Annotated in this window: 53 protein-coding genes and 1 pseudogene (2 of these 54 only partly in view); 21 read left to right on the top strand and 33 right to left on the bottom strand. The window is 61.1% G+C overall.

Annotated features, from left to right (window positions below; all coding sequences use genetic code 11):
* The 4 genes from L6D63_RS08390 to L6D63_RS08375 all read right to left on the bottom strand — a co-directional run.
* Positions 1-1,419, bottom strand: partial view of a polymorphic toxin type 47 domain-containing protein gene (locus L6D63_RS08390; protein WP_131671249.1) — the start only. It extends 3,252 nt beyond the left edge of the window; the window shows 1,419 of its 4,671 coding nt (coding positions 1-1,419); the start codon lies at positions 1,417-1,419; the stop codon falls past the left edge of the window.
* On the bottom strand, positions 1,419-2,156 hold the full coding sequence (locus L6D63_RS08385; RefSeq protein ID WP_131671250.1) for a DUF4123 domain-containing protein: 738 nt from the start codon (positions 2,154-2,156) through the stop codon (positions 1,419-1,421). The genes L6D63_RS08390 and L6D63_RS08385 overlap by 1 nt, the downstream gene beginning before the upstream one ends.
* The gene (locus tag L6D63_RS08380; protein ID WP_131671251.1) at positions 2,146-4,188 is read right to left on the bottom strand and encodes a type VI secretion system Vgr family protein; all 2,043 of its coding nucleotides are present in this window, start codon (positions 4,186-4,188) and stop codon (positions 2,146-2,148) included. The genes L6D63_RS08385 and L6D63_RS08380 overlap by 11 nt, the downstream gene beginning before the upstream one ends.
* A gap of 131 nt (positions 4,189-4,319) precedes the next feature.
* A complete protein-coding gene (locus L6D63_RS08375; protein WP_003226246.1) occupies positions 4,320-4,835 on the bottom strand; it encodes an Hcp family type VI secretion system effector in 516 nt (171 codons plus the stop codon).
* A gap of 406 nt (positions 4,836-5,241) precedes the next feature.
* Between L6D63_RS08375 and L6D63_RS08370 the strand changes: the two genes are divergently transcribed.
* Complete coding sequence (locus L6D63_RS08370) at positions 5,242-5,919, top strand: type 1 glutamine amidotransferase domain-containing protein (RefSeq protein ID WP_047293379.1); 678 nt, start codon at positions 5,242-5,244, stop codon at positions 5,917-5,919.
* A gap of 95 nt (positions 5,920-6,014) precedes the next feature.
* Here L6D63_RS08370 and hglS read toward each other — a convergent pair whose 3' ends face one another.
* The 6 genes from hglS to L6D63_RS08340 form a co-directional block, all read right to left on the bottom strand.
* On the bottom strand, positions 6,015-7,394 hold the full coding sequence (hglS, locus tag L6D63_RS08365) for a 2-oxoadipate dioxygenase/decarboxylase HglS (protein ID WP_131671252.1): 1,380 nt from the start codon (positions 7,392-7,394) through the stop codon (positions 6,015-6,017).
* A gap of 88 nt (positions 7,395-7,482) precedes the next feature.
* Positions 7,483-8,703, bottom strand: a complete 1,221-nt coding sequence (glcF, locus tag L6D63_RS08360; protein ID WP_047293382.1) for a glycolate oxidase subunit GlcF — start codon at positions 8,701-8,703, stop codon at positions 7,483-7,485.
* A gap of 2 nt (positions 8,704-8,705) precedes the next feature.
* Positions 8,706-9,755, bottom strand: coding sequence for a glycolate oxidase subunit GlcE (gene glcE, locus L6D63_RS08355; protein WP_131671253.1), 1,050 nt, complete (start codon positions 9,753-9,755; stop codon positions 8,706-8,708).
* Positions 9,755-11,254 (bottom strand): glycolate oxidase subunit GlcD, encoded by a 1,500-nt coding sequence (gene glcD, locus L6D63_RS08350; RefSeq protein ID WP_047293384.1) that lies wholly within the window; start codon positions 11,252-11,254, stop codon positions 9,755-9,757. The genes glcE and glcD overlap by 1 nt, the downstream gene beginning before the upstream one ends.
* Before the next feature lie 192 nt (positions 11,255-11,446).
* Positions 11,447-12,373 carry an alpha/beta fold hydrolase gene (locus L6D63_RS08345; protein ID WP_047293385.1) on the bottom strand — a complete coding sequence of 309 codons (927 nt, stop codon included), beginning with the start codon at positions 12,371-12,373 and terminating at the stop codon, positions 11,447-11,449.
* Between the two features lie 21 nt (positions 12,374-12,394).
* A complete protein-coding gene (locus L6D63_RS08340; RefSeq protein ID WP_131671254.1) occupies positions 12,395-13,846 on the bottom strand; it encodes a flavin-containing monooxygenase in 1,452 nt (483 codons plus the stop codon).
* Positions 13,847-14,018: 172 nt separating this feature from the next.
* Here L6D63_RS08340 and L6D63_RS08335 point away from each other — a divergent pair, with 172 nt between their 5' ends.
* Together L6D63_RS08335 and L6D63_RS08330 are read left to right on the top strand one after the other, a co-directional pair.
* Positions 14,019-15,092, top strand: a complete 1,074-nt coding sequence (locus tag L6D63_RS08335; protein ID WP_131671255.1) for a diguanylate cyclase — start codon at positions 14,019-14,021, stop codon at positions 15,090-15,092.
* 142 nt (positions 15,093-15,234) lie between these two features.
* A complete protein-coding gene (locus tag L6D63_RS08330) occupies positions 15,235-16,467 on the top strand; it encodes a M20/M25/M40 family metallo-hydrolase (RefSeq protein ID WP_047293390.1) in 1,233 nt (410 codons plus the stop codon).
* A 286-nt stretch (positions 16,468-16,753) separates the two neighbouring features.
* On the opposite strand, the gene L6D63_RS08325 is transcribed toward L6D63_RS08330, so the two are convergent.
* The 8 genes from L6D63_RS08325 to L6D63_RS08290 all read right to left on the bottom strand — a co-directional run bounded on the left by L6D63_RS08325 (position 16,754) and on the right by L6D63_RS08290 (position 25,041).
* Positions 16,754-17,623 carry an isocitrate lyase/PEP mutase family protein gene (locus tag L6D63_RS08325; protein ID WP_007968750.1) on the bottom strand — a complete coding sequence of 290 codons (870 nt, stop codon included), beginning with the start codon at positions 17,621-17,623 and terminating at the stop codon, positions 16,754-16,756.
* Positions 17,624-17,808: 185 nt separating this feature from the next.
* The gene (astA, locus tag L6D63_RS08320) at positions 17,809-18,843 is read right to left on the bottom strand and encodes an arginine N-succinyltransferase (RefSeq protein ID WP_041074151.1); all 1,035 of its coding nucleotides are present in this window, start codon (positions 18,841-18,843) and stop codon (positions 17,809-17,811) included.
* 61 nt (positions 18,844-18,904) lie between these two features.
* Positions 18,905-19,921 carry an arginine N-succinyltransferase gene (locus L6D63_RS08315; protein WP_047293392.1) on the bottom strand — a complete coding sequence of 339 codons (1,017 nt, stop codon included), beginning with the start codon at positions 19,919-19,921 and terminating at the stop codon, positions 18,905-18,907.
* A gap of 119 nt (positions 19,922-20,040) precedes the next feature.
* On the bottom strand, positions 20,041-21,390 hold the full coding sequence (locus tag L6D63_RS08310; protein ID WP_131671256.1) for an APC family permease: 1,350 nt from the start codon (positions 21,388-21,390) through the stop codon (positions 20,041-20,043).
* A gap of 85 nt (positions 21,391-21,475) precedes the next feature.
* The gene (locus L6D63_RS08305) at positions 21,476-22,228 is read right to left on the bottom strand and encodes an N-formylglutamate amidohydrolase (protein ID WP_121186140.1); all 753 of its coding nucleotides are present in this window, start codon (positions 22,226-22,228) and stop codon (positions 21,476-21,478) included.
* A complete protein-coding gene (locus L6D63_RS08300; protein ID WP_047293398.1) occupies positions 22,212-23,543 on the bottom strand; it encodes a type I glutamate--ammonia ligase in 1,332 nt (443 codons plus the stop codon). The genes L6D63_RS08305 and L6D63_RS08300 overlap by 17 nt, the downstream gene beginning before the upstream one ends.
* Entirely contained in the window at positions 23,540-24,184 is a 645-nt protein-coding gene (locus L6D63_RS08295; RefSeq protein ID WP_131671257.1) for a cysteine hydrolase family protein, read from the bottom strand. Before L6D63_RS08295 ends, L6D63_RS08300 begins: the two co-directional genes overlap by 4 nt.
* 2 nt (positions 24,185-24,186) lie before the next feature.
* Positions 24,187-25,041, bottom strand: coding sequence for a MurR/RpiR family transcriptional regulator (locus L6D63_RS08290; protein ID WP_095668866.1), 855 nt, complete (start codon positions 25,039-25,041; stop codon positions 24,187-24,189).
* Positions 25,042-25,351: 310 nt separating this feature from the next.
* Between L6D63_RS08290 and L6D63_RS08285 the strand changes: the two genes are divergently transcribed.
* Together L6D63_RS08285 and cobF are read left to right on the top strand one after the other, a co-directional pair.
* The gene (locus L6D63_RS08285) at positions 25,352-25,942 is read left to right on the top strand and encodes a histidine phosphatase family protein (protein ID WP_183082852.1); all 591 of its coding nucleotides are present in this window, start codon (positions 25,352-25,354) and stop codon (positions 25,940-25,942) included.
* A complete protein-coding gene (gene cobF / locus L6D63_RS08280) occupies positions 25,942-26,697 on the top strand; it encodes a precorrin-6A synthase (deacetylating) (protein WP_047293404.1) in 756 nt (251 codons plus the stop codon). Before L6D63_RS08285 ends, cobF begins: the two co-directional genes overlap by 1 nt.
* Positions 26,698-26,829: 132 nt before the next feature.
* On the opposite strand, the gene ftrA is transcribed toward cobF, so the two are convergent.
* A complete protein-coding gene (gene ftrA / locus L6D63_RS08275; RefSeq protein ID WP_131671258.1) occupies positions 26,830-27,804 on the bottom strand; it encodes a transcriptional regulator FtrA in 975 nt (324 codons plus the stop codon).
* 102 nt (positions 27,805-27,906) lie between these two features.
* On the opposite strand from ftrA, the gene L6D63_RS08270 reads away from it, so the two are divergent.
* The 4 genes from L6D63_RS08270 to L6D63_RS08255 all read left to right on the top strand — a co-directional run bounded on the left by L6D63_RS08270 (position 27,907) and on the right by L6D63_RS08255 (position 31,649).
* Positions 27,907-28,335, top strand: coding sequence for a rhodanese-like domain-containing protein (locus L6D63_RS08270; protein ID WP_047293407.1), 429 nt, complete (start codon positions 27,907-27,909; stop codon positions 28,333-28,335).
* A 318-nt stretch (positions 28,336-28,653) separates the two neighbouring features.
* Positions 28,654-29,433 (top strand): ABC transporter substrate-binding protein, encoded by a 780-nt coding sequence (locus tag L6D63_RS08265; protein WP_047293409.1) that lies wholly within the window; start codon positions 28,654-28,656, stop codon positions 29,431-29,433.
* A 211-nt stretch (positions 29,434-29,644) separates the two neighbouring features.
* Entirely contained in the window at positions 29,645-30,757 is a 1,113-nt protein-coding gene (locus L6D63_RS08260) for a M14 family metallopeptidase (protein WP_131671259.1), read from the top strand.
* Positions 30,758-30,932: 175 nt separating this feature from the next.
* Positions 30,933-31,649: an alpha/beta hydrolase gene (locus L6D63_RS08255; RefSeq protein ID WP_095668868.1), complete on the top strand. Its 717-nt coding sequence runs from the start codon at positions 30,933-30,935 to the stop codon at positions 31,647-31,649.
* A gap of 3 nt (positions 31,650-31,652) precedes the next feature.
* Here the strand turns inward: L6D63_RS08255 and L6D63_RS08250 are convergent, their stop codons facing one another.
* Together L6D63_RS08250 and L6D63_RS08245 are read right to left on the bottom strand one after the other, a co-directional pair.
* Complete coding sequence (locus L6D63_RS08250) at positions 31,653-32,219, bottom strand: DcrB/PsbP domain-containing protein (protein WP_131671260.1); 567 nt, start codon at positions 32,217-32,219, stop codon at positions 31,653-31,655.
* Between the two features lie 75 nt (positions 32,220-32,294).
* The gene (locus tag L6D63_RS08245) at positions 32,295-33,089 is read right to left on the bottom strand and encodes a hypothetical protein (protein ID WP_121186128.1); all 795 of its coding nucleotides are present in this window, start codon (positions 33,087-33,089) and stop codon (positions 32,295-32,297) included.
* 131 nt (positions 33,090-33,220) lie between these two features.
* Between L6D63_RS08245 and L6D63_RS08240 the strand changes: the two genes are divergently transcribed.
* The gene (locus L6D63_RS08240) at positions 33,221-33,757 is read left to right on the top strand and encodes a chalcone isomerase family protein (RefSeq protein ID WP_047293419.1); all 537 of its coding nucleotides are present in this window, start codon (positions 33,221-33,223) and stop codon (positions 33,755-33,757) included.
* 143 nt (positions 33,758-33,900) lie between these two features.
* Positions 33,901-35,220, top strand: coding sequence for an Nramp family divalent metal transporter (locus tag L6D63_RS08235; protein ID WP_041073538.1), 1,320 nt, complete (start codon positions 33,901-33,903; stop codon positions 35,218-35,220).
* 246 nt (positions 35,221-35,466) lie between these two features.
* On the opposite strand, the gene L6D63_RS08230 is transcribed toward L6D63_RS08235, so the two are convergent.
* From L6D63_RS08230 to L6D63_RS08220, 3 genes are read right to left on the bottom strand one after another with little or no spacing between them, the layout of a single operon-like run.
* Complete coding sequence (locus L6D63_RS08230) at positions 35,467-36,648, bottom strand: acetyl-CoA C-acetyltransferase (protein ID WP_131671261.1); 1,182 nt, start codon at positions 36,646-36,648, stop codon at positions 35,467-35,469.
* 11 nt (positions 36,649-36,659) lie between these two features.
* Entirely contained in the window at positions 36,660-37,325 is a 666-nt protein-coding gene (locus L6D63_RS08225) for a CoA transferase subunit B (protein ID WP_047293423.1), read from the bottom strand.
* A gap of 24 nt (positions 37,326-37,349) precedes the next feature.
* Positions 37,350-38,048 (bottom strand): CoA transferase subunit A, encoded by a 699-nt coding sequence (locus L6D63_RS08220; protein WP_121186122.1) that lies wholly within the window; start codon positions 38,046-38,048, stop codon positions 37,350-37,352.
* A gap of 265 nt (positions 38,049-38,313) precedes the next feature.
* On the opposite strand from L6D63_RS08220, the gene L6D63_RS08215 reads away from it, so the two are divergent.
* Positions 38,314-39,189, top strand: coding sequence for a LysR family transcriptional regulator (locus L6D63_RS08215; protein WP_047293426.1), 876 nt, complete (start codon positions 38,314-38,316; stop codon positions 39,187-39,189).
* Positions 39,190-39,307: 118 nt separating this feature from the next.
* Here the strand turns inward: L6D63_RS08215 and L6D63_RS08210 are convergent, their stop codons facing one another.
* The 4 genes from L6D63_RS08210 to L6D63_RS08195 form a co-directional block, all read right to left on the bottom strand.
* On the bottom strand, positions 39,308-40,150 hold the full coding sequence (locus tag L6D63_RS08210; RefSeq protein WP_047293429.1) for an NAD-dependent protein deacetylase: 843 nt from the start codon (positions 40,148-40,150) through the stop codon (positions 39,308-39,310).
* Positions 40,151-40,303: 153 nt separating this feature from the next.
* Positions 40,304-41,350: a class I SAM-dependent methyltransferase gene (locus tag L6D63_RS08205; RefSeq protein WP_047293431.1), complete on the bottom strand. Its 1,047-nt coding sequence runs from the start codon at positions 41,348-41,350 to the stop codon at positions 40,304-40,306.
* Between the two features lie 207 nt (positions 41,351-41,557).
* Positions 41,558-42,868, bottom strand: coding sequence for a sensor histidine kinase (locus L6D63_RS08200; protein WP_095668874.1), 1,311 nt, complete (start codon positions 42,866-42,868; stop codon positions 41,558-41,560).
* Positions 42,865-43,605 (bottom strand): response regulator, encoded by a 741-nt coding sequence (locus L6D63_RS08195; protein WP_047293435.1) that lies wholly within the window; start codon positions 43,603-43,605, stop codon positions 42,865-42,867. Before L6D63_RS08195 ends, L6D63_RS08200 begins: the two co-directional genes overlap by 4 nt.
* A gap of 296 nt (positions 43,606-43,901) precedes the next feature.
* Between L6D63_RS08195 and L6D63_RS08190 the strand changes: the two genes are divergently transcribed.
* Positions 43,902-44,165, top strand: a complete 264-nt coding sequence (locus tag L6D63_RS08190) for a DUF2790 domain-containing protein (protein WP_047293437.1) — start codon at positions 43,902-43,904, stop codon at positions 44,163-44,165.
* Positions 44,166-44,209: 44 nt separating this feature from the next.
* Here the strand turns inward: L6D63_RS08190 and L6D63_RS08185 are convergent, their stop codons facing one another.
* On the bottom strand, positions 44,210-44,671 hold the full coding sequence (locus L6D63_RS08185; protein ID WP_047293439.1) for a GNAT family N-acetyltransferase: 462 nt from the start codon (positions 44,669-44,671) through the stop codon (positions 44,210-44,212).
* A gap of 228 nt (positions 44,672-44,899) precedes the next feature.
* Here L6D63_RS08185 and L6D63_RS08180 point away from each other — a divergent pair, with 228 nt between their 5' ends.
* Positions 44,900-45,172: a DUF4242 domain-containing protein gene (locus tag L6D63_RS08180; protein WP_047293441.1), complete on the top strand. Its 273-nt coding sequence runs from the start codon at positions 44,900-44,902 to the stop codon at positions 45,170-45,172.
* 30 nt (positions 45,173-45,202) lie between these two features.
* Positions 45,203-46,015 carry a class I SAM-dependent methyltransferase gene (locus L6D63_RS08175; RefSeq protein ID WP_131671262.1) on the top strand — a complete coding sequence of 271 codons (813 nt, stop codon included), beginning with the start codon at positions 45,203-45,205 and terminating at the stop codon, positions 46,013-46,015.
* Between the two features lie 137 nt (positions 46,016-46,152).
* On the opposite strand, the gene pcsA is transcribed toward L6D63_RS08175, so the two are convergent.
* A complete protein-coding gene (gene pcsA / locus L6D63_RS08170) occupies positions 46,153-46,875 on the bottom strand; it encodes a phosphatidylcholine synthase (RefSeq protein ID WP_047293445.1) in 723 nt (240 codons plus the stop codon).
* A gap of 250 nt (positions 46,876-47,125) precedes the next feature.
* Between pcsA and L6D63_RS08165 the strand changes: the two genes are divergently transcribed.
* On the top strand, positions 47,126-47,851 hold the full coding sequence (locus L6D63_RS08165; RefSeq protein ID WP_131671263.1) for a tellurite resistance TerB family protein: 726 nt from the start codon (positions 47,126-47,128) through the stop codon (positions 47,849-47,851).
* 93 nt (positions 47,852-47,944) lie between these two features.
* On the opposite strand, the gene L6D63_RS08160 is transcribed toward L6D63_RS08165, so the two are convergent.
* Positions 47,945-48,403, bottom strand: coding sequence for an REP-associated tyrosine transposase (locus L6D63_RS08160; protein WP_095668879.1), 459 nt, complete (start codon positions 48,401-48,403; stop codon positions 47,945-47,947).
* Positions 48,404-48,760: 357 nt separating this feature from the next.
* Here L6D63_RS08160 and L6D63_RS08155 point away from each other — a divergent pair, with 357 nt between their 5' ends.
* The 3 genes from L6D63_RS08155 to ligD are packed head-to-tail and all read left to right on the top strand — an operon-like array spanning position 48,761 to position 53,707.
* A complete protein-coding gene (locus L6D63_RS08155; protein WP_131671264.1) occupies positions 48,761-50,140 on the top strand; it encodes an iron-containing redox enzyme family protein in 1,380 nt (459 codons plus the stop codon).
* A 10-nt stretch (positions 50,141-50,150) separates the two neighbouring features.
* Entirely contained in the window at positions 50,151-51,104 is a 954-nt protein-coding gene (locus tag L6D63_RS08150; protein WP_095668881.1) for a methyltransferase, read from the top strand.
* 17 nt (positions 51,105-51,121) lie between these two features.
* Positions 51,122-53,707 (top strand): DNA ligase D, encoded by a 2,586-nt coding sequence (gene ligD / locus L6D63_RS08145; RefSeq protein ID WP_131671265.1) that lies wholly within the window; start codon positions 51,122-51,124, stop codon positions 53,705-53,707.
* Here ligD and L6D63_RS08140 read toward each other — a convergent pair whose 3' ends face one another.
* Complete coding sequence (locus L6D63_RS08140; RefSeq protein ID WP_131671266.1) at positions 53,708-54,130, bottom strand: hypothetical protein; 423 nt, start codon at positions 54,128-54,130, stop codon at positions 53,708-53,710.
* 68 nt (positions 54,131-54,198) lie between these two features.
* On the bottom strand, positions 54,199-54,513 hold the full coding sequence (locus L6D63_RS08135; protein WP_025111286.1) for a DUF2388 domain-containing protein: 315 nt from the start codon (positions 54,511-54,513) through the stop codon (positions 54,199-54,201).
* Positions 54,514-54,699: 186 nt separating this feature from the next.
* Here L6D63_RS08135 and L6D63_RS28765 point away from each other — a divergent pair.
* Both L6D63_RS28765 and L6D63_RS28760 read left to right on the top strand, forming a co-directional pair.
* A pseudogene (locus L6D63_RS28765) lies at positions 54,700-55,458 on the top strand (MCP four helix bundle domain-containing protein); the annotation flags it as partial.
* A protein-coding gene (locus tag L6D63_RS28760) for a methyl-accepting chemotaxis protein (protein ID WP_373557812.1) crosses the window boundary here: on the top strand, positions 55,450-55,890 show its 5' portion. The gene runs 423 nt beyond the window's last position; 441 of the gene's 864 nt are visible here — the first part of the coding sequence; its start codon is at positions 55,450-55,452; the stop codon falls past the right edge of the window. The pseudogene L6D63_RS28765 and the gene L6D63_RS28760, both read left to right, overlap by 9 nt.

The following is a 55,890-nucleotide window of genomic DNA, read 5'->3' as shown; positions in this document are numbered from 1 at the left end:
CCAGATGACTTCGTCGTCACTGATCTCGAGGCGATGCGCCAGCGCATGGCTCCAGCCATAACCCAGGCCACAATCGATTTCCACTGCACTGGTTCTGTACAGGCGGGTCCACTCAAACGGCAGCAGACCATCCAGTTGACCATCGGTCAGCGTCAGCAACTCTTCACCGGTAACCATCGAAACCGGGCATTTGTCGACTCGTGTGCAAGACACGGGCTCCGCGCTTTTGTTGGCGGGCGTCGTGGCTTGTCTTGAAGCATCGTCCCCGTGCGCCCCAGTACCTAGGCGAGCGTTTGTCTTACCATCGAATCGAACTTGCACTACGCCTTGTTTAACTTGCCTTCCAATACCGCGCGCGGCCACTGGAACATACTTGGTAACGTATGCCATGAAGCCTTTAATAATTTCAAAGATTGACTTAACAAAATTAACAACGGCTTTAAGGACGATTTCTCCGTATTTCTTGATTCGTGCGACGAGATAAATCAGCCCCGTGCCTTCGGCTGCCACTGTCAAAACGATGGAAATGACGATGTCGATGGCAATACCCACGACAGCCGCTGTAGTCATCTTTGCGGCATCGCCTGCGGTTTTCATCGGTGGCAAGCTGGCCAGCCAGATAATCGCAGTGTGCATCATGAGAAAAAGCGCTGCTTCGTCACTGGCTAAAAGCATGGCTTTTTTCATGACATCAGGGGCGGTTTTTGCTACATCAATTAGCTCTTGCGCACCTTCGCCTAATTTTTTTCCAAATTTGCCAGGATCCTGAAGGATATCGAGGACAAGTTTGATTCCATCCCAAACGCCTTTAATTGCCTCCCATCCACCGTCAAGGATGCCGCTACCGACGGCCATGACCGTACCTGAAAGAGAAAGGCTCGACCATTGCTGCCGATATCCCCCAGGCCCCGTCCATTTGTTGCGCAGAAAACCTTCGAGTTCGCTGTTAAGTCCCTTGTATGAGTCGAACAGCGTATCGATCTGCGCAGGTGTCACTTCGTTGTGAACGCGGATGATGTAATTTTTTCCCGGCACACCACCTGACCAACTACCTTTACCTTTAGCATCGAGTTTGACTTTGTGGATAGCGCCGCCATCCACTGCAACGACCTCAACTTCGATATCGCCCAGAGGAATGTCGTAAAGCGATTCGAACTTGCTCTCGATTAGCAAAGGACCTTTCAATGGGCATTGAGCCACAACACTGAAATTGTCATCAGTCATGCTTACCGCAGTCGATGATCCGCCTGCTTTGAGAATTCGCTCCATTCCCAACAGGGAGGGTTTATTGGTTTTATGGCTGACTTCATCAGCCAGACTTGCATACCAGGAATGGGTTTGCTTCTGGTAAATCGTCAGGCTGTTTTTGAAGTTCTTCAGTTGGTTGTCAACGAAGGCAATGCGTTCCTTTGCGATCATCAGCCTTGCTCCAGAATCAGGTGGTTTAACAGTGCTTCTTTAAGGTTTTTCGGCGCATCCGGGCGGCGCACGAAACGGCTGACTTTCAGCTTCAGGTTGTTCTCAGGCCAAGCGTTGTAAACATCCGGGCGGTCTTCTTCCAGCCACTGCATCAGGTTGCTGATCAGTGTCGTCGGGTTCTCCTTGGCTAATCCATCCAACAACTCCTTCGGCACCTCCCACCACGGCCAATCCTTCACCTTCGGCAACACCCGCGTCCCAACCTCCAGCGTCTGCCCGTTAATCAGATACCGTTCAAACACCGGCAGTACTTCCCCAGCCTTCTCCCCAAGCCCATGCAGAATCGGGTAAATATGCCGCCCATCCCAGAAGCGGAAAAAAACCTCAGTCCCGTCCGGCATCTTCACCTGTGTCAGGCTGCGCAGGTGCTCGAACACCTCGTTCGGTTCGGCGCGTGAGACGGCCAGCCAGCCCCAGTCGAGGGCGTCGGTTTCGGCGATCCACGGCAGGAATGCCGAGTTCGGTTTGAGTTCGGTGACGTAGGGCATCACCGGTTGCCAGGTGGAGTAGGGCGTGCCGCCCCAGATTGGCAGGAGCTGGGCGGTGGGTTCGGTCAGGTACAGGGTTTTCAGCGCGTCGGCATCGCTCGCTGCGCTGATGATCAGGTACAGGCGTTCACCGCTCTGCAGCGGCTGTTGCGCCAGCCAGTCCTCGGGTGTCAGTCGATCAGATGGCACAGGCACCTGCCTTGCATTTTTCGCATTCTTCGCAGAACGGCGCGTTGCGTTTGAGGGTGTTGATCTGGGCCGGGGTCAGGACCTGGCCGGCTTTGTCGGCGTCGGCCTGTTTCAGCACGCCGGGCATCAGCGGGGCGGCGCCAGTGCCGCTGCCGGGGCTGCCGCCGGAGTTGATGTTGATCGTTGGGCCGCTCAGGGTCACGCCGCCGGCGTCGATCTTGATGAAGCTGCCGCCGCCGACCAGGGTCAGTTCTGCGCCGGCCTCCATCACCACTTTCATGCCGCTGCTGAGGTGGATTTCCTGGCCTGCATCAATGAACTGGCCGGTGCCGATCTTGATGTGCTGGTTGACGCCCACGGTCAGGTGGTCGTTGGCGCGGGCTTCGACTTTGCGGTCTTCGTAGACGGTGTGGTGTTCTTCGGCCTTGAATTCCGTGTAGCTGTTCTGCTCGACAGTGTCGTGGCGTTCGTTGCCGACGCGGATCTTCTGGTCGTGCTCGATGTTCTCATCCCAGTCGCGCTGGGCGTGGAGGAAGATCTGCTCCTGACCTTTCTTGTCTTCGATGCGCAGTTCGTTGTAGCCGCCACCGCCCATGGAACTCAGGGTCTTGAAGGTGCTGCGGGTCTTGTTTGCCGGCAGCTCATACGGGACGGTGTTTTCCTTGTGGTACAGGCAGCCGCTGATCAGCGGTTGATCGGGGTCACCTTCAAGGAAGGTGACCAGCACTTCCATGCCGATGCGCGGGATGGCGATGCCGCCGTACTGGGCGCCGGCCCAGGCGCTGGAGACGCGCAGCCAGCAACTGGTCTTGTCGTCGGCCTGGCCTTCGCGGTCCCAGTGGAACTGGACTTTGACCCGGCCGTACTCGTCGCAGTGAATCTCTTCACCTTTGGGGCCGGTGACCACGGCGCTCTGGCTGCCGAGGATGCGCGGTTTCGGGTGGCGTAGGGGCGGGCGGTTCGGCACGTCCCACGGGGTCGCCTGGAAGCGGTTGCGATAGCCCTGATGGAAATCGTCTTTCAGCGCGGTGGTGTCGCTGGTCACCGACTCTTCGAGCACTTGCGGCTGTTTGCCTTCGTGCAGCACTTCGGTCAGCAGCCACAGGTCATTCCACTTGGCTTTCGGGTGCTCGGTCAGGGCGAGGAAATGGCCGCTGACCAGCAACGGCTGATCACTCTTGCCTTCGGCGAGCTGAAAGTCGCTGCGATGGCGTTCGAGGGCACGTTTGGCCAGGTGTTTGCCGCGCTCGCGGTCGATGAACCGGCCCGGGTAGTCGTAGTCTTCGAGGTCGGGCAGGGCATCGCCACGGTTCTCGCTTTCCAGCGTCAGGCGCGGTTTTTCGAAGTCGTAATCGCGGCGCGTGGTGCGGCTGGTGCGGGTTTCCAAGCGCAGGTCGAAACGTTTGATCACCGGATTGCTGGCGACCATGCCGGAGTCTTGCTGGTAGGCCACAGGCTGGAGTTTCGGGAACACCGTCTGGTCATCACCGAACACCAGCTTGTGCGCCGTGGCGCTGTGCTGGAAGTGGTAGTGGATACCTTCTTCCTCGCACAGGCGCTGGATGAAGTGCAGGTCCGATTCATCGTATTGCACGCAGTAGATGCGCTCGGGATAGATCGAACCGGTCTTGAATTCGTAGGCGTTGCTCTGGATGCCGTGTTCTTCGAGAACCATGCCGATGATTTTCGGCACCGTGAGGTTCTGAAAGATGCGTTGGTTGACGCGATGCGCCAGGTACGACAGTTGCGGGCGCAGGGTTACCGAATAGCGCGTCAGGCGCTTGCCCGAGTCACCTTGCGCGGCGCGGTAGATCTGGCCGTGGATGCCGCTGCCATCGGGCGACAGCTGCAGAAAGGCCGGTTTGTGCAGCAGGGTTTCGAGGTCCAGCGACGGCTGCTCACTGACCAGCTCCACCTCGAACACAAAAGGCTGGCTGATGGCTTCCCGGCCGGTCAGGGTGAATACCTGAAAATCGGCGGAGAGCCCTTCGATGGTCAGGGCAAAGTGGGTTTCATTGGCCGGCGCGAACATCCCTTGTTCCTCGTGCTGTACAGCGGCGTTCGTCGACTACCGCCAGGCGGTTCAACGCACGCGAAATTCTGGAGGGGCGTAAACAACATCGACCAGCAGGGCTGGTCGATGCTTGTAACGATCAGCCGTAATTAAACGACTGGAGCACGCCAGTCATCGGAACCCGAAGTACCGGATACTTCGTGGGTCCAGGTGATTTTGCGGTAGGTGAACTGCACTTCTTCCAGGTGGGTGAAGTGCGAGTTGCCTGGATCCTGGCAGTTGTGCATTTTGTTGTTGATGGCGACGATGATCGCGTCTTCCAGTTTGGTGGTGTAGTAGTGCTCTTGAGTACCTTGAGCAGAAGTACGGTACCACTGGATAACGATTTCGCTCATGCGCTCGCCGGAGGTCAGAGCAGCTTGCAGCAGAGGCGAAGCCTTGTCGTAGACCTTGGTGATGATCACTGGCTTGTGAACGCGCTGACCGGTTGGCTGACCGGATTGTGGGTCACGCGGGATGATCACGTCGTGGCTGAAAGCCTGAACCATGACCTGGTCTTCGTGGCCTTCCTGGTAGGTGTTGCCAACGGAGTCGGCGGTGAAAGCGCCGGCAGTGATCAGGCCTTGTTTTTCGCCGGTAACCGACATGTACGCTGGTGTTGCCATGGGGTGCTCTCCTTGCGGATAAATTTAGGGTGCCCGGGAGGCGAAATCGCCCGGTGGGTGCCTGACTGTTATCAAGGAGCGTGCCAGGTTTGTCGAAGGCCCCGGCAGCCGGGGGTGAAGCGGCTGTAGCCTGCGGTTTTGCCGATGTTTTCATTGAATCGAGATGGAAAGTGCGCAACTTCTTGCGCAGTACTGCGCAAGAAGTTGCGCACTTGGCTGTAAGCCTCTCCGATCAAGGGCTGTAGCGCGACAAGTCACGTTTTTTGCCGGACAAGTGCGCAAGAAGTTGCGCAGTAAGGCCAAGTGCCAGCGTCGAGCGTTTGAAACGATCCACCCAGCGCGACGGTCAATCACTCACGACTGCGCCGCAGGCGTCTGAACATTCCCCACCGCGAGTGAGAACGACATGAAAATCCTGATGGTTTTAACGTCCCACGATCAACTGGGTGATACCGGCAAGAAAACCGGCTTCTGGCTGGAAGAATTCGCCGCGCCGTATTACGTGTTCAAGGATGCCGGCGCGCAACTGACGCTGACCTCGCCCAAGGGGGGCCAGCCACCGCTGGACCCGAAAAGTGACGAGCCCGATGCGCAGACCGCCGCAACCGAGCGCTTTCGCAAGGATTCTGCCGCCCAGTCGGCATTGTCGTCGACAGTCAAGCTGGACACGGTAAAGGCTGCGGATTTCGATGCCGTGTTCTATCCCGGCGGCCACGGCCCGTTGTGGGACCTGGCTGAAGACCGCCATTCGATTGCGCTGATCGAAGCGTTTTACAACAGTGGCAAACCGGTGGCGGCGGTGTGTCATGCGCCCGGAGTGCTGCGCCATGTCAAAGGTGCGGACGGTCAGCCATTGGTCAAGGGTAAGCAGGTGACAGGCTTTACCAACAGTGAAGAGGAGGCGGTAGGGCTGACGGACGTGGTGCCGTTTCTGGTAGAGGATGAGCTCAAGGCCAAGGGCGGGATTTTCTCCAAGGGCGCGGACTGGTCGAGCTACACCCGTGAAGATGGATTGTTGCTGACGGGGCAGAATCCGGCGTCGTCGGAGGAGACGGCTTTCGCGTTGTTGTCACGGTTGCGCTAATAGCAAAAGCAAAAGATCGCAGCCTGCGGCAGCTCCTACAGGGGGAAACACATTCCATCTGTAGGAGCTGCCGCAGGCTGCGATCTTTTGATCTTTCAGCGCGAAAGCGCTGCCAGACACTCCTCAATCGAGCGCCGCTGCGTCTCGGCATACAACCCCAATTCATCAATGGTTGCACGCCCCAGCGCTTGTTCGAATGCCTGGCGGTTCGAGTGTTCGCCATAGTGTGTCTGCGCAGCATCCCCAAGGTTCGACTGAAAAATCCCCGCCGCACTCACTGGCAGAAAATCTTCGTACACCAACGGTTCAGCTTTCACATGGCCTTCGCGGAGCAAATCCTCCAGCGATGTCGATTTGAGGCTGCCCGCTGCCAAGCCTTTTTCCGTGGGGAAATAGCGAAAATACGCCAGCTCCTGTTCACGCATGCCGTCGACGCTGTCAGGAAATTCGCCAAAGTGTTGGGTCATCAGCGTGTTGTAACGTGCGGCGTTGCCTTCGTTGGGAAAGTCGCCCAGTTCATCGCGCGCGGCGTTCAACAAGCGGTCATACAGCGCCCGGCCTTTGGGTGTCAGCGCCGCACCGCGTTGTTCGATTTCGCCGAAACGCGCGCTGTGGCTACCGCGAGTCTCGTGCTGATCGGTGAAAGCGATCGGCTCGTCCAGCGCTTTGAAACTGGTCTGGCGCAACAGGATCGGGCACTTGCGGCGTGGCGGGCCTTCGATCACCGCTTTCGGGGTGATGCCGTGCACCGGCATCTGCGTCTGGACGATATCGATGTCCAGGGTGCGTGGGGTCAGGTGATTGATGTGCGGGCCTTTGAACGCCACCACATCGGCGATCAGACGGTGCTGGGCGCTGAGGGTCTGGTACTGCGCAGCGGTGACGGTGGCGCTGTGATGCCAGCGAAAGGTTTCCAGTGCCTGCAGGACGAATTCCCTGGCTTCATCCTCATTCAGCCCGCCGACGGACTCCGCCCGCTCGATCAGATGCAATGCCGCAGGGGTAAAGATCGAACGCCGGTTCAACACCGATTCGGCAAAACCGCGCAACTCGGGATCTTCGATCAACTCAAGGCGCAGTAATGAGGTGAACACCCGAAACGGGCTGATCTGCAGCGCCGCTTCATGCACCGCGCGAAACGCCGTGGAGTGCACCGGCACACCCGCCGGGGTCAGGTCGTAGTAGCCCACCGGTTGCATGCCCATCACCGCGAACAGGCGCGCGAGGGTCGCGAGCTCTTTGCCGGTGCCGACGCGGATCGCGCCGTGTCGCTCCATGTCCAGGCGCTCGATTTCACCGGTGCTGTCGAGCTGCCGTGCGAGGTCTGGCTGAGCGGCCAGCACTTCACGGTTGGTCTGTTCCACCAATTCCATCAGCGCGCCGTACAACGGCACTTCTTCGCGGTACATGTCGGACATCGCTTTGGAGAAGCGTTGGCGGATCAGGTCTGGGCTGACGAAAGGCTGCACGGTCATGAAAAAAATTCCTGCCACGGTCACGTAAAGGATGGAGGAAAAGATCGCAGCCTTCGCCGACGGCGGCAAACGAAGAATCCTACGAACTTCATTCTGCCAACGACTGATCCACCAGTTCGATCCAGTGCAAAACCTGCGTGCGTCCGGCGCCGGCCAGATGATTCTGGCAGCCGACGTTGGACGTGACGATCAGCTCCGGGCGCCCGCTTTCCAGCGCATTGAGGCGGTTATCGCGCAATTGCCGGGCGAGGGTCGGCTGCGTCAGCGAATAAGTGCCGGCCGAACCGCAACACAGGTGACCGTCCGGCACGGGTGTGAGATTGAACCCGAGGCGGGTCAAGAGCGCTTCGACTGCGCCGCCGAGTTTCAGCGCATGTTGCAGGGTGCAGGGGCAATGCACGGCGATCCGCCGCTGGCGGGCGGCGCACACTTGCTCCAGAGGTTCCTGAGCGAGCAGTTGCACCAGATCCAGCGTTCGCTCACTGATCTGCCGCGCCTTGTCGGCGTAGCGCGGATCCTGCGCCAGCAGATGCCCGTAATCCTTGATGAACGCGCCGCAACCGCTGGCCGTCTGCACGATGGCTTCCGCGCCGTTTTCCAGCTGTGGCCACCACGCGTCGATGTTTTGCCGCGCGCGGTCGAGGCCCTTGGCCTGGGCGTCGAGGTGATAGTCCAGCGCGCCGCAGCAACCGGCCTCGGCCACCGGCGTGACGCTGATCCCTAGTCGATCGAGCACCCGCGCCGTCGCATCATTGGTGTTCGGCGACAGGCCCGGTTGCACGCAGCCTTCGAGCAGCAACACCCGCCGCGCATGGCGTGGGGCGGGGCGTGAGCCGGTTACGGGCGAGCGCTGCGGCAATTTGCTTTCCAACATTCGCGGCAACAAGGGCCGGAATGTTGTACCCAGGCGCAGCAGTCCCTTGAATACGCCCGGATTCGGCGCCAGTGCACGCAAGCCCTCGCGCAACAAGCGCTGGGCGGCAGGGCGGGGCACGGCCTGATCGACCACCGCCCGACCGATATCCAACAGGTTGTGATAGTCAACACCAGAGGGGCAGGTGGTTTCGCAATTGCGGCAGGACAGGCAGCGATCCAGATGCAACTGAGTCTGCTCGGTGGCCGGCGCTCCTTCGAGCACTTGCTTGATCAGATAGATGCGTCCGCGTGGCCCATCGAGCTCATCACCGAGCAACTGATAGGTCGGGCAGGTGGCGTTGCAAAAACCGCAATGCACGCAGGTGCGCAGAATCTTTTCCGCCTCGGCCGCGCGCGGCAGTTGTCGGGATTGTTCGCTGAGGGTGGTCTGCATGGCTAGAACTCCGCGTACATCCGGCCGGGGTTGAACAGCCCTTGCGGGTCGAGTTGTGCCTTGAGTTGTCGGTGATAACGCATCAGCGTGCGCGGCAGCGGCTGGAACGGTGTGTCGCTGGCGCCATGGGTGAAGCAGGTGGCATGGCCGCCGAGTTCCTGGGCGAGAATCTGAACGTGCTCGTGATCGGACTTCAGCCAGCGTTGCGCGCCGGCCCAGTCGATCAACTGCTGACCGGGCAAGTCTTGCGGCCCGAGATTGTTCGGCAGCGACAGGCGCCACAGCGGCAGACCCTCGTCGAAAAAGCTCAGGCGTTGCTCGTTCAAATCGCGCCAGAACACCGAGTCCAGCGGCTCGCCGCCGAGTCGTTGATGCGCAGCGGTCACCGAGCCTTCGCCGCCCTCCAGGCGCAGGTACAGGCTTTGCCCGTCATGGCAGGCGCCGCTGATCGGCAACGGTTGCTGGCCCCATTCTGCCAGCCTGGTCAGCGCTCGGGTGCAGTCGATATCGAGGCGGATGCTCAGGCATTGACGCGGTTTCGGCAGGACTTTCAGCGAGACCTCGGTGAGCACGCCGAGACAGCCGAAACTGCCAGTCAACAAGCGCGACAGTTCGTAGCCGGCAACGTTTTTCATGACCTCGCCACCGAACCGCAGGTGCTCGCCAAGGCCTGTGATGACCCGGGTACCGAGGACGAAGTCGCGCACCGAACCTGACCATGGCCGCCGTGGCCCGGACAGTCCGCTGGCGATCATCCCGCCGACGGTGGCACTGTCACCGAAGGCCGGCGGTTCGCACGGCAGCATCTGCCCGGCAGCGTCGAGCGCCGCGAGCAACTCGCGCAGCGGCGTACCGGCGCGCACGCTGACCACCAGCTCGGTCGGTTCATAGCGCACGATGCCGCAGTGCGCGCGGGTGTCGAGCACTTCGCCGGCCACCTCGCGCCCCAGAAACGCCTTGCTGTTGCCACCCTGGATTTTCAGCGGCGTGGCGTTGGCCCGGGCCTGATTGACCTGATCCAGCAGGGCGCCGCTGGCGTCGACGTCAGCCATCAGAAGCGCTCCAGTTCGGGGAATGGCAATTGTCCGGCATGAATGTGCATCGCACCGAATTCCGCGCAACGGTGCAGAGTCGGGATGTTCTTGCCGGGGTTGAGCAGGCCTTGCGGGTCGAACGCGGTTTTGACGGCGTGGAACAGGGTCAGCTCTGCGCTGTTGAATTGCGCACACATCTGATTGATTTTCTCGCGACCGACGCCGTGTTCACCCGTGATGCTGCCGCCGACGTGCACGCACAATTCGAGAATTTTCCCGCCTAACGCCTCCGCGCGCTGCAGTTCACCGGGCTGGTTGGCGTCGAACAGGATCAGCGGGTGCATGTTGCCATCACCGGCATGGAACACATTGGCCACGCGCAAGCCGTATTCGGCGCCGAGGCGCGCGATGCCTTGCAGCACGCCGGGCAATTCGCGACGCGGGATGGTGCCGTCCATGCAGTAGTAGTCCGGGGACAAGCGGCCGATCGCCGGAAAGGCGTTTTTGCGACCGGCCCAGAAGCGCACGCGCTCGGCTTCATCGCGGGCCTGACGCACCTCGCTGGCGCCGGCCTGCAGCATGACCTCGCGCACCCGCAGGCAATCGTCGTGGACATCGGCTTCGACACCATCGAGTTCGCACAGCAGAATCGCTTCGGCAGCGACCGGGTAACCGGCGTGAATGAAGTCTTCGGCGGCGCGGATCGCCAGGTTGTCCATCATCTCCAGGCCACCGGGAATAATCCCCGCAGCGATGATGTCGGCCACCGCGCGGCCAGCCTTTTCTACCGAATCGAAGCTGCCCAGCAGCACCTTGGCGACCTGCGGTCTGGGCAGCAGTTTGACCGTGACTTCGGTGATGATCCCGAGCAAACCTTCGGAGCCGGTGAACAGCGCCAGCAAATCGAAGCCCGGCGCATCGAGGGCCTCGCTGCCCAGCGTCAGACGTTCGCCTTCGATGGTCAGCACTTCGATCTTCAGCAGGTTGTGTACGGTCAGACCGTACTTGAGGCAATGCACGCCACCGGCATTTTCCGCGACGTTGCCGCCGATCGAGCAGGCAATCTGCGACGACGGATCCGGCGCGTAATACAGGCCGAACGGCGCCGCCGCCTGGGATATCGCCAGGTTGCGCACCCCGGGTTGAACCCGTGCGGTGCGAGCCGCCGGGTCGATGTGCAGGATGTTGTTGAACCGCGCCATCACCAGCAACAGGCCGCTTTCCAGCGGCAGCGCGCCGCCCGACAACCCGGTGCCGGCGCCACGGGCCACCACCGGCACATGGTGTTGATGGCAGAGTCTGAGCAGGGTTTGTACCTGATCGAGTCGCCGGGGCAGCGCCACCAGCATCGGCGTGGTGCGATAGGCCGACAGGCCATCGCATTCGTACGGCTTGAGTTCGTCTTCGCGCCACAGAAGGTCGAGATCCGGGAGGGCGTGCTGCAGGGTTTTCAGCAGCTCAGCCTTGTTCACTTCCGGCAGCGGGCCGTCGAGGCGTTCGTCGTAGAGAATGTTCATTCCAATTCCATTGGCGGACGGGATTACCTGTGGTGAGGGGATTTATCCCCGACTGGCTGCGCAGCAGCCCAACCCAGAACATGCGGTGTGTCTGATTCAGCTTGGTGCTGGAACCGGGGCTGCTCTGCAACCCATCGGGGATGAATCCCCTCACCACAATAAATCCCCTCACTACAAGGATAGTTGTGGGATTCATCGCTGACTGCCCAGAAACTCCCGATACAACCGCGCAGTATTCCCCGGTTGTTCGACCATCGGCATGTGCCCGACACCGTCCCACACTTCGACCCGCAGATTGGCGATGCCCTTGCTCCACACCGGCACGCTGCTGACGTCGATCAAACGGTCCTTGCGCCCCCACAACAGCAGCGCCGGGCATTTGATTTCGGCCAGTTTCGGTTCCATCGGCGGGCTGGCGCGAAAGTCGCGGAAGATCTCTTCCAACTCATCACGCTGGCGTTGGTAACGTTGGGCGATGGCGTCCAGCACCAGCCCGGGTACCCACGGTGGCGAGGCCATGGTCATCGCATAAAACTGGCGGAATTCTTCCCGGGAGTTGATCAGGAACGGGTTATGTCCACGGGCCAGATGGCGTTCCATGTCGCTGGCCTGCGGTGCGGTGACGCCGGCCGGGTCGATCAGTGCCAGTGAGGCAATCCGGTCCGGGTAGGTTGCCGCCAGCCACGCTGCGATGTAGCCGCCCATCGAGTTGCCGATCACGTGGACTTTCTCCACACCGCACACGTCGAGCAGCTGGATCATGCGCTTGGCCTGCAGCGCAATGTCATAGCCGCCACCGGCCTTGAAGCCGGTTTCACCGTGGCCGGCGATGTCCGGAATGATCACCCGGTACTGGCGGACAAAGTGCCTGGCGAAGCGCAGCCAGAGGTTTTTCTCGGCGCTGTAGCCGTGCAGCATCAGGATCGCGCTGGCGGCTTCATAGGGCCCACCTTGCCAGGTCGAGACCGTCATTTCGGCAATCGGCACTTCGATCTTGTGCAACTTGTACATCCTGGCCTCGAGCGCCGTGCTCAGGTCATACAGCCAATGGCCGATCGCCGGATAACTCAACCAGCTCCAGGCCACGAAAACCGCGAGAGCGACAAACAGCACAAGCATCGACGTCTTCCTTTTACGTGTTCAGGACAGAATGTGGTCAGCCGGTTCCAGCGCCCGGGTCAACCGGTAGTAGCTGAAACTGAAGCCCGGAAATATCGCGATCACATGACCGCTCTTGCTTTGATACCAACTGTGACAGCCGCCGGACTTCCATACCGTGCGCTCCATCTCACGGTGGATCATTGCAGTGTAGGTACGTTCCGCGTCGGGGCGCACTTCGATGCTGCGCAGTCCTTTTGCCTGCAGGGTGTGGATACAGTCGAGGATGTAGTTCATCTGCGCCTCGATGATGAACAGCGCCGAGGTATGCCCGATGCCGGTGTTGGGCCCGGTGACGATGAACAGGTTGGGAAAGTCCGGCAGGCTGGTGCCCAGGTACGCGCGCGGGTACTGCGCCCAGACGTCCTTGAGTTGCACGCCGTGCTTGCCGGTCACCGGATAAGAGACCACGCCGTCGGTGGCGTCGTAGCCGGTCGACCAGACAATCAGGTCGACCTCGATGTGTTGGCCATCCTGGGTGACGATGCCGGTTTCATCGAGCGCGGCGATGCCTTGCTCGCGGCTGTGCAGGGTGACGTTGGGTCGGGTCAGCGCCGGGTAATAGGTGCTGGAAAGCAGGATGCGCTTGCAGCCGATGATGAAGTCCGGGGTGAGTTTTTCGCGCAACAGCGGGTCCGGCACCTGTTGCTTGAGAAAACGCAGGGCCTGGCGCTGGACCAGGTGAATCGCCGGTTTCGAATATTTGAAGGCGATGACCCGTGTTTCGAATTGCCAGTAAAGCAGCCAGCGCAGCAGCTTGTAGGCCGGTTTCACTCCCAGCAGCCAGCGCTGCAAAGGCCCGAACCGGCGATCGGCGCGCGGCAGCACCCAATGTGGTGTGCGCTGGAATACATGCAGTTGTGCGACCTCGGGGGCAATCGCCGGAATGACCTGCGCGGCACTGGCGCCGCTGCCGACGATGGCCACGCGTTTACCGCGGTAGTCGTAGCTGTGATCCCAATTGTTTGTATGAAAAGTCTTGCCCTGAAAGCGATCCTGGCCGGGGAAGGGTGGGATCACCGGTTGGCTCAACGGTCCGGAGGCGTTGATCACGAACTGCGCGCAGAACATCCCCTTGTTGGTGTGCACCGCCCACTGCCTGGCGGCGTCATCCCATTCGATGCGTTCGACGTTGGTTTGCAGTTCCACGCGTTCGCGCAGGCCGAAGCGTTCGATGACGTGTTCGGTGTATCGGTGCAGTTCAGGTTGGGTGGCAAACATCTGCGTCCAGCGGTACGGCGCGAAGGACAGCGAGTACAGCGGTGAGGGCACATCCACCGCTGCGCCGGGATAGGTGTTCTGGCACCAGGTGCCGCCGAAGAACGTCCTTCGTTCCAGCAGGCGAAAATCGTCAATGCCGGCCTTGAGCAAATTGACCGCCGCACATTGGCCGCCAAATCCGCTGCCGATGATCAACACCTGGTAGGTCCGCATGGGTCTCCTTTTTATAGTCGTTTCACCGTTTTCATCCTTTCAGGTATAGCTAAAAATTCGCCGAGTGGGAGCGGGCGGCTGGGCGGTGATGGCTATTTAGCGGCTGGCTGATAGACTCCCAGCACATCGGTCTGACGGTGTGCGCAGGTTCCGTTGAGTGGTCGAGGCCCTTATGCGAAACAAGGGGGGAAAGGGACTTTCACTGGCCAGGAGGCTTTATACATCGCGAACCCTCGGCCTGGTGCTGGGGTTGTTGTGCGTGAGCGTGGCGATGTACCCGCTTGACCCGTCGCCGTGGGTCTGGGCACTGATGCTGTTCAATGGCCTGGTCTGGCCGCATCTGGCGTTTCAATGGGCCCGTCGCTCCAGCGTTCCCTACCATGCTGAACACCGCAATCTGTTGATCGACGCGTTTACGGGCGGCTTCTGGGTCGCCGCCATGCAGTTCAATCCGTTGCCCAGTGCCACTACCGTTTCGATGATGGCGATGAATAACGTCGCCATCGGTGGCGTGCGTTTTCTCGCGGCGGGCCTGGCGGCGCAGGTCCTTGGAATCGGCGTCGGCCTGGTGGTGTTCGCCCCGGCGTTCATCCCGCCCACCTCACCTTTACAGCTGTATGCCTGCCTGCCATTGCTGATGCTGTACCCGTTGGCGCTGGGCTGGATCTGCTTTCGCCAGGCCTACACGCTGGGCCTGCACAAGCGTGAACTGCTGGCCCTGAGTCGCACCGACAGCCTGACCGGTCTGCTCAACCACGGCGCCTGGAAGGATCAACTGGACATCGCTTTTCAACGTTGCCGTCGACAGCAACAGGGCGCGGCGATTGCGTTGATCGATATCGACCACTTCAAGTCGATCAATGACACGTATGGGCATGTGGCGGGTGACATCGTCCTGCGCCAGTTGAGCAAAATGCTCAAGCAGAACCTGCGCGCTGCGGATATCGCCGGTCGCTACGGCGGCGATGAGTTCTGCGTGATTCTGCCCGACCTGCCGCTGTTCAATGCGGCGCAGGCGATGGAAGCCTTGCGCGAACGTTTCGCCACGCTGGGTTACGAGCAGAACCCGGCGCTCAAGGTCAGCCTGAGCATCGGTCTGGCGGCTTATGATCCGGCGCATGGCGACGCGACCCGCTGGCTCAATGATGCGGATCAGGCGCTGTACGAGGCCAAGGCGACCGGGCGCAATCGGGTGATTTGCAACAGTGACGACCTGCCGAAACAGGAACTGCTCGATTCGGTCTGACTGCTCACCACATTCACCTGTGCGAGCCGGCTCGCTCCTGGAAGTGTTCGGTGTCGGCGGCTCCGGTGTCGCATCCGCTATAGAGCCTTGCGTTGATGTCAGGTACGGTTTGAATCCCCCGACGCGAAACAAGGATCGATTCATGACGTTCTCATTTCCCCGCTCCCTGCTGGCCGCCAGCCTCGGCCTGTCTCTCGCCTTCAGCGCTGCCGGTGCCTTCGCCGAACCGCACAAGCAAGTGCTGGCCGATGCCGAGCAGTATCAGCCTGAAGCCCTGAAACTGCTGGAGCGGCTGGTCAACATCGACTCCGGTTCCGGCTATGAACCGGGCCTCAAACATGTCAGCGAGATCGCCATCGACGAGCTGAAAAAACTCGGCGCCACCATCGAGCTGGTGCCCAACACCCCGGAAAAAACCAACCACGTGCTGGCCACTTTCAAAGGCACCGGCAAGGCGAAAATCCTCTTGATGGCGCACATGGACACGGTGTTCAAGGAAGGCTCCGCCGCCGAGCGCCCGTTCCATATCAAGGACGGCCGCGCCTACGGGCCGGGGGTGATGGACGACAAGGGTGGCATCGTCGCCGGGATCTACGCGCTGAAGATCCTGAAGAACCTCGACTTCAAGGATTACGCGCAAATCACCTTCCTGCTCGATGCCAGCGAAGAAACCGGCTCGGACGTCGCCACCGACCTGATCAAGAAAACCGCCAAGGCCCACGACGTGACGCTCAACCTCGAACCGGGGCGTCCGGCCGATGGTCTGGTGGTGTGGCGCAAAGGCAGCGCAACGGCGCTGGTCGAGGTCAAGGGCAAGGCTGCGCATGCGGGCGTCGCGCCGGAGCTGGGACGCAACGCAGCGATGGAAGCGGCGCACCAGATTCTGCAACTGGGCAAACTCGGCGACGAAGCGAAGAAAACCACGATCAACTTCACTGTGCTCCAGGCCGGCGACCGCACCAACGTGATTCCCGATCACGCCACCGCCAAGGCTGACGTGCGCGCGGCCGTGCCGGAAGAGTTCGACCGGATCGAGAAAGACCTGGCGCGGGTCTCGCAGGACAAGCTGATCGCGGAAACCGAAGTCACCACCAGCCTCAAACGCGGCTTGCCGCCGATGCCGCAAACGGCGGAGTCGGATCGCTTGATGGCGATGGCCCAAGGGATTTACGGCGAGATCGGCCGCAAGCTGACCGAAGAGGGCAGTGGTGGTGCAGCGGATGCCAGCCTGTCAGCCGGCGTGGGCACACCGACGCTGGACGGTTTCGGTATTGTCGGCGGCAATATTCATACGCCGGAGGAGTACGCTGAAGTGGCGAGCGTGGCGCCGCGGATTTATCTGTTGTCGCGGATGATCATGGAATTGGCCAAATAGTCACAGTCTGAACATTGTTCAGTGCTGAGGCGACCGGCCCCATCGCTGGCAAGCCAGCTCCCACAGTAGAACTTCAGTGGACGCAGTATCTGTGTTCGACACCGATCAAATGTGGGAGCGAGCCTGCTCGCGATGGCGTGAGCACAATCAACATCCATATAGCCTGATCCACTGCTTTTACTGGCAGGCCAGCTCCCACGGACTTTGGTGATGCCCACAAATCCATGTCGGCCAAATAACCTGTGGGAGCTGGCTTGCCAGCGATAGCGTCAGCCCGGTCATCACATCACTCCTTGACGCTCATGTATTCCTTCGCCCAGAGAATGTAGTCCTCTGGCTGGGTGTAGGTGTGCGTCAGTTCGGTGGCACTCAGGTCCGAAGCCTGGGTAAAGATCTGTCGTTGCTCACGCAGGCTGTCGTAGGTGGCCTTGATCGCCGCGAAGTACGCGCCGTGACCGTCGATGGTTACGCGCACACCGAGTTCGGCCAGACGCTTGTCGTCGCGCAGCGCCGGGTTGCCGTAGGTGACCAGCATCAGTGGCACGGTCAAGTGTTCGGCAATCTGTTCTAGCTGATCGAAGTCCTGCACGCCGACCATGCAGATGCCGTCGGCACCGGCGGCCTGGTATTGCTTGGTGCGGCTGATGATTTCCTGGTTCGGCAGAATACCGGCGTTGGTGCGGGCGATGATCGCCATTTCCGAATCGACCCGGGCTTCCAGCGCTGCACGGATCTTGCCGACGCCTTCGGCAACCGAGATCAGGTCGGTGGATTTACGGCCGAATTGTGCCGGCAGCAGTGTGTCTTCGATGGTCAGTGCGGCGACGCCGGCGCGTTCCAGCTCAACGATGGTGCGCATCACGTTGAGGGCGTTGCCGTAGCCGTGGTCGGCGTCGGCGATCACGGGCAGTTGAGCGACGCGGCCGATGCGGGTGGCCTGCTCAGCGAACTCGCTGAGGGTGATCAAGGCGAAGTCGGGAGCGCCCAACACCTGCAAAGAGGCGACGGAGCCGCCGAGGATCCCCACTTCAAAACCCAGGTCTGCGGCGATGCGCGCGGACATCGGGTCGAACACCGAGGCCGTGTGGTAGCAGGTGTCGGAAGCCAGCAATTGACGGAAATTACGGCGCAAATCTTGATGGGAAAGCCTGGTCATACGAGTTCCACCAATACAAAGGAATGGAACGGCTTGAGCAAAGGTGTCAACGCCGAAGAATGAAAAGGCTATCACGCGAATGGGTCAAGATTCATGACGAATTTGCGAGTGAGGCGTTGATCACGGATGCAAAGGCTGAAAGGTTTCATCTGCAATCAGCGGATTTCCAGTGTCAGGACAGTTGTTCAGGCCGCGACTGCGTGTTGCTGTTGCCTGGGCAGCAGCACGGCGCGGACCGAATTGCCCGGCTGCAGTTGCAGGCGCTTGGCGGTCAGGCGGTCGACCACCAGGGTATTGCCGACCAGACGACCGGGGGCCACGGTGATGCGGCAGTTCTCCAGGCGACGGTTATGGATCAGCCACAAGGGGGCCTGATCGTCCGGCGTGCCGAGGCTCAAGGTCAGCGCCTGGCTGTCGCGCACGGTACGAATGCTGCCGATTGGCGCTTCGATCACCGGGCCACCGTCGAAGATGTCGATGTAGCCCTTATGTACAAAGCCTTCCTCGCGCAGGATCTTCAGCGCCGGCTCGGTATTGGGGTGTGGCTGGCCGATGGCCGCTTGTGCCTGTTCGGTCAGCATGCAGGTGTACAACGGCTGGCGCGGCATCAGTTCGGCGATGAACGACTTGTTGCCCAGACCCGACAAGTGGTCGGCGTGGCTGAAGTCCATCTGGAAAAAGTGCCGGCCCAGGCTGTCCCAGAACGGCGAACAACCGCGTTCATCGGCACTGCCACGCAGTTCGGCGATCATCTTCTCGCCAAACAACTGCGGAAATTCAGCCACGAACAGCAGGCGCCCCAACGACAGCAGCCGGCCGTTGCTGCCATGACGATGGTCGTGGCTGAGAAACAGCGAGCACAGCTCCGACTGGCCGGTCAGCTCATTATTGAGAAACAGCGTGGGTATCTGTCGGGAAATGCCCAGATCCGCTGACGAACTCACGGTCAACCCGACGCGGTAGTTGTACCACGGCTCGCGCAGGCCAACCGCGCCGGTCAGGGCGCTGACACCCACCACGCGCAGGTCGTCGTCTTCGAGCACGAACAGGTAGTCGGCGTCAGCCCGTTCCACCTGCTCGGCGAACGCACGCTGCGCCCAGCGCACCCGGTGAGCGAGGCGGTCTTCATTGGCCGGCAGGGTGGTGAACCCGGGGCCGGCCTGCTGCACCAGAGTCATCAGCGCTGGCAGGTCGCTGACTTTGACCGGACGGACGATCATGCGGTAACTCCTTGTACGCGCCTGTTCGGGCACTGTCGTTGGGTGTGCAACTGGGCGCCGTTCACAGGGCTGTCAGCCTGATCGTGCTGCCATCGGTGACCTTCAGCGCCGTGCACAGGGCTGGCGTAAGGGACAGCGGTTGATCGGGCTGGTAATCCAGTTCGGCGACGATGGCCCGGAAACCGTGCAAGGCGTCGTTGCTCACCAGATAGCGTCCCCGAGCGTCGATTTGTGCTTGCTGGCGCACGGTGGCGGTCTGGCTGCGGGCGATCGAACGGATGTTCGCGGTGCGCGCATACAGGGTCGGGCCCGCGTCGAACAGGTCGATGTAGCTGTTGGTTTCAAAGCCTTCGCGTTCAAGGATGTCGAACGCTTCCTGGCCGTCCGGGTGAATCCGGCCGATGCATGCCTGTGCTTCCGGGGGCAGCATCGGCACGTAAATCGGGTATTGCGGCATCAGTTCGGCGAGAAAGGTGCGGCTTTGCAGACCGCACAGGCGCTCGGCCTCGACGTAGGGCAGGTCGAAGAAATGCTTGCCCAGTGCATCCCAGAACGGTGAATGGCCATTCTCATCGCTGTAGCCGACGATTTCGGTGATCACCGCATCGGCGAAACGGGATGCGTGAGCGGCGATGAACAGCAGCCGAGCCCGCGACAGCAGTTCGGAAAAAGCGCTGCGCACCAGCGCATTGTCGATGTGAAAACCGCGCAGCAGGGTGTGGTCGTTGAGGTCGTGACACAACGACAGCGCCGGCACGCCGTGTTCGATGTTCAATTCCCGCGAGGCGCTGGTGAAGTGGCGGTTGCGCAGGCTGTAGAACGGTTCGTTGAAACCGGCCGTGGCGAGAATCTCCGAGCAGCCGACCAGCCGCCGAGTGTCGAGGTCCTCCAGCACGAAGAAGTAATTTTCCGGGCCTTGCGCCTGAATGTCGTGGTCGAACGAGGCGCAGGAACCGGCGATTTTTTCACGCAGGCGTTCGCTGTCGTCCGGCAGCGACGTGACGCCGACCAGACTGTCGCGGGCCAGTTGCTGCAATTGCGGCAGGTCGGTTGGCTCGACTGGGCGTAAGACCAGCATGGATGCACTCCTGTATCAAAGGGTCCGGTGATCCGCACCGAACCTGACTATCACTGTCGGTTGCCACGCTTTAAAGCGGCGGTCGCCTGACTTGTTGTCAGACGCCGCTCTTTTTCTTGTCAGCCGTTACTCGGGTCAGGCAGCGCGCTGCTGGCGCCGAGCTTGTTCAGGAAGAACAGGTACACCAGACCCAGCGCGATCCAGATCAGGCCGAGTTTCTGCGCATCGACGCCCATGTTGTACATGATGGCGGCGACGATGATGAAGCCGATCACCGGGCAGATCAGATGGCGCACGACCTGACCGGACTTCTGCTGACGCCAGTAGTAGTTGATCACTGTCAGGTGCAGCAGCATGAAACCGCTGAGGGCACCGAAGTTGACCAGCGAGGTCAGGGTGTCGACCGAATTGATGAACAGGTAGCAGATCACCAGCGACAGCAGCGCCACCAGATAAATGCTCAGGTACGGGGTGTTGTGCTTCGGGTGCACCTTGGCCAGCACTTTCGGCAACTTGCCGTCACGGGCCATGCCGAACAGCAGGCGCGACACCGCGGCTTGCGAGGTGATTGCCACGGCAACCCCCCAGGCCAGAGCAGTCGCCACACCGGTCAGCGTTGCCAGCCAGCTGCCCGCCGCGATTTCGGCGATTTCATAGAACGCGGTGTCGGCGGACTTGAAGCCCATGCCGGCAGCGAGGTCGGTGGCGATCCAGGTCTGTACGACGAAAATCGCGCCCATCACCAGCAGTGTGATCAGCGCTGCCCGACCGACGCTTTTGCCCGGGTCGCCCTTGATTTCTTCGGCGAGCGTCGAGATCGCATCGAAGCCGAGAAACGACAGTACCGCAATCGACACCGCCTGCATCAGCAGGGCGAAGTTGAATGTTTCCGGGTGATACAGCGGCGCCAGGGTCAGCTCGCCGTTGCCGCCGCCGTTGTGCAGGGCATTCCAGGCGTAGAACAGGAATATCCCCAGCACCACCAATTGCGCCAGCAGGAAGATGATGTTCATCCGTGCGGTGAAGGTGATGCCGCGCAGGTTGACGAACGTCGCGCTGACGAGGAACGCCAGAATGAAGCCGACTTTCGGAATGTCCGGGTACAGATGGTTCAGGGCCATCGCCGCGTAGACATAGAGCAGCGGCGGAATCAGCAGGTAGTCGAGCAGCATCAGCCAGCCGGCGAGAAAGCCGACGTGTTGGTTGAGGCCGCGTTGCGCGTAGGAGTAGACCGAACCTGCAATCGGAAATGCCCGCGCCATGCTGCCATAGCTCAACGCGGTGAACAGCATCGCCACCATGCCGATGATGTAGGCCAGCGGCACCATCCCGGGCGCCTCGGCATTGACGTAGCCATACACGCCAAACGGGGCGATGGGGATCATGAAGATCATTCCGTACACCACCAGATCGGTCAGTGTCAGGCTACGTTTCAACTCCTGTTTGTAGCCGAACTCTTCTATTTCCATGAAGCGCAACTCCTTGTCAGCCTATCCGGCGTTTTTCGTTGTTATGTCGGTCCATCGTTTACCGCGTTATCAATCTTTGCATTCGTTACAGCAGCGGTGCCAGGCGCTGGGCCCACAGCGAAACCGCTTCCGGGCTGCGCAGCAGATCGTTGCGCACCTCGATCAGCACCGACTCCAGTCCACGGGCATCGCCGTGCACCGGCACGGTCATGTCACCCAGCGGGTCGATCCGGTACGGCTGGTTGCCCGCGACCTTCAACGGGTGCTGGCCGAGGCCGTCGATCAGCCGTTGTGCGTAGGCGCTGGCCTGGCCGAACAACACGCCGACTTCCAGCGGGCGCGGCTGGCCGTAATACACCGGGGTAAAGCTGTGAATCCCCACCACCCGTACCGCTTGACCCTGCGCGACGCGTTGGTCGATCAGGGTTTGCAGCCGGGCGTGAAACGGTTTGAACAGCGTCTGGCGCCGGTACTCGCGAGTGGCTTCGTCCAGCTCGCGATTGCCGGGCACCTGATAAATCTCGCTCTGTGCCGGAATGCTGTCGGGGGCATGCCGGGGCCGGTTGAGGTCGATCAGCAACCGTGAATAGTTGGCGCTCAACAGTGTCGCCCCGAGCACCTGCGAAAGCTTTTCAGCCAGTTGCAAGGCGCCGATGTCCCAGGCGATGTGCTCGCGCGCGGCTGCATCGTCCAGGCCCAGGTTGTTCAGGGCTTCGGGGATGTAGCGGCTGGCGTGCTCACACACCAGGATCAATGGATGCGATGAATCTTCACGACTCAGGTTGTAGACCGGGCGGGTATACAACCCCAGCTCGGCGGATTCAGTACAGGCGTGCATAGTGCTCACACAGGTCAGCGGGCGAGAGCTGTTCCGTCAGCGCCAGTTCCTCGGTTTTAAGGGCGTGGTAAGTGTCGAGCAACGGCTTGGGCAGCCATTGGTTGAAGGCTGCACTGTCACGCAGGCAATCCAGCGCCTGGGCCAGCGAGGCGGGCAGGGCAACGATGCCCCGGGCCTTGCGTTGCTCGTCGTTGAGTGAATCGGGAATTTCGTCAGTGATCGCGTTCAGCGCCAGACGCTGTTCGATGCCCAGCCGTCCGGCGATCAGCAGCGCGGCCATCGCCAGGTGCGGCGAAGCGGTGGCGTCCATGGCACGGAATTCGAGGTTGTACTGCGCCGCCACCGATTTGCCGCCCAGGCTCACGGTCGGACAAATGCGCAGCGCCGCCTCACGGTTCTGCTGCCCCAGACACGCGTAGGACGCGCTCCAGTGATGCGGCTGCAGGCGTTCGTACGACACCGGCGTCGGTGCGGTGAATGCACACAGCGCTGGCAGATAATGCAGGATCCCCGCCGCCCAATGCTGGCCGAGGGTCGACAGACCGTTGCTGGTGCCGGCGTCATAGAGCAGCGGCAGACCTTGCAGGTCGAGCAGGCTGACGTGCAAGTGCACGCCGTTGCACACCGCATCGGCCTTGGTTTTCGGCGCGAAGCTGACGTCCAGGCCCATTTGCCGGGCGATTTCACGGGTGATCTCGCGCACATTGACCGCACGATCCGCCGCTGCCACGCCGCAGGTCGGGCGGCAGGTGATTTCGTATTGATGCTTGCCGTATTCCGGCAGAAACATCTCTGGCTCGACGCCACCGGCACGCAAGGCGCTGAGCAGCCAGCCGCCGAACTCGGCGCCCTGACGCTGGGCTTCGAGGGAAAACGCCAGGTGTTCAGCGAAGCCGGCATGCAGGTTGAATTCATGTTCGAACGCTGCGTTGACCTGCAGGCCGAGGTCGTCGCGATAACGTTCGATTTCATCGCGCAGCAGCGTGCGCGGGCAAGCGCTCCACGGCCGGCCATCGGTCTCGCGGATGTCGCCGTGGATAAAGTCCAGCGCCGGTGCTGCGGCGTCCGGGCCATTACCGACCGTCACGCGACTGGCCAGATCGGGAATCAGCCGCAAATCACCATAGGCGCCCCATGGGTTGGTCGAGGCGATGATGTCCTGAGGCGTCAGTGCGCTGTTGGCCGGCACCCAGCCGCACCCGGCCGCTTGATAATGCTCCAGCTGATCGGTGGGAAACGAACGGCCACGGGTGATGCCGATCAAGTCAGTGGTGACGATGGTGGTCATCGGCAACGGCGTCAGGCGCTCGCTCATGGGCGCATCTCCTGCAACCTGCCGAGCACCGTCTGGGTGTCGCTGATCCAGCAGTAGCCCTTGATCGCATTCAGGCAGGCGTCATGTCGCGCCGGGGTGTAGGTGGCGCAGGCGTCTTCGACCAGCGTCACCAGATAACCGCGGTCGGCGGCATCACGCACCGCCATGTCGACGCACTGGTCGGTGACAATGCCGGCGATGATCAGGTGGCGGGTTTCGAGGTTGCGCAGCACGTAATCGATGTTGGTCGAGTTGAACACCCCGGACGAGGTTTTCGGTAACACGATCTCGTTTTCCACCGGCGTCAGGTCGTCGATGATCCGCGCCTGTTCACTGCCCTTGGGCAGGTGCATGTCCGACAGTTTGTGATCCAGCGAGCGGTCGCGGCCGTCAGCGGTCAGGCTTTCGATAATGGTGTGCAGCACGTTCTGCCGCGCTTCGCGAAAGGCGCTGAGCAAGCGGCGCTGGTTGGGCACCACCTGCATGTGGGTGCGGGTCAGGAAATACTCGGCGTCCGGGCCGTTCAGGTGCGGATCGAACTGCGGTTCGAGCCAGGCACGCTGCATGTCCACCAGCAGCAACGCGGTGTGATCGGTGACAAACGGCAAGTCCCGCGGTGAGCGGTGGGGAAGACTGAACATCCTTATTTATCCTCCAGCAGGTGGGTGTGGAACTCGTTGCGCAGGGCGTCGATGCCTTCCAGGCGATCGGCCAGATCGGGGCTGCGCAGGGTCAGGCAGGCAATCAGAGCTTCGACCTGGGCCAGCGCTGGCACCATGGTGTCGAACGGCGAAGCCGATTCCACCGGGGCGCTGATGATCAGGTCGGCCAGTTCACGCAGCGGTGAGGCATAGATGTCGGTGAACAGCACCACCCGGGCGTTGCGGCTTTTTGCAGCACTGGCCACGCGCAAGGCCTGGGTCTGATAGCGGCGATAGTCGAACAGCAGCACCACGTCCTGGCGTTGCAGATCGAACAGGCGGTCGGGCAGTTGCGCGTTGTCTTCCAGGGCAAAGCAGCCGGGGCGCAGCAGCCGCAGGTGATTGAGCAGGTAGTTGGCCATCAGGCTGCTGAAACGTCCGCCGAAGCAGTAGATCTGGTGCCGCGTATCGAGCAGCCAGTCGAGCAGAATGCGTACGTCTTCGGGCTGCGTCAGAACCTGGGTTTCCACCAGCAGGCGTTGGCTATCGGCCAGATAATGGCCCCAGGCGTCGTCCTTGTTCAGGTGCGAACGCGGTTGCAACAGGGTGCGCGGCGAGCGCAGGCGGTGGTCCATGTCGCTGAGCAGGGCGTCCTGAAATTCGGCATAACCGCCGAATCCGAGCTTCTTCACCAGCCGCACGATGGTCGGATCGCTGACGCCGGCGTGTTCGGCCAGACGCGCCATCGGACCCAGGCCATTGCGTGGATACTGGTCGAGCAGGGCGCGAATCACTTTGCGCTCCGACGGCGTCAGCTCCAGGCCGGGATCGGTGATCAAGTCTCTAAGAGGGGGCATCCGGGCTCCTGCTGGATGAGGGGTGTTGAATTTGTTTCATAATCCGTTAAAACAGTATTTATGTAACTCAGGTTACATGTCTAGTGAATTTTTTGCGGTAGGAATTCACTGTTTAAATAACCTCAAAGAGCTGTGTCACAAGGGCTACACCGATGTCCTCGACCCTTGTAGTCCATTGCCTATTGGTGTGTGAGACATTGCCGTTTTTGTACGCTCGCCGGGGTAACGTCCTAGCTCGCGAGATCCCCCAGGCCGCCCGGTTTTGCGGCACAATTGCCGCAAAACCGGCGGTTTGCCGCCGATTCAACCGATGTTCAGCGAGTGCAACCCTGTGCAATCCACCTGTTTGACTTTGATCTGCCACGCTCGAACCGTCGCACAGAAATTGTCGCGTTTTCCTACGAACGAGCCTGTTGAAAATCCGCCATCAGGGCTCGGTGCATTGGTCACACAATTCACCAGCGCCCGCCATCTGCTGTGCGGGCCGGAATTGCGTACGCGCCAGACCGCCGAGTGGTTCGGTGCGGCGCCGCAGGTGGACGAAGCGCTGCGCGATTGCGATATGGGGCGCTGGCACGGACAAGCGATCAAGGATCTGCAACTGCGCGAGGCCGAGGCTTTGCAGGCATGGATCAGTGATCCGCAGGCGGCACCCCATGGCGGCGAGTCGGTGACGCAATTGGGCGAACGCGTGGCGGCGTGGCTGGCCAGCCTGCAAGGCGTGCCGGGTCCTATCGTCGCCATCACCCATCCTTTCGTGGTGCGGGCTGCATTGATGCAGGTGGTGCAGGGCGTAGCGTTCAACGCGATTGATGTTGAGCCGCTGTCAGTCGTTGAACTGCGGTTCAACGGGATCTGGCGGCTACGCTTGCCGAGTAGCGTTCGTGTGGGAGCACAGTGATGAAACGACTGCTGGTCATCGGCATCGGCGCCGGCAACCCCGACTACATCACCCTGCAGGCGGTGAAAGCGCTCAACCGGGTAGACGTGTTTTTTCTGATGGACAAAGGCCCGCGCAAGGACAAACTGATCGATCTGCGTCGCGACATCTGTGAGCGCTACATCACCGATCCTGCCTATCGTTTCGTCGAAGCTCACAGCCCTGAGCGTGAGCGTGGCGACGTGGACTACACCCGCGCGGTCGAAGATCTGAACCGTGCAAAGCAGGAAACCTTCGAGCGGCTGATCAATGAAGAATTGGCTGACAACGACTGCGGTGGTTTCCTCGTGTGGGGCGACCCGGCGCTGTACGACAGCACGATTCGTATCCTGCAGGCGATTCTGGCGTCAGGCCGCTGTGTGTTCGAGTTTGAAGTGATCCCCGGGATTACCAGCGTTCAGGCACTGGCCGCGCAGCATAAAGTGCCGTTGAACAGCATTGGCCGGTCTGTCGAAATCACCACGGGCCGGCGTCTGGCGGCGGGCCAGGTGAGTGACACGGACAGCCTGGTGGTGATGCTCGACGCTGAAGATTCCTACCGCCATGTTGAGGATCAGCAGACCGAGATTTACTGGGGGGCCTACCTGGGCACGCCGGATGAGCTTCTGATCAGCGGCAAGCTTGAGGATGTTGCGGATCAGATCGAGCGCACGCGCAAAGCGGCGCGGGCCGAGCATGGGTGGATCATGGATACCTATCTGTTGCGCAAGCCCTGAATTGTCGGGTGTCGGTTCGGGCCTCATCGCGGGCAAGCCCGCTCCCACAGGTTTTCGGGTTGAAATAAGTTGTGTGTACGACGCCAAACCTGTGGGAGCTGGCTTGCCAGCGAAGGCGTCCGGAAACTCACCTCAGGATATCGCTTTGACCCCACGCCCAAACCGCTCCCGATACACCGACGGCGGCACCCCGACCACGCTGCGAAATGCCACGCGAAAACTTTCCACTGATCGGTAACCACAGCGCTCGGCAATCTGTTCGCTGTTGTGTGCTGTGCTTTCCAGCAGTTCCCGCGCCCGCGCCAGGCGTTCGTGTTGCAGCCACGCCTTGGGCGATTGCCCGCTGGCCTCGCTGAATCGCCGCAGAAACGTGCGCTCGCTCATCGCCGCTTCGCTCGCCAGATCGCGCACTTCCAGCGGTTGGTGCAGACGCTCGCGAGCCCACTGCATCACCCGTGACAAATCGTTGCGCGGCGTCGGGCTGACAGGCGTGGGAATGAATTGCGCCTGGCCGCCGGTGCGTTGCGGCGACATCACCAGCCGCCGCGCCACCGAATTGGCGACCTGAGTGCCAAAGTCGCGGGCCACCAGATGCAGACAGGCATCAATCCCGGCGGCGCTGCCAGCCGAGGTGATCAACTGACCCGAGTCGACGTACAGCATATCCGGATCCACCGCAATCGCGGGGAAGCGCCGCGCCAGTTCATCGCTGTAGCGCCAGTGGGTGGTCGCGCCGTGGCCGTCGAGCAAGCCGCTGGCGGCCAGCACGAACACCCCTGAACAGATCGATAGCAGCCGCGCACCGTGGGCGTGGGCCTGACGCAATGCGCCAAGCAGGGCCGGCGGCACCGGGGCTTCGCGATCACGCCAACCGGGAATGATGATGGTGCGTGCCTGCGCCAGCAGCTCCAGGCCGCCGTCGGCCAGGACGTGAATGCCGCCCATGGCGCGCATCGGCCCTGCGTCGACGGCGACGATGCGGTGCTCGTACCACGGGAAATCGAACTCCGGCCGGGCGAGGCCGAAGATTTCCACGGCAATCCCGAACTCGAAGGTACAGAGGCCGTCGTAGGCCAGAATCGCGACCAATCCAGGTGAATCAGGCATTTGGCGGAAAGTTCCCAGTGAGTGTCTTGCGCGCCACTGTAGCGCCAAGTGACGGCCCGATAAAGTCTGTTCACACCCCAACTGATACAGGAGCTCCACAACATGCCCAGCCTGGTTCGCGAAATGCCTGCTGCGCCGTCGGCGATTGCCCTGATGCATTTCAGCAATCGTCTGACCTATGAAACCGATTGTTCCGACGTCTTCAGCAGCCAGGAGGCTGGTGAGGTCGATTTTGTCCTGGTCGATGTGCGTGGTCCGCTGGCGTTCGAGCGCGGTCATGTACCGGGCGCGATCAATATTCCGACGCGGTTGTTGACGCCCGAAGCCTTGTCGACTTACGCCAAGGACACATTGTTCGTGGTCTATTGCGCAGGTCCGCACTGCAACGGCGCCAACAAGGCAGCGGTGAAACTGGCGGCGCTGGGTTATCCGGTCAAGGAGATGATCGGTGGCGTGTGCGGCTGGCTCGATGAGGGCTTTTCGCTGAGCGTCGAACAACCCGCCAAAACCCCCATCGCCTGCGAATGCTGAAATGCTTTTGTAGGAGCTGCCGAAGGCTGCGATCTTTTGACTTTCAAGAGCAAAAGATCGCAGCCTGCGGCAGCTCCTACAGGGGAGGAATCTTGTCATTTTCAAAGATTTGTCCTACAGCCTTTGCACCATGTCGGCGCACGGTTGATCCCGGTCAACGCGTGCGCCGATGTTCTGTAAGTATTTGTCGCCTAAACACAATTTACCCTGTGCGCGCCGCCATAGACTGCCGTCCACTTCGGTTTTTGCTACTTGATGGCCATGACCGAACGCCAATCGAAAGCTGCCAATAAAAGCCTCCGCACACAGGAGTAATAAATGAAGAAGCTAGTGATGTTCGGTGCCCTGGCACTGTCGATGTTGTCCCTGACCGCTGTCGCCGAAGACGCCAAGCCGATTCGTCTGGGGATCGAAGCCGCTTACCCGCCATTCTCGATGAAAACCGCTGACGGCAAGCTCACCGGGTTCGACGTCGATATCGGCGATGCGCTGTGCAAACAGATGGACGTTAAATGCGTGTGGGTCGAGCAGGAGTTCGATGGCCTGATCCCGGCACTCAAAGTGAAGAAGATCGACGCGATCCTGTCCTCGATGACCATCACCGACGACCGCAAGAAGAACGTCGATTTCACCATCAAGTACTACCACACCCCGGCGCGCTTCGTGATGAAGGAAGGCTCGGGTGTCAAAGACCCGCTGACCGAGCTCAAGGGCAAGAAAGTCGGCGTACTGCGCGCCAGTACCCACGACCGCTACGCCACCGACATCGCCAAGGACGCCGGGTTTGAAGTGGTGCGCTACGGCTCGCAACAGGAAGCCAACCTGGATATGAAATCCGGTCGTCTCGACGCGATGCTGGCCGACTCGGTCAACCTCAGCGACGGTTTCCTGAAGACCGACGCCGGCAAAGGCTTCGAATTCGTCGGCCCGACTTACGAAGACGCCAAGTACTTCGGTGGCGGCGCCGGCATTGCGGTGCGCAAGGGCGATACCGAGCTGGCCGAGAAATTCAACAAGGCCATCACCGAAATCCGCGCCAATGGCGAGTACAAGAAAGTCCAGGACAAGTACTTCGACTTTGACGTGTACGGCCATTAATACGCTGTAGAAAAAAGTGGTCCCGTTTGCGCGGTGGCCACTTTTTTTGTGCTCTCTTTCTACTGATAGAGATTCACTGTGGGAGCGAGCTTGCTCGCGAATGCGGTTTAACATTCAACATCTTTATTGACTGTCAGATTGCATTCGCGAGCAAGCTCGCTCCCACAGGGATCTCATCGATCCAGATCTACCAGACTGCAGGAGTTTCCCCATGCAACGCATCGACCATGTCCTGCCCTGGAGCCACTTGGGCAGCGAACGTTCCCTCAGCGTCTTCCGTTACGGCGCGGGCAGCCGCAAGGTCTACATCCAGGCCAGTCTGCACGCCGACGAACTGCCGGGTATGCGCACCGCGTGGGAACTCAAGCAACGCCTCAACGCGCTGGAACAGCAGGGCCGTCTGCAAGGGGTGATCGAGTTGGTGCCGGTGGCCAACCCGATCGGGCTCGATCAGCATTTGCAAGGCAGCCACATGGGCCGCTTCGAGCTGGGCAGCGGAAAGAATTTCAACCGCGCGTTTGTCGAACTCAGCGCGCCAGTGGCGGCGCGCATCGGCGAGCGGCTGGGCAGCGATGCCGAGGCCAACATAGCGTTGATCCGGCAAACCATGGGCCAGGTGCTCGATGAACTGCCGGCCCCAGCCTCGCAGCTGGAAGCTCTGCACCGCTTGCTGCTGCGCCATGCCTGCGACGCCGACATCACTCTGGATCTGCATTGCGATTTTGAGGCGGCGATTCACCTCTACGCGCTGCCGCAACACTGGCCGCGCTGGCAATCGCTGGCGGCGCGACTGCAGGCCGGCGTTGCGCTGTTGTGTGAAGACTCCGGCGGCAGTTCGTTCGACGAGTCGTGCTCATCGCCGTGGCTGCGTCTGGCGCGGGTGTTTCCGAACGCGGCGATTCCCCCGGCGAACCTTGCCACCACCCTGGAACTGGGCAGTATGGGCGATACCCGGGTTGATCAGGCGCAGGCCAATTGCGAAGCGATACTCGGCTTTCTCGCCGAGCAGGGGTTCATCAGCGGCGAATGGCCGGCGGCCCCGAGCGACTGCTGCGAAGGCATGCCGTTCGAAGGCACCGAATACCTGTTCGCGCCGCACCACGGCGTGGTCAGTTTCCTGCGTAATGCCGGGGAGTGGGTCGAGCAGGGCGATGCGTTGTTCGAGGTGGTGGACCCGTTGAATGACCGCCTCACCACCGTCCGCGCCGGCACCAGCGGCGTGCTGTTTGCGATTGATCGTGGGCGTTACACCCAGCCGGGAATCTGGCAGGCCAAAGTGGCGGGGCGTGAACCGATCCGGGTGGGCAAGTTGATCAACGACTGATAGAACTTCGGTGTTTTTGCTGGCCTCATCGCTGGCAAGCCAGCTCCCACAGGTTTTGTGAACACCACCGATCACTGTGGGAGCTGGCTTGCCAGCGATGGCGGCATCCGCGACACCACAGTGTTCAGACAATGTTAGGCTGCCCCGAACCCGACACTCCGTGAAGGAAGGCTCTATGTTGAAGGCGTTTGCCCTGTTAACCCTGCTGGCGTCCAGCGCCGTGCATGCGCAAACCACGCTGCAAAGCGACTTGCCACTGAAATACATCGAACAGGTCCACCCGGACGCGAACACTCGACCACTGGTGATATTCCTGCACGGCTACGGCAGTAACGAAGCCGATCTGATCGGTATGAAATTTCAGCTGCCGGCGCAGTACAACTACCTCTCGGTGCAGGCGCCGCTGGCGTTGGGCGAAGGACGTTTCCAGTGGTTTCGCAAGAAAGGCGAAGGGGCTTACAACGGCGAGACCGATGATCTGCAGGCCAGCGGCCAGAAGTTGCGGGAGTTTGTCGCGCAGGCGGCGCAGAAATATCACGCCAGCCCGGACAAGGTGTACCTGATCGGTTTCAGTCAGGGCGCGATGATGACCTACGAAGTGGGCTTGCGTCCGCCGGTGGCGGTCGGCGGGATTGCGGCGTTGAGCGGACGGCTGTTGCCGGTGTTGAAAACCGAACTAAAAGCCGAGCAGCCACCGCTGCCGCTGCACATCTTCATCGGCCATGGCACCGCCGATGATCGAGTGCCGTACCGCGACGGCACCGAGGCCAATACGCTGCTGCAGAAACTCGCCTATAAGCCCGAGTTTCACGCCTATCCCGGCGTCGGCCACAGCATCAGCGCGGCCGAGCTGCGTGACTTGAACGCCTGGCTGCAGCAGCTCAACCCGTGACGGTCACTTGTCCTTGAGGATGGTTTTCACCAGCGCATCGTGACCGCTTTTGTCGCTGGCCCGGGAAATCACCTGGACCAAGGCCATGCGTTTGCCGGAGGCGGCGAGCAGGGTGGTATTGAGTGTCTGGCCGCCGCCTTGGGTGGCAGTGCTGTCGACCTGACGCACGCCGAGGCCACTGCTTTTCTGGGTCAGACTCTTTTCTGTGAGCTTGTTGAAGTCCGGCAGCGCCTTGCGCTGGTCATCGATGAAACTTGCCAGGCTGCCGTCGAGAAATTCGTTGTCGTTGTCCTTCACGCTGGTGCCACCGGCGATCTGGTTTTCCGCGGCGATGACCACGGTCTTGGTCGCCTGATTGGTGTACATCGTGCCTTTGGCACCGGTCGGCCCGGCTGGCAGCGGGTCGGCGCTGAAGCCTTTGGGCAGGACGAAGGTGAACTTGCCGTCGAGCATCGACACGTTGTTGGTCGAGGCCTTTTCCTTGGGCTTGGCTGCCTGGGCGTTGAGGGCGCCGAGAGCGGCGACCGCCGCCAGCAACAGGACGACGGCTTTCTTGCTGAGCAATGACATGTGAATCTCCGAGGGATGGTCGCGCCAGGGCGGCGATGATCCCACGGAGCATGCCTGGCATTCCAGCGCGGTTTGTCAGGTGTTCGCATCAGCCTCGGAAGTACGGTTTTTTGCCGGAACAGGTCGGGCCAGCAGTTTGCGGGTGACCCCGAGCATGGCCACCGACACCGCGACACCGACGAGGAATCCGCTGAGGCCGAGGCTTGGCAGGGTCAGCGCCGACACCAGACAAAACGCCGAAAACGAGTACATGCCCGTCGCCGTCGCCCGCAGCAATGCCGCGGTAAATGCCGGGCCACGAGTCTGCTGAGAAAACACCGCCATCACACTGCCGAGCACCGGGAACACCGCGAGCAGACCGCTCCAGCGCTCGCCCACGGTACTGGCGAGCATCGTCACCAACAGCGTCAGCGCCGCGCCGGCAATCATTCGCCAGAGCAGTTTGTCCGATTTCGGTGCCGGGCCGTTCAGCACCGGTTGCACATTGGGGAACAGGTACGGCGCGGCGAGCAGGGCAGTGGCCGCCGCCGCGACCGAGAACGTCAGTGACGACGGAATCAGCGACAACACCAGCGCCAGCACCGCCCACACCGCCAGGGAAATCGTCAGCGCCCATGGCCAGTTCGCCCGCTGCGCCACCTGCGCGTAGGTGATGCAGAAGGCGATCATGGCGAACATCGCCGACAGTGCCGCCACCGCCGATTGCGCAGCAAACTGCGGCCCCTGTTCGATGGCGAGGAAAAACAGAATCGGCCCGACCACCACCGGCAGCCCCGACAGCCACCCGGCCACGCTCGGCCCCCAGCGCTTGCCGGCAAGGGAAATCAGCAGCAGAAAACCGGGGATCAGCAGTAATTTGAGAATCAGCACGCGGGAGGCCTCCGGGGATGGAACGGCCAAGGTAACCGATTGGCGCATTGATCGACAATTTTTGTATACAAAGTGTGCGAGTGATATCCGCTATGCTCTGAAGATCAGGGTTTACCGGGGTCGATGCCGCAATGAACAAACCATCGAAGTTGCTGCTTGGGTGCTGTGGCATCGGCTTGTGGGCGTTGTTACTTACACCGACCTGGGCCAATTGGCAGGACGCGGTGCCCGGCGCGCAAATCATCGGCACCGGCGATTTCAGCGTGTTCGGCTTCGACGTCTACAACGCCCGGTTGTGGAGCGCGGCACGCCCATTGTCGACCGAACAGCCCTTCGCCCTGGAGCTGATCTACCGGCGCGAGATCTCACGCGATGATCTGGTGCAGGCCAGTGTCGATGAAATCAAACGGCTGGCAGGCTCGGGCGTCAGTCCCGCGCAACTGGCCAGGTGGCAAGGACAAATGCAGCAATCGTTCGTCGATGTGCAGGCGGGCACTCGGATTACCGGCGTATACCTGCCGGGGCAGGGTGCGCGATTCTTTGTCGGGCAGCAGTTGCAGCACGAAATTGATGATCCGCAATTTGCCCGGGCGTTTTTCGATATCTGGCTGGATCCGCGTACTCGTAATCCCGAATTGCGCGAGCAGTTACTGGGTGTGAGTCGTTAAGAGCAAAAGATCGCAGCCTTCGGCAGCTCCTGCATTGGAATGCATATCCTGAAGGAGCTGCCGAAGGCTGCGATCTTTTGCTCTTCAAGGGTTCAACTGAAACCTCTAAGCTGCGTCTTTCGAACTTGTTTCTGGATGTGTGCGTGAAATTCAGCTTACCCAAAATCGCCACTGCGCCGTTCTGCCCGCCAGAAGTAGCCGGCAGCGTCGCGGTCGATCCGAACGCTTCGTTCTTCAAACGCGTGCTGCGTTTTGCCGGTCCCGGCCTGTTGGTGTCGATCGGCTACATGGACCCCGGTAACTGGGCGACCGCCATCGAGGCCGGTTCGCGTTTTGGTTACAGCCTGCTGTTCGTGGTGTTGCTGGCGAGCCTGGCGGGAATGGTCGTGCAATGCCTCTGCTCGCGGCTGGGCATCGCCACCGGCCGCGATCTCGCGCAATTGTCCCGTGAGCGCTACAGCACCCCGACCGCGCGCCTGCAATGGGTGCTGGCGGAAATCTCGATCATCGCCACCGATCTGGCCGAAGTGCTCGGCTGTGCCTTGGCCTTCCATTTATTGCTGGGTTGTTCGCTGACCTTCGGCATTGCCCTGACTGCCTTCGATACGCTGCTGGTGCTGGCTCTGCAGAACCGGGGCTTCCGTCGGCTGGAGGCAATCATGCTGGTGCTGGTGGCGACCATCGGCGTGTGTTTCTTCGTTGAGCTGGTGCTGATCAAACCTTACTGGCCGCAGGTGTTCGCCGGATTCAAACCGTCGCTCTCGGCGATCAGCGATGCTGCGCCGCTGTACCTGGCGATCGGTATTCTTGGCGCGACGGTGATGCCGCACAACCTTTACCTGCACACCTCGATTGTGCAAACGCGGATGATCGGCAAGGATCTGGCCAGCAAGCAGGACGCGGTGAACCTGGCGCGCATCGACACCATTGGCTCGCTGGCGCTGGCGCTGCTGGTCAACGCGGCGATCCTGATTCTGGCGGCGGCCGCTTTTCATCAGTCGGGGCATACCGACGTGGTCGACATTCAGGACGCCTACCACCTGCTCGACCCGCTGGTCGGTGGCGCGCTGGCCAGTGTGCTGTTCGGCGTCGCGTTGCTGGCGTCGGGGCAGAGCTCGACGTTCACCGGGACCATCGCCGGGCAGGTAATCATGGAGGGTTACCTGAACCTGCGGATTCCCTGCTGGCAGCGGCGTTTGATCACGCGTGGGCTGGCGTTGATCCCGGCATTCATTGGCGTGTGGCTGATGGGCGACAACGCGGTGGGCAAATTGCTGGTGTTGAGTCAGGTGGTGTTAAGCCTGCAGCTGCCATTTGCGCTGTACCCGTTGATCCGCATGACCAGCGACAAACAACTGATGGGGCCGTTTGTGAATCGGCTGCCGACCCGGGTGCTGGCGTGGGGATTGTTTGTGGTGATCAGTGGGGCGAATGCCTGGTTGATTCTGCAGATGGTGGTGTGAGCCATGTTTTGTGCTGCCTGAACCGGCCTCATCGCTGGCAAGCCAGCTCCCACAGTGATTGAGGGTGGATTCAAATTCTTTGTATACCCCAAGACCCTGTGGGAGCTGGCTTGCCAGCGATGGGGCCCTGAAGATCGACACAAAATTCAGGCAAAAAAAACCGGTGCAACGCAAGTCGCACCGGTTTTTTTGTTGCCAGCGAGCAGCGGATGTCGTGGATCCGCCGCCCGCCGATGAACTCGATTGTTAAGGGCGTTCCAGCGCCAGCGCCACACCCTGACCGCCGCCGATGCACAAGGTCGCCAGACCTTTTTTCGCATCACGCTTGAGCATCTCGTGCAGCAAGGTCACCAGCACCCGGCAGCCCGACGCACCGATCGGGTGACCGAGGGCGATGGCGCCGCCGTTGACGTTGACCTTGTCCAGATCCCATTGCAGATCCTTGGCCACCGCCAGTGATTGTGCGGCGAAGGCTTCGTTGGCTTCGATCAGGTCCAGTTGGCCGATGTTCCAGCCTGCCTTGTCCAGGCAGCGACGGGTGGCCGAGACCGGGCCGATGCCCATGATCGCCGGGTCCACCCCCGCATTGGCGTAAGCCGCAATTTTCGCCAGCACCGGCAGGCCCAGAGCCTTGGCTTTCTCGGCGCTCATCAGGATGACGGCGGCGGCGCCGTCGTTCAGCGACGAAGCGTTGCCGGCGGTGACGCTGCCATCCTTCTTGAACGCCGGACGCAGTTTGGCCAGTGATTCGGCGGTGGTGTCGCCGCGTGGTTGTTCATCGACCTTGAACGCGACCGGATCCCCTTTGCGCTGCGGGATCAGGATCGGGGTGATTTCATCGACGAAGCGCCCGGCTTCGATGGCAGCCGCCGCTTTGCGCTGCGAGGCCGCGGCGAAGGCGTCCTGCTGCTCGCGGCTGATCTCATATTTATCGACCAGATTCTCGGCGGTGATGCCCATGTGGTAATCGTTGAACGCATCCCACAGGCCATCGCTGATCATGGTGTCGACGATTTGCGCGTGACCCATGCGCAGACCGGTGCGAGCACCCGGCATCACATAGTTGGACAGGCTCATGTTCTCCTGACCGCCCGCGATGATCACCTCGGCATCGCCACAACGAATCGCCTGCGCGCCCAGGTGCAGGGCTTTGAGGCCCGAGCCACAGACCTTGTTCAGGGTCATGGCTGGCACGGCGTGGGGCAGGCCAGCCTTGATCGCCGCCTGACGCGCCGGGTTCTGGCCAGCGCCGGCGGTCAGCACCTGGCCCATGATCACTTCATCGACCTGCGCACCGTCCAGACCGGTCTGTTCCAGCAACTGACGGATCACCGCAGCGCCCAGATCCACCGCGGACACGCTGGCCAGAGACCCTTGGAAACTGCCGATCGCGGTGCGCGTGGCGGCAACAATTACGACGTCTTGCATTTTCGAATTCCTCACTGGGCAGCGAACTGCATTTCCGGTACGTGATCCGGGACGATCAGTTTACCAGCGGTTTTGGCGACGATTTCCTCGACGCTGACGCCAGGTGCGCGTTCCTTGAGGACAAAAGCGCCATTTTCGATTTCCAGGTAGGCGAGGTCGGTCAGCACGCGCTTGATGCAGCCGGCGCCAGTCAGCGGCAGACTGCATTTGCTCAGCAGTTTGGACTCACCGTCCTTGGAGGCGTGGGTCATGATCACGATGATGTTGTCGGCACCGGCCACCAGATCCATCGCGCCGCCCATGCCCTTGACCAGTTTGCCGGGAATCATCCACGAGGCGATGTTGCCTTCGACGTCGACCTCGAACGCGCCGAGCACGGTCAGGTCGACATGCCCGCCGCGGATCATCGCGAAGGATTCGGCGGAGTTGAAGATCGATGCGCCGATGCGCGCGGTGACGGTCTGTTTGCCGGCGTTGATCATGTCGGCATCGATGGTGTCTTCAGTCGGAAACGGGCCCATGCCGAGCAGGCCGTTTTCCGATTGCAGCATGACTTCCATGCCGTCGGGAATGTAGTTGGCGACCAGGGTCGGAATGCCGATACCGAGGTTCACGTAGTAGCCGTCCTGCATTTCGCGGGCGACGCGCTGAGCCATTTGTTCGCGGGTAAGTGCCATGTTCTTATTCTCCGTCAGCCTGAGTTATTTGCGGATGGTGCGCTGTTCGATGCGCTTTTCGAACGTGCCGCAAATGACCCGGTCGACGTAGATGCCGGGGGTGTGGATCTGCGACGGATCCAGTTCGCCGGGCTCGACGATTTCTTCGACTTCGACCACGGTGATCTTGCCGGCGGTGGCCGCCAGCGGGTTGAAGTTCTGCGCGGTGTGACGGTAGATGACGTTACCGAAATGGTCGGCTTTCCAGCCTTTGACGATGGCGAAGTCGCCAGTGATGGATTCTTCCATCAGGTACTTGCGCCCATTGAATTCACGTACTTCCTTGCCTTCGGCGACCGGAGTGCCGACGCCGGTGGCGGTGAAGAAAGCCGGGATACCGGCACCGCCTGCGCGCATTTTCTCGGCGAGGGTGCCTTGCGGGGTCAGGATGACTTCGATGTCGCCCTTGAGCAGCTGCTCTTCGAACAGTTTGTTTTCGCCGACGTAGGAGGCGATCACTTTGCTGATCTGGCGGTCAGTCAGCAGCACACCGAGGCCGAAACCGTCGACGCCGCAGTTATTGGAGACCACGGTGAGATCGCGGGTGCCTTTGCGCTTGATCTCGGCGATCAGGTTTTCCGGGATGCCACACAGGCCGAAGCCGCCGGCAATCACGGTCATGCCGTCTTCAAGACCCGCCATGGCCTCCTCGTAGGAACTCACGCGCTTGTCGAAACCTGCCATATGCACCTCTTTTATTGTTTGTCGGGCGGCTGGCTAGCCGAATGACTGGAGTGTCGCGCTGGAGGATATATTTGTTAAGTTGATTTTTAAGGTTGATTAATAGATAAAACTCAATAAATTTGGCTGTTACCCTGTAGGAGCTGCCGCAGGCTGCGATCTTTTGATCTTGATCCTAAAAAACAACATCAAAAGATCGCAGCCTGCGGCAGCTCCTACATGGATACGGTGTTTATCCGGCAATATCGCTAACAGGGCGTTATCCATTATGACGATAAAGCAGATCCGCGCCTTCCTCGCCGTGGCCCAGAGCCTGAGTTTCGCCGTGGCCTGCGAGCGTCTGCACTTGTCGCAATCGGCGCTGAGCCTGACCATCAAGGCGCTGGAAGAGGGTTTGGGCGGGCGGTTGTTCAGTCGCAACACGCGCAATGTGGCGCTGACCGCCGAGGGTGAATCGCTGCTGCCGCTGGCTCGGCGCCTGATCGCCGATTGGGACAACGCCGAAGACGAAATGCGCCAGCGTTTCAGTCTGCAACGCGGACGGGTGACGCTGGCGGCGATGCCGTCGTTTGCCGGCAACCTGTTGCCGCCGATCCTCAAGACGTTTCGCGCGCGCTATCCAAACGTCAATGTCACGGTCAACGACGTGATCAACGAACAAGTGCTGGAAATGGTGCGCGACCGCCACGTGGAACTGGGTGTCGCGTTCGAGCCGATGCAGAACACCTCGCTGACGTTCACGCCGCTGTACATGGACCGCTTTGTCGCGGTGGTGCCGCAAGATTCAGCGCTGGCCAGGCTTGGCGAAATCGACTGGCAGACCTTGCTGCAGGAACCGTTCATCACCCTGCAACGGCCGTCGACAGTGCGGGTGATGCTCGAAGAACACTTGCTGGCCCGGGGCATGAAGCTCCCGGTGGAGTTCGAAAGCCATCAACTGGCAACCGTCGGGCGCATGGTCGCCAGCGGGCTGGGAGTGAGTGCAGTGCCGGCGTTGTGTGCCGAGCAGATGCTCGAACTGGGCGCGCATTGCCTGACCTTGAATGATTCGGTGGAGCGAGCGATTGGCGTGCTGACCGAGCCCGGCAATGAACTGTCGGCAGCGGCGCAGGCGCTGTTCGACATCCTCAAAGCCGAACACTGATCTTCAAACGTTTAACCCCTGTAGGAGCTGCCGAAGGCTGCGATCTTTTGATCTTGCTTCTAAAAAACAAAACCAAAAGATCGCAGCCTTCGGCAGCTCCTACAGGGATTTTCGGTATTCAGGTAGATAAGTGTTGCGCCAGCAACGGCAGCAGTTGTTCGCATGACGCCTCGATCTTCAGATCCAACAGATCATCGGCGCGGGTCTTGCCCAGATTGATCGCCAGCAACGGCTTGCCGCGATCGGCGATCACCCGGCACAGACGGAACGCTGAATACGCCATCAGCGACGAACCCACCACCAGCAAACCCTCGGCTTTTTCCGCTGCGGCCATGGCCCGCGCCGCCGTCGGCTGCGCCACGTTCTCGCCAAAGAACACCACGTCCGGCTTCATCCGCTCCCCGTCGCAATACGGGCACTGCGGCGTCTGAAAGCGCGCCTCGAAGGCCGGATCGAGCAGGGTATCGCCGTCCGGCGCCTGCACCGCATCGACCCCGGCCAGATACGGATTCTGCTCGACCATGCGTTGCTGAATCTCATCGCGCGCACTGCGTTGGCCGCAATCCAGGCACAGCACCCGGTGCAGGCTGCCGTGCAATTCGATCACATCCTGACTGCCGGCCTGATCATGCAGGGTGTCGACGTTCTGTGTGATCAAGGCGCTGATCCGTCCCTGGCGCTGCAAATCCGCCAGTGCTGTATGCGCCGCGTTGGGTTGCGCCTGACGCACCCGGGGCCAGCCAAGCATGGCCCGCGCCCAATAGCGGCGGCGGGATTCGGGAGCGGCGAGAAATTCCTGATACATCATCGGTTGCCGGCCCCGGCGCACACCTTCGTTATCGCGGTAATCCGGAATGCCCGATGGCGTGCTGATGCCGGCGCCGGTCAGCACCAGAAAATCGCCATCGGCCATGGCCTGGCACAGGGTGTTGAAGTGTTCGCGGGTCGGGCTGTCGAGCATGCTCAGCACTCCGGGGAGGACGGTGCTCGCAGGTTAGCATTAACCGTGTGGCGAGGGAGCTTGCTCCCGCTGGATTGCAAGGCAAGCCCAAAAACAGGCCTGCTGCGCAGTCCAGCGCGAGCAAGCTCCCTCGCCACAGGTGATAGCGGTGAATTATTTGCGCGCCTCCAGAATCAGATTGAACGGCGTCTGCGTCGCCCGGCGGAAGTGCTTGAACCCAGCCTCGGCAAACACTTTGCGCAAGCGCACTTCACCCGCCTGCGCGCCGAGCCCCAGGCCGACTTCCTGGGACAGCGAATTCGGCGTGCAGATAAAGGTCGAGGCCGCATAAAACAGGCGTCCGACCGGGTTGATATTGTCGTCCAGCGTATCGTTGGCAAATGGCTCGACCAACAACACCGTGCCGTCGTCCTTTAATGATTTGAACGCATGCTGCGCAGCGCCGACCGGGTCGCCCATGTCGTGCAGGCAGTCGAAATAGCAGATCAGGTCATAGCCGTCACCGGGATAGCTTTTGGCGGTGCTCTGGAAGAATTCTGCCCGGCTGCTGACACCGCCTTCTTCGGCGCGCTGGGTGGCGACGGTGATTGACGGCGCGTGATAATCGAAACCGACAAAGTGCGATTTGGGAAACGCTTGGGCCATGATCACCGTTGAAGCGCCGTGGCCGCAGCCGATGTCGGCGACTTTGGCGCCTTTTTCCAGTTTGGCCACCACGCCGTCCAGCGCCGGCAGCCATTCCGCGATCAAGTGCCCCTTATAGCCGGGGCGGAAGAAGCGCTCCGTACCGCTGAACATGCACGGGTGGTGATCGCCCCAGGGCAGGGCGCCGTTGCCGCGCATGGCTTTGACCAGTTTGTCCTTGTCGTGGAAAAACGAGGCCACCACGCCGAGTCCGCCGGCGACGTACACCGGTGAGTCTTCGACGGCGAGTGCCAGCGCCTGTTCTTCTGGCAGACGGAACTGGCCATCGTGATGCTCCATGTAGCCGGACGCGGCGTGCGCACTGAGCCATTCGCGCACCAGTCGGGGATTGCAGGTGGTTTTTTCAGCGAGGGCTTGCGGGGTGATCGGCTGACTGTCGGCCATTGCCCGATACAGCCCGAGTTCTTCGCCAACGATGACATTTGCCAACATTGCGGCGCCGCCCATGTCGTTGACCAGTTTGCCCATGAATGCGTTGAGTCTTGATTCGTCCATCACGAGTGCTCCTGATACAGGATCACCGTCCGGTGGCAAAACGTTGTCGAGGCATGGGCCGCAGGGCGATGGTCACGGAAATGGGCAGGGCACAGCTGACGTCGTCCTGCATTCCCCCTCGACTGGGTAATGAATCAGTCTAGCCGGGCCGGGTCAACCTTGCAGGCTGTGTGAGCCTGCAATTCCGATGAGGGATCTGTGCGGGGGTCAGCGCAGCGGCAGCTTCAGCACGGCACACAGCCCACCGCCCTCGCGATTGCTCAGGGTCAGCGAACCTCCGAGGGCCATGGCCAGTTGCTGAGCGATCGCCAGTCCCAGACCGGTACCGCCGGTATCACGATTACGCGAGTTTTCCACGCGATAGAACGGTTGCAGCACATGCGCCAGTTCGGCATCGGCGATGCCCGGGCCACGATCCATGACGGTGATTGCGAGGCTATCCTTGTGGGCTTCGACCCAGACTTCGGCGGCACCGGCGAATTTCAACGCGTTGTCGGTCAGGTTCACCAGCACCCGCCGCAGTGCCTGGGGGCGGGTATCGATCACCGCCGCGCTCTTGCCGATCAGGCGTACATCCTTGCCCATGTCCTGGTAATCGAACACCAGGCTGTCGAGGAAGGCGTCGAGGTCGGTGCGCCGGCTTTCTTCGGTCGAACCATGGATGCTGCGGGCGTAGGCCACGCCTTCGCGGACCAAGTGCTCCATTTCGCCGAGGTCGCTCCACAGTTTGTCTTTTTCCACTGAGTCGTCCATGAACTCGGCACGCAGCTTCATGCGGGTGATCGGGGTTTGCAGGTCGTGGGAAATCGCTGCCAGGAGTTGCATGCGCTCCTTCAGATACGCGGCGATGCGTGTCTGCATCGCGTTGAAGGCCCGCGCGGCGTGGGCCACTTCGATCGGGCCTTGCTCGTCGAGCATCACGGGATGGGCGTTGGGATCGAGGGTGTCCACGGCGTTGGCGAGGCGGGCGAGGGGGCGGATGGCAATGCGCACCGCCAGCCAGGTGCAGGCGATCAACAGCGCCAGTTGTCCGAGCAAAACCCCCGGCAGCCACGGCGACAAGGGCGGCATGGCTGGACGCACATCAATCGTCACCGGGCTGCCGTCGCTGAGTCTGACGTGGGCCTGAAAGTGTTTTTGCTCCCCGGCAAACCGGGTGAAGCCCAGCGGGTGTGCACCGCCGAGCGCGGCGCTGATCGAGGTCACGGCCACCGGCACCTCGTCGGCCTCGGGGTCGAGCGGCGCACCGGATTCGCCGACACTCAACAGATAGTCGTAGTTGGTGCGGGACAGTTGCTTGAGCCAGGCGGGCCGTTCCTGCGCGGGCAAGCGATCGAGGATGGCGATCGACGTCGAGACGTCGTTTCGCATATTGCCCAGCATGGTGCTTCGGGCACTCTGGAAACGCTCGTAGTACTGCGCGCCAAACGACAGCGCCTGAGCGAGGATCAGCCCGACCAGAAAGATCAGCGACAAGCGTGACGCCAGCGTTCGTGGCCACTGCAGCCTGAAACTCATGCCGAAGCCCCGAAAATTTCCACCGGCAGCGAGAACACATAACCTTCGCTGCGCACGGTCTTGATGTAAGCCGGTTCGCGCGCATCGTCGAGCAGACGCTGGCGCAGGCGGCTGACCAGCAGATCGATGGAACGATCAAACAGATCGGCCTCGCGCCCCTGGGTCAGGTTGAGCAACTGATCGCGGCTGAGCACCCGTTGCGGGTGATCGAGGAACACTCGCAGCAAACGGTATTCGGCGCCGCTGAGCGCGACTAGCGTGCCGTCCTGGTCCAGTAGGTGACGGGCCGAGGTGTCCAGCTGCCATCGGCCGAAGCCCAGCAGCCGACCGCTTTCGGTGACCACCAGGTTTGGCGGCAGCATCCGCGTGCGCCGCAGCACGGCGTTGATCCGCGCCAGCAGTTCGCGGGCAGCGAACGGTTTGGTCAGGTAATCGTCTGCACCCATTTCCAGGCCGATGATGCGGTCGGTTTCATCGTTGCGCGCGGTGAGCATCAGCACCGGCGTGGCCTTGTGTTTGCCCACGCGCAACTCGCGGCACAACTGCAGACCATCGTCGCCGGGCATCATGATGTCGAGCACGATCAGGTCGACGGTGTTGGCTTCGAGAAAACTGCGCATCTGTCGGCCATCGGCGACCACGGTGGTGCGCAGGCCGTTCTTTTTCAGGTAATTGCCAACCAGCTCGCGGATCTCGCGGTCGTCGTCGACGATGAGAATGTGATCGACATGTTCCATCGGTGCAGAACCTCTATCAAAGGGCAATGCCATGCAGTCTATCGAGCCTGCGCCGGCTTGCCTGCCGGGGTTTGTATTGCAGTGTATCTGGCGCCATGACGGATACAGATACACGCAAAAACGCGATTTTTTCAGGGTTTTGTATCGCTGTGTATCTCCGGGTGGCGCAGATACACAACGCGTCATAACGGGCATTTCCAGACACAGACGTGATACCTCAAGCGCCTCAAATAGGCTCCATCGAGGCGCATCCAGCTTGCCTCGGCTCAACCCACCCACGCCTTGAGGTAACCGCCATGACCCGCACATCCGTGATCGCCGCCTGCCTGTTCGCCGCCCTGAACATCTGCACCCTGTCGGCCCGTGCCGAAGCCGATATCACCCCGCACACCTACACCTACGGCACGCACCTGGACGTGCAGAAAGTGCTGTCGATGACCCAGGACACCTCTGTGACCTGCGGCATTGTCGATGCGCGCATGACCTACCTCGATTCGGCAGGCAAAACCCAAGTGCTGGATTACCGTAAATTCGCCGATGGCTGCAACAACCAGAACTGAGTGCTCAGATGCATCGAGAGTCACCGCCCGCGCATATCAATGGCTCACAGGTCGCGCACCATGAGCCATTGCTCGTTGTCCCAGGCGCGAAAGCGCTCCAGCACTGTCCAGCCGCGTTTGGCGTAATAGTCCTGCTTGTTCTGTGTGTGCAGATAGAAGCGTGCGAAGCCGCGCTGTTTCGCCGCCTGGCTGATGCCGTCGATCAACCGTTCTGCCAGCCCCTGGCCGCGAGCTTGCGGGCTGACAAACACGCATGCCAGCCACGGGCCGAGATCCGGACGCAGCGCCAGGTCCGCCCGGGCCAGTGCCGCACCGCCGAGCAGGCGCTCGCCGTCCAGCGCAATCAGGCACGACCAGTCACCATTGTTCTGGCCGGCAGCGAACTCGCGTTGCCATTCGGTCAAGGGTTGCTCGGTATATTCGTAGGCAAACTGGCGGTGGATCCACTCGGCGTAAGTGTCGCTGTGCTGCGGGTGATCGACGAGCCATTCAAGACGCAGGGACATGATGGAATCCATTCACGGAACACGGGAAAGCATAAAAACCGAATGCCCCATGCAATGGCAATCTCGAAGTGTCTCGAGGCCTTTACAAAAAGCCGCCATTCATCGGCCAAGCCAGGGTTTTCCAGGCTCTTCGGACGATTGGCAGGGACGCCATCGACCCTCGGCGCGATAGTGGATGAGCAGGGCCACTGCCGTCCCTGTCACTGATAAAAAGAACGCGAGGTTGCCATGCCGAAATTCGTGATTGAACGCGAGATTCCAGGGGCCGGAAAGCTGTCGCCGCAAGAACTAAAAGCCGTATCGCAAACCTCCTGCCAGGTGTTGCGTGAACTCGGGCCACAGGTGCAGTGGCTGCAGAGTTACGTCACGGCCGACAAAATCTATTGCGTCTACATCGCCCCTGACGAGGAGCAGGTGCGCGAGCACGCCAGGCTGGGCGGCTTCCCGGCCAACAGCGTGGCACGGGTGATGACGGTCATTGACCCGACCACGGCTGAATGAAGTTCTCCAACCTGCTGCGGAGCACGATTGATGAGTACGCCCATTGATCTGACGGGTCTGAAGGAGCGCCAGAAAGTCGCCTGGGCCAGCGGCGATTACGCGGTGATCGGTACCACCTTGCAGATCGTCGGCGAAAACCTCGCCGAGGCTTGCGACCTGCGCTGCGATGAAGAGGTGCTGGATGTCGCCGCCGGTAACGGCAATGCAACCCTGGCGGCAGCGCGGCGTGGCTGCAAGGTGACCTCGACCGACTATGTCGCGGCGCTGCTCGAGCGTGGACAGGATCGGGCGCGGGCCGAGCATCTGGAGGTGATTTTTCAGGTCGCCGATGCCGAAGCGTTGCCGTTCGCCGACGAGAGTTACGACGCGCTGCTGTCGACCTTCGGCGTGATGTTTGCCCCGGATCAGGCCACTGCAGCTGCAGAACTGGCGCGGGTCTGCCGAAGGGGCGGGCGCATCGGTCTGGCGAACTGGACGCCGGAAGGCTTCGTCGGCCAGATGTTCAAGGTGCTTGGTCGCCACGTCCCGCCTCCCGCCGTGGCCCAGCCGCCGTCGAACTGGGGCACCGAAGCGTGGTTGCACAGCCACTTCAATGAGCGCGAATTTCTACTGCAGGTCACCCGCCGCTCGTTCAACTTCCGCTATCGCTCGGCGGCGCATTTCATCGACATCTTCCGTCACTGGTACGGGCCGGTGCACAAGGCTTTCGCGGCATTGCCGCCGGAAAGCGGTCAGGCGCTGGAGAGTGATCTGGCGGACTTGCTCAACCGCTCGAATCGGGCGGGAGCCGGTTCGCTGGTGGTGCCGAGCGAGTATCTGGAGGTGGTGATCACCAAACGCTGAATGGCGGAACAATGCCAATCCCTGTGGGAGCTGGCTTGCCAGCGATGGCGGCCGTCCTGTCAAAACGATGTCGACTGACAGTACGAAATCGCTGGCAAGCCAGCTCCCACAGGTATTCGTGTTTGGCAGGTCTGGCGCTATTTCAGGTGTGCCCCATCAACCCACTCCAGCGCCGTACGCCAGATGCAGATCCCCAGAAAGTACGCCGACATCAGCAGCCACAACCCCATCACCGGCGGATTGATCACCGGGTGATTGAGCACCAGCGACAGGCTGCACAACAGCCAGATTGCCGTTACCGCGATGTTGATCGGCATGAACCGGCGCACACGGAACGGGTGCAGGAACTTCATGCGGGTGACGGTCAGCAGCGCCAGGCCAATGATGGTCAGAAAAGTGATCCACGGTCCCGGGCCAATGATGTACAGGCACAGGGCAACCACGTTCCACGCGGCGGGGAAACCGACGAAATAGTTGTCCTTGCTTTTCATGTTGACGTTGCAGAAGCAGAACAGCGACGACACCAGAATCAGCGACACACTCAGCAGCAGGGTGTAGTCGGGCAGGGGGATGTAGCGGTAGATGAACAGCGCCGGGATAAACACGTAGGTCAGGTAGTCGATCACCAGATCGAGGATCGAACCGTCAAAACTCGGCAGCACCGATTGCACATTGACCTTGCGCGCGAGCGCCCCGTCGAGGCCGTCGACGATCAATGCCACGCCCAGCCACATCAGGCAATGGGTCGGCTGGTTCTCCAGCAGGGCGAGGGTCGCCAGAAAGGCAGTGACCACGCCGGTCGCGGTAAAACCATGGGCGCCCCATGCTTTGAGCCTGGCGATGTGTACGGTCGATATCACGGGGGCGTTCTCCAGAAAAATGAAGCAAGCCGGGTATCACCCTCGAGCAAAGGGCGCCGGCAAACCGGGTCGGGGTTGCAGCTATCGACCGGTTTGGCCGGGATAAGGTTCACCACCGTTGAATCTTAGCTGGCCGCTCGAAAAATACCTCGGCGAAAACCGCCGGTGTCAGCCAGACGGTGCTGGCGCGATGGCTGCGCCGGTCTATTGTTGCCTGACGCGGTGAATGCCAATGCCTGAGGACGAGATCATGAACACCAGCGATTTGCTCGAACAACTGCTGCGAGGCCAGGCCTCGGCGGGACAACCAAGTGGCGCCTCGGCCGGCGCAGGTCTGGGCGGACTGGGCGGCTTGCTCGGTGGCCTGTTGGGCGGCGGCGCGAGTACAGGCGCCAGTGGCGCGCAGTCCGGTGGGCTGGGCGGTTTGGGTGGATTGCTGGGTGGTTTGCTTGGCGGCGGTGGCGGCGGTACACAAAGTCGTTCCGGCGGCACCCATTATGCGGCACTGGCCTCGTTGGGAATGATGGCGTTCCAGGCGTATCAGGCCTGGCAGCGCAGTCAGGCGTCGGCGGCGCCACAACAGATTCCGCCAACCGCAAATCTGCTGGCCGGGCCCGAAGTCGAGGAGCACGGGCATGCTGTGCTGCGGGCGCTGATCGCGGCAGCTAAGGCTGATGGTGAGATCGATGACCGGGAACGGCAGATGATCGATGAAGAGATTGGCAAACACACCGACGATCCACAATTGCAGCAATGGTTTAACGCTGAAGTTGCCAAACCGCTGGATGCGAACGAAGTCGCGCAGGCGGCCAACGACGACCAGGCCATGGCTGCCGAGATGTACCTGGTCAGCGTGATCCTGGTGGACCACCAGCAAGACGCCGAACGCAACTACCTGGATGAACTGGCTGCCGCGCTGCAGATCGATCCGCAATTGCAGGTGCATCTGGAGCAGCAGGCCAAGGGGCAGGGCTGAAGCAAAACTCAAAAGGTCGCAGCCTTCGGCAGCTCCTACAGGGGAAAATCGTTCCAAATGTAGGAGCTGCCGAAGGCTGCGATCTTTTGATCTTCAGAGCCATACTGCGTCCCATAGCGGGTAATCACCCGGGCGCTTTACCAGACCGGCCCGCAATGGATTCATGACAATGTAGCGGGCAGCCGCTTTCAAATCTTCATCGCGACGCAGAGCTCGGTCGTGATAGCCGCGTTGCCACAGGCCTCCCTGACTGCCAGACATCAGGTTTACCGACCGACAGCTACGCGATTTGACGCGGCACATCAGCTGGGCCAAGGAGCCTCGTTTCAGGTCGACCAACCAATGCAGGTGATCCGGCATGACCACCCAAGCCAAAGACACGCCCAATCCTGCCTCATCTGCCGCGCGCATCTGCTCAACCAATAATCTTCCGACTTTCCAGTCGGAAAAAACCGGCCGACGCTCCTTAACCACCGCCGTCAGCAAATAAACCCGCCCAACCTCCGAATAGCGTCCCTTGCGTAAACCGCAGGCTTTTGCAGCTTCAGGCATTCCATTGCCCTCCGTAACCATCGTCCTTCAACACTAGCGCTCCCAAAACAATCTGCGAACCGAAGCCATTACACGATGTAAATGTAGGAGCTGCCGCAGGCTGCGATCTTTTGATTTCTGAAGATCAAAAGATCGCAGCCTTCGGCAGCTCCTACAGTGATCAATCGGTCAAGCGGTCAATCTGTCAAGCGATCCAGTGGTAAAGAGACCAAGTGACCAAGTGAAAGAGAATTGGCGCTGATCGCCGTCCGTCAGGGCAATTTTCATGTCGATTGAATTTTTCTCCGTAGCGGTTGCTCTGCTGATGTAGAGGCGTGAAACAACGCCCTGACCGGCCAACCGAACGAGAACACTGACATGACTGCCCTGACCCCTCTGCAGGCGCCGAGCGCGCAGCAACAGCCCATCACTGCCGACGGCGATTTGCGGCGTATTTATGAGGCGCTGCTGCTCGAGCATTCGCCTGACACCCTCGCGCAGGATTTTCTCGCCGAGCAGTTGCAGCGCGCCGCGCTGCTGCCTGAAGAACTGCCGCAGGATCCGTCGGTGTGGCAGGACTGGGTCGCCGGGCACTGCACCGAAGTTGCCCGGCAGTACGCCGATTACCTGCAACAGCGTCAGGCGGGCGGACCGCGCCAGTACTTCAGCAACAAGGCTCATGCGTTGTACTTTCTGCAAGCCGTGGCACCGACCAAACTGGTGGATGGCGCGTGGCTGTACGGCTTGTTGGCGCAATGGCGCGACCCGCGTTTTGACGGCTTGCTGTGTACCTATCTGGAAGAACTCGGCGACGGCAATCCTGCGCAAAACCATGTGGTGATCTATCGCAAACTGCTCGCTGAACACGGTTTGCAGGATGCCAGCGCCATCGCCGATGAGCGCTACCTGCAAGGTGCATTGCAACTGGCACTCGGTGCCTGCGGTGAAGCTTGTTTGCCGGAGGTGATCGGTTACAACCTCGGTTACGAACAATTGCCGCTGCACCTGCTGATCAGTGCCTATGAGCTCAGCGAGTTGGGCATCGATCCGTACTATTTCACCCTGCATGTGACCATCGATAACGCCAGCACCGGCCATGCACAAAAAGCCGTGCAGGCGGTGCTCGACCTGCTGCCGCTGGAAGCGGATCGCAGCGAGTTTCTGCGCCGGGTAGCGCTTGGCTATCGACTCAACGATCTGGGGCAGGGCAGCCGCGCCATCATCGAGGGTTTCGACCTGGAACAGGAAGTGCTGGCGATGCTCGAGCGCAAGCGTCCGTTTGGTCAGCACATGCATTCCGACTACTGCCGCTTCGACGGCAAAACCGTCAATCAGTGGCTGGCCACGCCCGAGCAACTGCCCGGGTTTCTGCAGGTGATGCAGGACAAGGGCTGGATCAAGCGCAATCAAGATCCGCAGGCCAGCCGTTTCTGGCAGTTGATCGACGGCGACGGTGCGGCGATGTTCGGCGTGTTCAGTCCTTATGAAAAGCAACTGCTGCACGACTGGATCGCCGGCGACTGGACGTCCTCGGAGAGGAATACGACGCCAAGACGCAGCCGTCAGGTCGCCACCCCGGACGCCGCCGTGCCCGAACATGATCCCGATGTGCAGCGTCTGACCTGCGCGCTACAAGGCCAGGACGGACACGCGCAAATGGCCACGCTGATCCCATGGCTGTCACCGGCCCGCCATGCCCACCCGGCGGGGCTGTTGGCAACGCGTCGCTTCATCGAACTCAAATCCAGTCTGCGTTAAGGAATTCTCCATGAATCAGGAAGAACATTTGTCTGCCGACGACCTCACACTGCTGCAGCTCGGCCGACGCTTGCAGGCCGACGGTTATCGTTTCATCACGCCGACGCCTTTGACCCATCAGCGGGTCAACCAGCGGGACGAGGGGCAGGTGGCCGATACCTTGCGTGATGTCTTCGGCTGGTCGCGCCCGTTTGAACCGGGGTTGTTGTCCGCCGAAGAGCAGCGGCAGTTGCAGGAGGCGCAAGTGATTGACGCCTACGACGGCCGCTTGAAAAGCCGGGTGCGCTGGTCGAGTCTGGATGACCTGTTGTTCGTGCATTCGGGCTTTCCTACCGATGCCGCCGATTCGGTGTTTTTCGGTCCGGACACCTACCGTTTCGCGCAGTTGATTCACGCACATCTGCAGCAGAGCTTTGCACCGATCCAGCGTGCGGTGGATATCGGATGCGGGGCGGGCGTCGGCGCGATTCTGATTGCCCGCGCGCGGCGCGAAGCGCAGGTGTTGGCGGTGGACATCAACCCCGCCGCGCTGCGCCTGACCGCGATCAACGCGGCATTGGCCGAGGTTGTTAACGTCGAGGTGCAGGCCAGCGATGTGTTGCAGGGTACCGACGGCGACTTCGACCTGATCGTCGCCAACCCGCCGTACATGGCCGATCCGGCCGGGCGCGCTTACCGAAATGGTGGAGGTTCACTCGGGGCCGGGTTGTCGCTGCGCATCGTCGAACAGGCGCTCAATCGGCTGGCACCCGGCGGCTCGTTACTGCTGTATACCGGCGTGGCCATGGTCGATGGCCGTGATCCGTTTTTCGACACCGTGGTGCCACGCCTGGATTCGGCGCGATTCGGTTGGACCTATCGCGAACTGGATCCCGACGTGTTCGGTGAAGAATTGTTGAACCCCGGTTACCAGCGTGTAGACCGGATCGCCGTGGTCGCGCTGACCGTGACCCGCATTGGCTGACACAAGGCAGGTGCGCCATGACCAGGAACCTCGACGACTACAACCGCATGCGCGATTTTTCGGCGACCTCGGAGCCCGCTGCCATCAAGCGCCGTGGCCGCAGCAAGGCGACTGAGCATGCGCTGCAGTTCTGCATCCAGAAGCACGACGCTTCGCACCTGCATTATGACTTTCGCCTCGAACTCGATGGCGCGCTGAAGAGCTGGGCGGTGCCCAAGGGGCCGTCGCTCGACCCCAAGGTCAAACGCCTGGCGGTGCACGTCGAAGATCACCCGCTGGATTATGCGACGTTCGAGGGCAGCATTCCCGAAGGACATTACGGCGCCGGCGATGTGATCGTCTGGGATCGTGGTGTGTGGATTCCGCAGGAAGACCCGGCCAAGGCTTACGCCAAGGGCAAACTTAAATTCGAACTGCAAGGCGAGAAGCTGTCCGGCCTCTGGAATCTGGTGCGCACCCACATGCCGGGCAAGAAGGAAAACTGGTTTCTGATCAAACATCAGGACAGCGCTGCACGCCCGCAAGACGATTACGATGTGCTCAGTGCCGAGCCGCACAGTGTGCTCAGCGACCGCACCTTGATCAGCAAACCCAAGCTTGCCGCCGAGCAAGCCAAACCGGTGAAGAAGGCCCCGGCCAAACCGCGTAGAACGGCGTCCGGTACGCTCACGGGTGCGCGCAAGGCCAAACTGCCGGCGCAACTCAAGCCGGAACTGGCGACGCTGGTCGACAGCGCCCCCGAAGGACAGTGGAGTTACGAGATCAAGTTCGACGGTTACCGGATTCTGGCGCGCATCGATCATGATCAGGTGCAGCTGTTTACCCGCAATGGCCATGACTGGACGCACAAACTGCCGCAACAGGCGCAGGCTCTGGCCGGGCTGGGCCTGGAATCGGCGTGGCTGGACGGCGAAATGGTAGTCGCCAACGAACACGGTGTGCCGGACTTTCAGGCACTGCAGAATGCATTCGAAGCTGGAAGCAGCGGCAACATCGTCTATTACCTGTTCGACTTGCCCTACCTCAACGGCGTCGACCTGCGCGAAGTGCCGGTCGAGGAGCGCCGCGCCGCGCTGTCCACAGTGCTCGCTGGGCATCAGCAGCCCTTGCTGCGCTTCTCCGAAGCCTTCGACGAAACCCCGGACGCGCTGCTCAACAGCGCCTGCCAGATGCAAATGGAAGGACTGATCGGCAAGCGCCTGGGTTCGCCTTACGTATCGCGGCGCAGCAGCGACTGGATCAAGCTCAAGTGCAAGCATCGTCAGGAATTCGTGGTTGTCGGCTATACCGATCCGAAGGGCGCGCGCAGTGCCTTCGGCGCCTTGCTGCTGGGTTTGCATGACCGCGACAGTGGCGAATTGCGTTACGCCGGCAAGGTCGGCACCGGGTTCAACGACACCACCCTGAAAAGCATCCTTGCCCAACTCAAGCCGTTGCAGGTGAAGAAGGCTGCCGTGGTCAACCCGCCAAGCGGCTTCGACGCCAAGGGTGTGCACTGGCTCAAACCGAATCTGTTGGCGGAAGTGGCATTCGCCGAAATGACCAAGGACGGCTCGGTGCGCCATGCCGTGTTCCATGGTCTGCGCAATGACAAACCGGCCAAGGCAATTACCGAGGAGCGCGCGAAACCCGTGAAGACTTCAGCGAAAGCCACCCCATCGAAAAAGGCTGCACCGGCAAAGAAAAAGGCTGAAGCAGCACCGTCACAACTGGGCCTCGCCAGCGGCAAGGTGCGCATCACCCACCCCGACCGGGTAATCGATGCGGTCAGTGGCACCACCAAGATGCAACTGGCCGAGTATTACGCCAGCGTCGCCGAGTGGATCCTGCCGCAGCTCAAGGATCGTCCAGTGGCACTGGTGCGTGCGCCGGACGGTATCGCCGGCGAACTGTTCTTCCAGAAAAACGCCGAGCGTCTGGCGATTCCCGGCATCACCACGCTGGACAAGGAGGTCACCGGTCAGCCGGTGATGCTGATCAACAACGCCGAAGCCTTGATCGGCGCCGTGCAGATGAGCACGGTCGAGTTGCACACCTGGAACGCCACCACCGTCGATCTGGACAAGCCTGACCGCTTTGTCCTCGATCTTGACCCGGATCCCGCGCTCCCATGGAAAAGCATGGTCGAAGCCACTGCGCTGACTCTGACCGTGCTCGATGAACTGGGGCTCAAGGCGTTTCTCAAGACCAGCGGGGGCAAAGGCATTCACCTGGTGGTGCCATTGACCCGCAAGCACGGCTGGGACGAGGTCAAGGATTTCAGCCATGCGATTGTCAGTCATATGGCGAACTTGTTGCCGGAACGGTTTTCCGCGGTGTCCGGGACGAAAAACCGGGTTGGACGAATCTTCATCGATTACCTGCGCAACGGTTTGGGTGCCACCACTATTTGTGCCTACGCGGCGCGCACCCGCGAGGGGCTGCCGGTGTCGGTGCCGCTGTTTCGCGAAGAGGTGGCGCAGATCAAGGGTGGCAATCAGTGGAACATCAGCAATGTCCATGAGCGCCTGAACGAGGTCGGCGACGCGCCGTGGGCCGACATGAAGAAAACCCGCCAGAGCATCACTGCAGAGATGCGCAAGCGGGTTGGCATGAAAAGATGATCAAGTGTCGCGCAGCAAGTCGTGGGCGTTGAGGAGTTCGAAAGCGATTTCAGGGTGGTTGCTCAGGCCTCGACGAATGGCCGCCGGAATCGCTTTGCGCGTCTTGCGGCACAGACCCGGCAGCGCTTCGATCTGAATCTCGATGCCGAGCATGGTGCGCACTTCATGAAAGCCCGGAGCAACTTCAACTCGCAGGCCCAATTGTTCGTGCATGCGATCTTGCAGATGGCGCAGGTCGGCGAGGTCTTTGAGTTGTTCCAGGCGGGCGAGCAGGATTTTTTCCTGGTCGCGAGTCAGGCGCAGGATACGCAGATCGCTGCCGGGATTTTCCAGCAACGATTCGCGCCCGCAATCGCAGGCGCCGGGCGGGCAGGGTGAGCGCAGAGGCGCAGGCGGCGCAAGAGTCGTCATGGCCTCCATCATAGAGGCCGTCGGACTGTTTTGCCTATGTGCCTTCAGCTGCCATCCATCGGCCGCTGCCTCCGTGACAACTACTGATTCAGGCCTTCGTAATGCACCAGAATCGCGTTGGCAAGGTCTTCATCGCTGGCGTTGAGACCGGGGTTGTCGTGCCGGACCTGTTGAAGCACCGACTCCAGATAGACCCCTCGTATGGCACCGCCGCTGGCCACGAACGCTGACAGGTCATCGCGCGCCGGGATCACCATTTTGTGATCCTTGAAGGTCGAGTAAAGCGACGCGGAAACACCCGCCGAAGTGGCGACATCGCCGGCATCGACACGGGCCAGGGCCGAGCCGACAGGGAGGCACAGCAGGAGAGAAGAAACGAGCACTAACTTGCGCATGACGGTGTTCCTCCACAAGCGCGAAGCAAAAAGGAAGACTACATAATCTCAGAGGTGCGACCTTTGCCGGAGTTCCGTTCAAACACGCGGATACTTGCTGAAACGCTCTGAAGCGGCACATCTGCACAAATAAGCTTAACTGAACTCCTGACAGGTGCATTCGGCGCGCCTCAGGAGGAACCCACCGTGTCGATCAAATTGCGTTTGCTGTTGCTGATAGCAACCAGCCTGCTGACAGCGCTGATCGTGAGTCTGGTCAGCTATGTGGGGAATACGCGGATGTCCGCGGCGGTAGACGACAACGCGGTGAGCATGACTGCGCTGCGCAATCACATGGAAGCCGACATGATGCACGATGCACTGCGGGCTGACGTGTACTCGGCGATGCTGGTGGGCCTGGGCAAAAGTACCGGCACGGCCGCCGAAGTGCGGGATTCGATCAACGAGCACGCGAGCCATTTTCGCGAAGTGCTGGATGAAAACCTCAAACTGCCGGTCAACCCGACAATCAAGACCGCGCTCGAACAGATCAAGCCCAGCCTGGACACCTACATCGAGGCGGCCGAGCGCATTGTCCGCCTGGCACTGGACAATCCGGACAGCGCACAGCGGGAGCTCGGCACGTTCAATGCTGCGTTCAGTCAGCTCGAAGCGCAGATGGCCGCGCTCAGTGAGCTGATTGAAAGCAATACCCGGGACACCAGCAAAGCCACCGACAGCGCCATTCGAAATGCCAACATCGCCCTCGGCGTGGTGCTGCTCGCCAGCCTGTTGCTATTGCTGGCGCAAGGGCGTTGGGTGACCCGCAGCATCATGGGGCCGCTGAAGTCCGCCAACCACATCGCCCAAAGCATTGCGCATGGCAACCTCAGCGAGCCGATCAGCGAACCGGCTGGCAAGGATGAAGCCAGCACGCTGATCCGCAGCCTGGCGACCATGCAGCGCGATCTGCGCGACATGATCGACGTGGTGCGCCGCAACGCGCATGGCGTCAGTGGCATGAGCGAGCAGTTGAGCCACGGCTGCCATCAGGTCGCCGACAGCAGTCAGCAGCAAAGCACCGCCGCCGGCACCATGGCCGCTGCCGCGAGCCAGATGACCGCCAGCATCGAGGAAATCACCCGCCATGCCGAACGCGCACTGGGCATGGCCAATCAGGCCGAGTCGCTGGCCAAGAGCGGCGGACAGGTGATCCATCAGGTGGTCAGCGACATGGACGACATCGCCCGCTCGGCGCAGCAGTCGGCACAGGTGATCCGCACGCTGGATCAGGAATCCGAAGGCATCTTCAACATCATTCAGGTGATCAAGAGCATCGCCGACCAGACCAACCTGCTGGCACTCAACGCCGCCATCGAAGCGGCGCGGGCCGGCGAG

It is taken from the genome of Pseudomonas parakoreensis, assembly GCF_021602155.1.
GTDB classification, from domain to species: domain Bacteria; phylum Pseudomonadota; class Gammaproteobacteria; order Pseudomonadales; family Pseudomonadaceae; genus Aquipseudomonas; species Aquipseudomonas parakoreensis.
The sequence above is the reverse complement of the archived record's forward strand: the minus strand, read 5'-3'. Positions and strand labels throughout refer to the sequence as shown.

What these genes read in the sequence shown, in the direction of transcription:
- L6D63_RS08380 (WP_131671251.1), bottom strand. Translation starts at nt 4,188, where the DNA reads ATGTTCGCGCCGGCCAATGAAACCCACTTTGCCCTGACCATCGAAGGG.
- L6D63_RS08375 (WP_003226246.1), bottom strand. Translation starts at nt 4,835, where the DNA reads ATGGCAACACCAGCGTACATGTCGGTTACCGGCGAAAAACAAGGCCTG.
- L6D63_RS08370 (WP_047293379.1), top strand. Translation starts at nt 5,242, where the DNA reads ATGAAAATCCTGATGGTTTTAACGTCCCACGATCAACTGGGTGATACC.
- hglS (WP_131671252.1), bottom strand. Translation starts at nt 7,394, where the DNA reads ATGACCGTGCAGCCTTTCGTCAGCCCAGACCTGATCCGCCAACGCTTC.
- glcF (WP_047293382.1), bottom strand. Translation starts at nt 8,703, where the DNA reads ATGCAGACCACCCTCAGCGAACAATCCCGACAACTGCCGCGCGCGGCC.
- glcE (WP_131671253.1), bottom strand. Translation starts at nt 9,755, where the DNA reads ATGGCTGACGTCGACGCCAGCGGCGCCCTGCTGGATCAGGTCAATCAG.
- glcD (WP_047293384.1), bottom strand. Translation starts at nt 11,254, where the DNA reads ATGAACATTCTCTACGACGAACGCCTCGACGGCCCGCTGCCGGAAGTG.
- L6D63_RS08345 (WP_047293385.1), bottom strand. Translation starts at nt 12,373, where the DNA reads ATGCTTGTGCTGTTTGTCGCTCTCGCGGTTTTCGTGGCCTGGAGCTGG.
- L6D63_RS08340 (WP_131671254.1), bottom strand. Translation starts at nt 13,846, where the DNA reads ATGCGGACCTACCAGGTGTTGATCATCGGCAGCGGATTTGGCGGCCAA.
- L6D63_RS08335 (WP_131671255.1), top strand. Translation starts at nt 14,019, where the DNA reads ATGCGAAACAAGGGGGGAAAGGGACTTTCACTGGCCAGGAGGCTTTAT.
- L6D63_RS08330 (WP_047293390.1), top strand. Translation starts at nt 15,235, where the DNA reads ATGACGTTCTCATTTCCCCGCTCCCTGCTGGCCGCCAGCCTCGGCCTG.
- L6D63_RS08325 (WP_007968750.1), bottom strand. Translation starts at nt 17,623, where the DNA reads ATGACCAGGCTTTCCCATCAAGATTTGCGCCGTAATTTCCGTCAATTG.
- astA (WP_041074151.1), bottom strand. Translation starts at nt 18,843, where the DNA reads ATGATCGTCCGTCCGGTCAAAGTCAGCGACCTGCCAGCGCTGATGACT.
- L6D63_RS08315 (WP_047293392.1), bottom strand. Translation starts at nt 19,921, where the DNA reads ATGCTGGTCTTACGCCCAGTCGAGCCAACCGACCTGCCGCAATTGCAG.
- L6D63_RS08310 (WP_131671256.1), bottom strand. Translation starts at nt 21,390, where the DNA reads ATGGAAATAGAAGAGTTCGGCTACAAACAGGAGTTGAAACGTAGCCTG.
- L6D63_RS08305 (WP_121186140.1), bottom strand. Translation starts at nt 22,228, where the DNA reads ATGCACGCCTGTACTGAATCCGCCGAGCTGGGGTTGTATACCCGCCCG.
- L6D63_RS08300 (WP_047293398.1), bottom strand. Translation starts at nt 23,543, where the DNA reads ATGAGCGAGCGCCTGACGCCGTTGCCGATGACCACCATCGTCACCACT.
- L6D63_RS08295 (WP_131671257.1), bottom strand. Translation starts at nt 24,184, where the DNA reads ATGTTCAGTCTTCCCCACCGCTCACCGCGGGACTTGCCGTTTGTCACC.
- L6D63_RS08290 (WP_095668866.1), bottom strand. Translation starts at nt 25,041, where the DNA reads ATGCCCCCTCTTAGAGACTTGATCACCGATCCCGGCCTGGAGCTGACG.
- L6D63_RS08285 (WP_183082852.1), top strand. Translation starts at nt 25,352, where the DNA reads ATGTTCAGCGAGTGCAACCCTGTGCAATCCACCTGTTTGACTTTGATC.
- cobF (WP_047293404.1), top strand. Translation starts at nt 25,942, where the DNA reads ATGAAACGACTGCTGGTCATCGGCATCGGCGCCGGCAACCCCGACTAC.
- ftrA (WP_131671258.1), bottom strand. Translation starts at nt 27,804, where the DNA reads ATGCCTGATTCACCTGGATTGGTCGCGATTCTGGCCTACGACGGCCTC.
- L6D63_RS08270 (WP_047293407.1), top strand. Translation starts at nt 27,907, where the DNA reads ATGCCCAGCCTGGTTCGCGAAATGCCTGCTGCGCCGTCGGCGATTGCC.
- L6D63_RS08265 (WP_047293409.1), top strand. Translation starts at nt 28,654, where the DNA reads ATGAAGAAGCTAGTGATGTTCGGTGCCCTGGCACTGTCGATGTTGTCC.
- L6D63_RS08260 (WP_131671259.1), top strand. Translation starts at nt 29,645, where the DNA reads ATGCAACGCATCGACCATGTCCTGCCCTGGAGCCACTTGGGCAGCGAA.
- L6D63_RS08255 (WP_095668868.1), top strand. Translation starts at nt 30,933, where the DNA reads ATGTTGAAGGCGTTTGCCCTGTTAACCCTGCTGGCGTCCAGCGCCGTG.
- L6D63_RS08250 (WP_131671260.1), bottom strand. Translation starts at nt 32,219, where the DNA reads ATGTCATTGCTCAGCAAGAAAGCCGTCGTCCTGTTGCTGGCGGCGGTC.
- L6D63_RS08240 (WP_047293419.1), top strand. Translation starts at nt 33,221, where the DNA reads ATGAACAAACCATCGAAGTTGCTGCTTGGGTGCTGTGGCATCGGCTTG.
- L6D63_RS08230 (WP_131671261.1), bottom strand. Translation starts at nt 36,648, where the DNA reads ATGCAAGACGTCGTAATTGTTGCCGCCACGCGCACCGCGATCGGCAGT.
- L6D63_RS08225 (WP_047293423.1), bottom strand. Translation starts at nt 37,325, where the DNA reads ATGGCACTTACCCGCGAACAAATGGCTCAGCGCGTCGCCCGCGAAATG.
- L6D63_RS08220 (WP_121186122.1), bottom strand. Translation starts at nt 38,048, where the DNA reads ATGGCAGGTTTCGACAAGCGCGTGAGTTCCTACGAGGAGGCCATGGCG.
- L6D63_RS08215 (WP_047293426.1), top strand. Translation starts at nt 38,314, where the DNA reads ATGACGATAAAGCAGATCCGCGCCTTCCTCGCCGTGGCCCAGAGCCTG.
- L6D63_RS08210 (WP_047293429.1), bottom strand. Translation starts at nt 40,150, where the DNA reads ATGCTCGACAGCCCGACCCGCGAACACTTCAACACCCTGTGCCAGGCC.
- L6D63_RS08205 (WP_047293431.1), bottom strand. Translation starts at nt 41,350, where the DNA reads ATGGACGAATCAAGACTCAACGCATTCATGGGCAAACTGGTCAACGAC.
- L6D63_RS08200 (WP_095668874.1), bottom strand. Translation starts at nt 42,868, where the DNA reads ATGAGTTTCAGGCTGCAGTGGCCACGAACGCTGGCGTCACGCTTGTCG.
- L6D63_RS08195 (WP_047293435.1), bottom strand. Translation starts at nt 43,605, where the DNA reads ATGGAACATGTCGATCACATTCTCATCGTCGACGACGACCGCGAGATC.
- L6D63_RS08190 (WP_047293437.1), top strand. Translation starts at nt 43,902, where the DNA reads ATGACCCGCACATCCGTGATCGCCGCCTGCCTGTTCGCCGCCCTGAAC.
- L6D63_RS08185 (WP_047293439.1), bottom strand. Translation starts at nt 44,671, where the DNA reads ATGTCCCTGCGTCTTGAATGGCTCGTCGATCACCCGCAGCACAGCGAC.
- L6D63_RS08180 (WP_047293441.1), top strand. Translation starts at nt 44,900, where the DNA reads ATGCCGAAATTCGTGATTGAACGCGAGATTCCAGGGGCCGGAAAGCTG.
- L6D63_RS08175 (WP_131671262.1), top strand. Translation starts at nt 45,203, where the DNA reads ATGAGTACGCCCATTGATCTGACGGGTCTGAAGGAGCGCCAGAAAGTC.
- L6D63_RS08165 (WP_131671263.1), top strand. Translation starts at nt 47,126, where the DNA reads ATGAACACCAGCGATTTGCTCGAACAACTGCTGCGAGGCCAGGCCTCG.
- L6D63_RS08160 (WP_095668879.1), bottom strand. Translation starts at nt 48,403, where the DNA reads ATGCCTGAAGCTGCAAAAGCCTGCGGTTTACGCAAGGGACGCTATTCG.
- L6D63_RS08155 (WP_131671264.1), top strand. Translation starts at nt 48,761, where the DNA reads ATGACTGCCCTGACCCCTCTGCAGGCGCCGAGCGCGCAGCAACAGCCC.
- L6D63_RS08150 (WP_095668881.1), top strand. Translation starts at nt 50,151, where the DNA reads ATGAATCAGGAAGAACATTTGTCTGCCGACGACCTCACACTGCTGCAG.
- ligD (WP_131671265.1), top strand. Translation starts at nt 51,122, where the DNA reads ATGACCAGGAACCTCGACGACTACAACCGCATGCGCGATTTTTCGGCG.
- L6D63_RS08140 (WP_131671266.1), bottom strand. Translation starts at nt 54,130, where the DNA reads ATGATGGAGGCCATGACGACTCTTGCGCCGCCTGCGCCTCTGCGCTCA.
- L6D63_RS08135 (WP_025111286.1), bottom strand. Translation starts at nt 54,513, where the DNA reads ATGCGCAAGTTAGTGCTCGTTTCTTCTCTCCTGCTGTGCCTCCCTGTC.